Consider the following 55,394-nt stretch of genomic DNA (forward strand, 5'->3'; position numbering starts at 1 on the left):
GCCGCCATCTCCGCGAGCCCGAGCCCGACACCGTCGTAGAGGAGGAGGGTCCGGCGGTACGACGGGGGGAGCTTGAGGAGGGCGGTGAGCAGGGCGCGGTCGGCGGGGGCCGGGGGTGGGGGCTCCGGGTGGCGGTATCTGGGGCGGAAGCGGTGCCAGGGGGAGAGGGCGTACTCGTACGCCACCGACCGCACCCAGCCGGCCGGGTCGCGGTCGACCGCCACCTCGGGCCAGCGCTGCCACGCGGTCTGGAAGGCGCGCTCGACGGACTCCCGTGCCAACTCGCGCCGCCCGGTCAGCAGATAGGTCTGCCGTACGAGGGAGGGCGCGCAGAACGCGTAGAGCGCGTCGAAGGCCTGAGCGGGGGTCAGGGGGGTGGGAGTCAGGGGGGCGGGCGCCGGATCCGGCGGCGGATCCGTGTGCGGTACGGGGATCTCGACCACGACGATGTCGGCGTGAGGAGACTCCGGTCGAGCGTCCGGCACCGTCTCCTCCACCTCGGCTACATCCACCTCTGCCTCTTCCACTGCGAGGGTGTCCTCGGCCAGGTCGTTGAGCAATTTCGCGTACGCCTCGCGTTTCCGGCCGCGCGGTGTGGTGCTGCCGGTCTCCCACGCGCGTACCGTCGCGCGGCTGACGCCCACCCGCTCGGCGAGCTGAGCCTGCGTCAGGGACGCGGCCTCGCGCAGCCGTCGGCGTTCCTTGGGCGGCGGGAGCGGGGTTGCAGGGGTCTGCGTCACCGGATGCCCCTTCGTACGAAAAAGTACATAAATGTATATTGGGCGACACTTCGGAGGTTCGCCTGTTACGACGAGAAAGCGCGTGTCGTTGGGAGCATGGCGGTCGTGATGCCGATGACCCACCGCCGACCGTCGTTGTCGCCCCTCCTCACCCGGATGCGCGACCGATCCCCCGGACTGGCCGCCAGCCTCTTGGGTGGCGCGGTCGCGGCCGGGCTCGGTCTCGGTTCGTTCGCCGTGCTCGTGATGGTGCTGTGGATCAGCTCGCCGTACCCCGACAGCGGACCCGGCGGCGCCCTGCACATGGCCGCCGCGCTCTGGCTCCTCGCGCACGGCGTCGAACTGGTCCGCACCGACACCCTCTCCGGAATCCCCGCCCCCGTGGGCGTGACCCCGCTGCTCCTCCTCGTCCTGCCGGTCTGGCTGCTGCACCGGGCGGCCCGGGACGCGGTGCTGGGCGGGGGAGACGACGAGACCGGCACCGACATTCCGCCGGTCCCCGCCCGCACCGCCTGGACCGGTGTCGCCCTCGGCTACCTCGCCGTCGGCACCGCCGCCGCGCTCTACGCGTCCGGCGGCGAACTCGCCCCCTCCTGGAGCTGGACGGCGGTGTGCCTCCCGCTGCTCGCGGCGGGCGCGGCCGGTTCCGGCGTGTGGACGGCGTACGGGCGCCCGCGTGAACCCGTGTTGAGCGTGCTGGTCCTGTTGCCGGCCGGGCTGCGGCGGCTCGTCCTCGGCCCGGAGGCCCGCGAGTCCCGGGACCGGATCGGCACCGCGTTGCGCGCCGCCGGTATCGGCACGGCGGTGTTCGTCGGGGGCGGCGCGCTGCTGCTCACGGCGTCACTGGTCTGGCACGGCGGCGCGGCGCAGACGTCGTTCCTGCGGCTGACGGAGGCTCTGTCGGGCCGGTTCGCGGTCCTGTTGCTCTGCCTCGCGCTGATCCCGAACGCGGCGGTCTGGTCGGCGGCCTACGCCCTCGGCCCCGGCTTCGCGCTCGGCACCCACCACACGGTGGACCCGCTCTCCTCGGCCCCGGCCCCGCTGCTCCCGCCGTTCCCGCTCCTCGCGGCGGTCCCGGACGCGGGCACCGGAACCCCGCTGAACTGGCTGGCGGGACTGGTGCCGCTGGCCGCCGGGGTGCTGGTCGGGTGGTTCGTGGCACGGGTCGCGGTGGGGCAACGGGCCGACGGTGAGGGCCAGTTGACGAAGTCGGGGGGCACCGGCGGTCCGGCGACACCCTGGCGGCAGGGCCGCACCGCCGCCACCGCGCTGCTCGCCGCCGCCCTGTGCGCCGTGGCGCTGGCGCTGTTCGCGGAGTTGTCGGGCGGTCCGCTCGGGGGTGCCGCGCTCGCCCGGTTCGGGCCGGTGTGGTGGCAGACCGGGGTCGCCGCGCTGGGGTGGCTCGCGGTGGTCGCGGTCCCCACGGCGCTGGGGCTGCGGGCTTGGCGACTGCGCGAACCCAGGGCGCCGAAGCCGACGATCGGGAAGCCTCGGGGCGGTGCGGAGCAGGTGCCGGACGCTCCGGAAGGACGCCGGTTCCTGAAGTCGTTCACCGCTGCCCGGAGTTGGTTCACCCGCGGACGCAAGCAGGCGGCACCGACACTCCCGCTCCCCGTCGACCAGCCGTACATCGCCTACGACCACGATCCGACGTTCGACCCGTACGACTTCCTGCCCGCCGATGTCCCGTCGGAGCCCTCGCTCACCCCCTGGTACGACAACGCCTCCCGCGAGGCCCGCTGGGCGGTCCTGAGGGAGGCGTCGACTCCACTGGAACACCCGGAACACCCGGAACACCCGGAAGACGCGGAACCCGCGGACGAGCCCGAGTCGTCTGGGCCCAACTGACCGGCGGCGTCCGTCAGTTGGCGGTGCCCAGCAAGCCCCGCAGGTCCTTCGGCAGCAGCTGGTTGCAGGACTGCTTCGCCTCGTTCGTCAGAGCGTCGTTCGTGCAGGTGTAGAAGTCCTTGTAGGCCAGCTGCGCGACGAACATCGCGGCGACCAGGGCGATGGCGAGGGACGCGGTGACCAGGCCGCTCACCGCCGCCGTCGTCTGGGGGCGGCCGGGTGCCTCGGGTGCGGCCGGGGTGTCCGGGTCGGTGGTGCGGGGCTTGGCGCGCAGCGCGCTGCCGCCCCAGTAGAGGGCCAGCGCGCCGAGCAGCAGGGCCACGTACGGCCAGCTGAAGAGGGCGAAGAAGAAGGCCCACATGCCGCTCAGCAGGGCGTAACGGGCGCGCCGCTGGGCCGGGTCCGTCGGGTCCCAGCGCATGCCCTGGCCGGGGCCGGGGCCGCTCGGGCCCTCGGAACCGCCGCCCGGTCCGCCCTGTCCGCCGGGCCGGTCGCCGAAGCCGCCCTGGGAACGCCCCGGCTGCCGGTCGCTCCACTGACTGCCCCACGGCGAACGACCGCCGTCGCTCCGCGGGGTGTCGCCGTCCTCGCCACCCTCGGGGCGCCGGGGCTGCCACGGCCGGTCCGGGGTGCCCTCGGGCGGCGGGGCGAACGGATTGTCGTCCTGACCCGCACCGCTCTGTCCCTCCGAGGGCGCGTCGGGCGGCGACGAGGGCCGCTCCCGGAGCAGCACGGTGCCGCGCTCCCCTCCCTGCGACGACTGCGGGGGGAACGTGAGGAGTCGGGGACTGCGGTCCGGCATCAAGTGAGCGTCTTCCCCTTGTTGGATACGTCCCTGTTGGATACGTCTCTGTTGGTGCGTCTTTCCGACATGAGCTGTCACTTCGTGAACGCCTCGCACGACAGCCGCGTTCCCGAACCCGCTCTCCCGAGACGCTACCTTCCGGCCACGCCCCCGTCCCGTGGGGGCTGTCCGGTGTGCCGGTATCGTTGCTGACGGTCGGCCGCTTCGTAGACTTCCCCGTATCCCGGGGCGGGAAGCATTCGTATGAATGCACGAACCGGGCCGACCGCACGCACCCCGCTCCCCCGAGAAAGGGCCCCGCCGTGGCCGCCAAGCCCGTGGCCAAGCGCCTTGTCGTGCTGGTCTCCGGTTCCGGTACGAACATGCAGGCGCTGCTCGACGCCATCGCGACCGAGGGCGACGCGGCGTACGGAGCCGAGATCGTGGCCGTGGGCGCGGACCGCGAGGGCATCGAGGGCCTGGCCCGCGCCGAGCGCGCCGGGCTGCCCACCTTCGTGTGCCGGGTCAAGGACTTCGCGACCCGTGAGGAATGGGACGCGGCGCTGGCCGGGGCGACCGCGGCGTACGAGCCCGATCTGATCGTGTCGGCCGGGTTCATGAAGATCGTGGGCAAGGAGTTCCTCGCCCGCTTCGGCGGCCGGGTCGTGAACACGCACCCCGCCCTGCTGCCCAGTTTTCCGGGGGCCCACGGCGTACGGGACGCGCTCGCGTACGGCGCCCGGGTCACCGGCTGCACCGTCCACTTCGTCGACGACGGCGTCGACACCGGGCCGATCATCGCTCAGGGCGTGGTCGAGATCCGGGACGAGGACGACGAGAGCGCTCTGCACGAGCGCATCAAGGAAGTCGAGCGAAGGCTGCTCGTCGATGTCGTGGGGCGGCTGGCCCGCAACGGCTATCGCATCGAGGGACGAAAGGTAGTTATCCAGTGACCGCCGAGAGCAACAAGCGAGCCATCCGACGGGCGCTCGTCAGCGTCTACGACAAGACCGGTCTCGAAGAGCTGGCGCGCGGCCTGCACGAGGCGGGCGTCGAACTCGTCTCCACGGGCTCCACGGCCGCCCGTATCGCCGCCGCCGGTGTCCCGGTCACCAAGGTCGAGGAGCTGACCGGTTTCCCCGAGTGCCTGGACGGCCGGGTCAAGACCCTGCACCCCAAGGTGCACGCGGGCATCCTCGCCGACCTGCGGCTTGAGAGCCACCGGCAGCAGCTCGACGAGCTGGGTGTGGCCCCCTTCGACCTGGTGGTCGTCAATCTGTACCCGTTCCGGGAGACCGTCGCCTCGGGCGCCTCTCCCGACGAGTGCGTCGAGCAGATCGACATCGGCGGCCCCTCCATGGTCCGCGCCGCCGCCAAGAACCACCCCTCGGTCGCGGTCGTCACCAGCCCCGCGCGCTACGCCGACGTCCTGAACGCCGTACAGACCGGCGGCTTCGACCTCACCACCCGCAAGCGGCTCGCCGCGGAGGCCTTCCAGCACACGGCGTCGTACGACGTGGCCGTGGCGAGCTGGTTCGCGAGCGCCTACGCGCCGGTCGACGACTCCCAGTTCCCCGACTTCCTCGGCGGCACCTGGGAGCGCGAGAACACCCTGCGCTACGGCGAGAACCCGCACCAGCCGGCCGCGCTCTACGTCGACGCCTCGGGCGGCGGTCTCGCGAAGGCCGAGCAGCTGCACGGCAAGGAGATGTCGTACAACAACTACACGGACACGGACGCCGCGCGCCGTGCCGCGTACGACCACGCCGAGCCCTGTGTCGCGATCATCAAGCACGCCAACCCCTGCGGTATCGCGGTCGGTTCGGACGTCGCCGAGGCGCACCGCAAGGCGCACGCGTGTGACCCGCTGTCGGCGTTCGGCGGGGTGATCGCCGTCAACCGGCCGGTCAGCAAGGAGCTGGCCGAACAGGTCGCCGAGATCTTCACCGAGGTCATCGTCGCGCCGGACTACGAGGAGGGCGCGCTCGAAGCCCTCGCCAAGAAGAAGAACATCCGGGTGCTGAAGGCCCCGGGCGGTCCGTCGAACACGGTCGAGTTCAAGGCGATCGACGGCGGGGCGCTGCTCCAGGTCACCGACCGGCTCCAGGCCGACGGCGACGACCCGGCCAACTGGACGCTGGCGACGGGCGACGCGCTGTCCGAGGCCGAGTTGGCCGACCTCGCGTTCGCCTGGAAGGCCTGCCGCGCGGTGAAGTCCAACGCGATCCTGCTGGCCAAGGACGGTGCCTCGGTCGGCGTCGGCATGGGCCAGGTCAACCGCGTGGACTCCGCGAAGCTGGCGGTCGAGCGGGCGGGTGCCGAGCGCGCGCAGGGTTCGTTCGCGGCCTCGGACGCCTTCTTCCCGTTCCCGGACGGGCTGGAGATCCTCACCGCGGCCGGCGTCAAGGCCGTTGTCCAGCCCGGCGGTTCGGTCCGTGACGAGCTGGTGGTCGAGGCCGCGAAGAAGGCCGGCGTCACGATGTACTTCACGGGGACGCGGCACTTCTTCCACTGAGGTCGCCCGGTGGTATGCCCTTCCATACGGCTCAGGGCCGTGCCCCCGTTTCGTCGGGTGGCACGGCCCTGAGCCGTATGGGGACCGTCAGTTCTGGATGACCATCGTGCCCGCGGCCTTGTCGTGCCAGCCCTGCTGGCGGCCGGACTTGTCCCAGAACGGGGACAGGAAGACGACCAGCTCGCCGATGCCGCAGGCGAGGCTGCCGACCATCGGGATGACCCAGCGGATGAGCGACGAGCCCAGACCCGGCTTCTGGCCCGTGTCGGCCTTCACCACGCGGACGCCGACGGCCATCTTGCCCAGGGTCGCGCCCACCAGACCGACCATCAGCCACTCGTAGAGCAGGTTGCAGATCGTCAGGACGCCGATGACCGCGCCGACCGCGGCCACGACGTGACTGGCGGCGTTGTCGACGCAGGACTGGTAGTCGGTGGCGTTCGGGTCGCAGTCGCTGAAGGCGCTGATCGAGCCGGCGACGCCCGCCAGGGAGAGCACGAAGTAGACGACGCTGACGATCAGTATGTCGATCAGGCGGGCGCCCAGACGCCGGCCCATCGAGGCTATGCGCGGGGCGCCGGGCATACCGGGGCCGCCCGGGTAGCCGGGCTGCTGGGGGAAGCCGTAGCCGGGCTGGCCGCCCTGCGGATAGCCGTAGCCCTGCTGCGGGGGCTGCTGGGGATAGCCGTAACCGGGCTGGCCCTGCTGGGCGTTCTGGGGCTGCCCGTAAGGGTTGTTGGGATCGCCGAAGCTCATGGCGAGGTTCCTCCGTTGCACTGTCTCAGCTGGGGACGATGCGGGTTGCGCGGAGGAACGTCGTTGCTTGAGCGGTTTTCCCCCCGAACATGAACCGCGGTACTGCGCCGCTCATGCTCGTGGGGGTGATCACTTTTTGTCCAGTTGGAATCTTCATGTGTTGTGTAAGCGAAACATCAATTTCGTTTGGCGACCGAATGTGTTCGCTTGCTTTTCTGGGTCTCTTCTTCAGCGGCGCGGGCTCTGCTCAGTGGCGTGGACGCGCGAACCAGGCCGTACCGCTCGCGACCATCGGGGCCGCCGTGATGACCACGCCGAAACCGACCCAGAGCAGCGCGTAGAGGACCGCCGCGGCCGGTCCGCTGTCGAGGGCGAAGATCAGGAAGACGAAGCCGACGAGCGTGCCGAGCGCGCCGTAGACCACCGTGGTCACGCGGATGCCCTGGCCGCCGCGGCCGAACTTGACGCCCAGCGTGATGGACAGGGCGGCGAAGCCGAGACTGACGAGCCCGATGAACACGAGGAGCGCGGCCACCGCGTGACCGGCGTCGTCGACCGACTTCAGCGGGACCACGGAGGTGGCGTCGTCCGTCACGTCGCTGACGAAGGCGCCGACGTAGATCCAGGCCAGCCCGGCCAGGATCTGTGGCGCGGAGATGATGAACAGGAAGACACGGGCCGTCATGAGCAGCCCGGGCATCGACGGCGCGGGCATCATCGCGCTGCCCGGGTAGCCGTAGCCGTAGTCATGTCCGGCGTACGGCTGTTGCTGGGGATAGCCGTAGGTGTAGCCGGGCGCGGTGGGGGGCTGCTGGGGCGGCTGTGACGGCTGGGGCGGCTGTCCATACGGATACGGGTTGTTCGGGTCGCCGAAACTCATGGCGTCTCTCCTCCGTCTGCCTCTGACGAGTGCGGGGACGGCGTGCGGCACCGACTGGAGGAAAGCCCTGTGGAGCAAGTTGATCTAGTTGATCTAGTGGAGCAAGTGGATCAAGCGGTTGGTGTGGTTGGTGCGGATGGTACGGACGCGCTGCGTTCCCCCGGTACTGCACGCGGCACTGTGTCCCCATGGTTCTGGAGGCGGCTGCCGCCGTCCAGTGGAATTCCACATATTGCGTATATTCCGCATGTTCCGTATGGGTTGTGGAGACGGCTGATTGGAATCGGGGCCCGGTCATCCGCGAGGATGGGGTCATGAGCGCCCAGATTCTCGATGGCAAGGCCACCGCAGCCGCGATCAAGTCCGATCTGACCGCCCGCGTGGCGGCGCTGAAGGAGAAGGGCGTCACGCCCGGCCTCGGCACGATCCTGGTCGGGGACGACCCCGGCAGCCAGAAGTACGTCGCCGGAAAGCACCGCGACTGCGCACAGGTGGGCATCGCCTCCATCCAGCGCGAACTGCCCGCCACCGCGACGCAGGAGGAGATCGAGGCCGTCGTCCGCGAGCTGAACGAGGACCCGGCCTGCACCGGCTACATCGTCCAACTCCCGCTCCCCAAGGGCATCGACGAGAACCGCATCCTGGAACTCATGGACCCGGACAAGGACGCCGACGGCCTCCACCCGATGAACCTCGGCCGCCTCGTCCTCAACGAGCCCGCCCCGCTGCCCTGCACGCCGAACGGTGTGCTGACCCTGCTGCGCCGCTACGGCGTGGAGATCAAGGGCGCCGAGGTCGTGGTCGTCGGACGGGGCGTCACCATCGGCCGCCCGATGCCGCTCCTGCTCACCCGGCGCAGCGAGAACGCCACGGTGACCCAGTGCCACACCGGCACCCGTGACCTCTCCTCGCACCTCAAGCGCGCCGACATCATCGTCGCCGCCGCCGGTTCCGCCCACCTGATCCGGCCCGAGGACGTGAAGCCGGGCGCCGCCGTCCTCGACGTCGGGGTCTCGCGCAACGCCGACGGCAAGATCGTGGGCGACGTCCACCCGGGCGTCGCCGAGGTCGCCGGCTGGATCTCCCCGAACCCCGGCGGAGTCGGCCCGATGACCCGCGCCCAGCTGCTCGTCAACGTGGTCGAGGCGGCGGAGCGCAGTGTCGCCTGACAGCAAGGGACCGGTGAGCAAGGAACCGGCGAGCAAGGAACCGGTGAGCAAGGGGACGGACGCCGTGGACGACATCGAGGTGACGGACCCCGTCAGCGCCCCCGGCGCCGACGGCGTCCCGCGCCGCACCACCCGCCGCTTCCCCCTCTTCACGCGGGACACCGCCCGCCCCGAGGGCGGCGGCCGGGCCGCGTCCGGCGCCGCCCCGGCCCCGGCCCGCCAGTGGCCGATCCTCGCGGTGCTCGGCACGGTCGGCCTCGGCCTCCTGCTGACCGCCTTCGACGTCTTCCGCTACGGCACCCTGCTCATCGGCGCCGCCCTGCTGGCCGGTGCCGTCCTGCGCTGGGTGCTGCCGGACGTCGGCATGCTCGCCGTCCGCTCCCGCTTCACGGACGTCGTCACCTACTGCGTGCTCGGCCTCGCGATCGTCCTGCTGGCGATGATGGCGCAGCCGAAGCCGTGGCTGGTCATCCCGTTCCTCAAGGACACGCTGCACTACACGGTCAACACCAGCTGACAGCCGGTCGGTTCACGACTTCGGTTCACTTCGGTTCACGACATCGCTTCACGACACACGACGGCGGCCCGTCCCCTCCCCCGAGCAGGGACGCGCCGCCGTCTGTGTTCCAGCGTGCCGCGCCATGAGCGGGCTGTTCAACGGCTGTCAGCGCGCTGTGGCAGGGAGGTGACCGTTTCGCTACGCGCTCCGCACCCCGCCGCGACGAGGGAACCGTTCCCCTTCCGGTGTCGTCATTTCGCTCGGAACGGGCAAGTGGGGCGGGCTGGCGAGCGGGCGGGCGGTGGGGGAGCGATGAGCGGCTGGCAGCCGCTGCCGGACGATCTGCCGGCGGAGGTACGGCACTTCGTGGAGCAGCTGCGCCTCCTCAAGGACCGCACCGGACTGAGCCTGGTAGCGCTCGGTGCGCGCACCGCGTACAGCAAGTCCTCCTGGCACCGCTATCTCAACGCCGGCCAGCCGCCGCCCCGGCAGGCCGTGGTCGCCCTGTGCCGGATCGCGGGCGCCGATCCCGAACGCATCGGTGTGCGCTGGGAGTTGGCGGTCCAGGCCTGGCCCCGCCCGGTCACCGTCCCGGAGAAGGCGGCGGGCGGGGACGAGTACCGGGACGATCCGACCCTGCCCTGGTGGGACACGCCGCCCGAGAAGGGGGACCGAGGGCCCGGCGGACGACTGCTCCGGTACGCGCTGGCGCTGCTGTTTCTGATGCTTCTCATGCTTCTCGTGACGGTCGCGGGAGCCGTCGTGCTCGGGTGAACGTCGGTATGTGTCCGGTGTGTCGATGTATTGACAAGTTTGCGGATTTGCAACGAACTCGACCAACAACCGCGTTAGCGTGGGCAATTCAGGGCAGAGGGGGGAAAGCAATGCCTCGTTGGAGGGCCTTGCCGGATGAACTCGATCCGCAGGTCAAGGAGTTCGCGGGCCAGTTGCGCCGGCTCGTGGACCGCAGCGGCCTGAGCGTGGCGGCGCTGGCCGACCGCACGGGCTACAGCAAGACGTCCTGGGACCGCTATCTCAACGGCCGGCTCCTCGCGCCGAAGGGCGCGATCGTCGCCCTCGCGGAGGTCACCGGCACCCATCCCGTCCATCTGACCACGATGTGGGAGCTGGCCGAACGGGCCTGGAGCCGTTCGGAGATGCGGCACGACATGACCATGGAGGCGATGCGGATCTCCCAGGCGCGCGCCGCGCTCGGCGAGTTCGGGGCGCCTCCGACCAACGCACAGAGCGGCAAGGCCGAGGGCGGCAAGACCGAGGGCCGGAAAGCCGACGGTGGCAAGACGGCCCGCAAGGGCGGCAGTGTCACCGCGACCCCGGGGATCGCGGGCCCGGCGGGGGTGTCCCCGACGGTGCCGCCGCAGCCGGCGGCGCCCGAGCCCGACGTACGGGAAGGTGCCTCGCAGGTCGGCAACTCGTGGGGGCTGGCCGGGTATTCGGGGCCGGGGCAGGGGCAGTCCGGTGGCGGGGCGGTGCGGCCGGGGGTCGGGCGGGTGCCGGAGGTTCCGGTGCCGCACGGCGAGCTGCCGCGGGCGCCCCGGCCGGGGCCGCCGGACGGACTGGCCGGTGCCAGGCGGCGGTTGCTGATGTTCGGTGCCGGGGTCGTCGGGGTTGTGGTCGTGATCGCGGCCGTGTTCCTGTTCACCCGCCACGGCGGCGGGGACAAGAAGACGACCGCCACGCACACCTCGGCCTCGCCGTCCGTCAGCACGAACCCCGACCTGCCGGCCGGAGTGAAGTGCGCGGGCGCGGGCTGTACCGGCAAGGACGCCGAGGCGATGGGCTGCACCACGGACGCGGGCGCGGCGACGACCGCCAAGACCGCGACCGTCGGCACGACCGTCGTCGAGGTCCGCTACAGCAAGACCTGCGGCGCCGCCTGGGGCCGGATCACCGCCGGAGCGCAGGGGGACTCCGTCCAGGTGAGCGCGGGTACCGCCAAGGAGACCGACAGCATCACGGCGATCGGCGACAACATCGCCTACACCCCGATGGTGGCGGTGCGGGACGCGGGCGAGGCGAAGGCCTGCGTGACGCTCGCGTCGGGACAGAAGGGGTGCACGACCTAGAGCGCGTAGGGCGTGTATGTGGGGATTCGGTGAACGTGTGGAATGCCCGTCCCGGATCGGGGCAGGCGGTCATCACCCCCACGGGAGTCCGGATCCCCGGTCCCCCCACGGCGGTCGTCCGGTGTTCCTCTCCCGAGCCGGACGGCCGCCTTTTCCATGTCCCGATCCGGGTGCTGTGGGGTGGGCCACACGGACCCGGGAGCCCGGGATCGCCGATGCGCGATAGCCTGACTGGTGGATCTCTTGACGCCAAGAGATCGATCATTTGTACGTCCCGCACCCCGGGGCAGTGCCGCCCCACCGCCAGCTGTCATACGGAGAACGCCATGACCCGCACTCCCGTGAACGTCACCGTCACCGGCGCGGCCGGCCAGATCGGTTACGCCCTGCTCTTCCGCATCGCCTCCGGCCAGCTGCTCGGCGCGGACGTGCCGGTCCGGCTGCGTCTCCTGGAGATCACCCCGGCGCTCAAGGCCGCCGAGGGCACCGCGATGGAGCTCGACGACTCCGCGTTCCCGCTGCTCCAGGGCATCGACATCACGGACGACCCGAACGTCGCCTTCGACGGCACCAACGTCGCCCTCCTCGTCGGCGCCCGCCCCCGCACCAAGGGCATGGAGCGCGGTGACCTGCTCTCCGCCAACGGCGGCATCTTCAAGCCGCAGGGCAAGGCCATCAACGACAACGCGGCGGACGACATCAAGGTCCTCGTCGTCGGCAACCCGGCCAACACCAACGCGCTCATCGCGCAGGCCGCCGCCCCGGACGTACCGGCCGACCGCTTCACCGCGATGACCCGCCTGGACCACAACCGCGCGCTGACCCAGCTCGCGAAGAAGACGGGCACCACGGTCGCCGACATCAAGCGGCTGACCATCTGGGGCAACCACTCCGCCACCCAGTACCCCGACATCTTCCACGCCACGGTCGCCGGCAAGAACGCCGCCGAGACCGTGAACGACGAGAAGTGGCTGGCCGAGGAGTTCATCCCGACCGTCGCGAAGCGCGGCGCCGCGATCATCGAGGCCCGTGGCGCGTCCTCCGCGGCCTCCGCCGCGAACGCGGCCATCGACCACGTCCACACCTGGGTCACCGGCACGGCCGACGGCGACTGGACCTCCATGGGCATCCCGTCGGACGGCTCCTACGGCGTCCCGGAGGGCCTCATCTCCTCCTTCCCGGTCACCACGAAGGACGGCGTCTACGAGATCGTCCAGGGCCTGGACATCAACGAGTTCTCCCGCGCCCGCATCGACGCGTCGGTGGCGGAGCTGGAGGAGGAGCGCGAGGCGGTCCGCGCCCTCGGCCTCATCTGAGCCACCCCGAGGGGCCGTTCGCCACGGCTCTGTCACGGGCTTGCACGGGCCCTGTTCCGGTTCTTCACCGGAGCGGGGCCCGTCCCCTTTTCCGCCGCTAACTTCTGAAGCAGTACGTGGTGCGGTGATTCGGGGGGTTCGTGATGAGCGGTTGGGACGACTTCGGGGCGCGACGCGGGCCGAGCGAGGAGAGCGGACAGGCGGTCTGGTCGGCGTGGTCGACGGCGGAGACCCAGACCTCACTGATCCCGCCGCCCTGGGTGTCACCCCCCGCTCCCGCCCCCGCTCCCGTGCCGGTTGTTTCCGGCCGCCGCGCCTGGCGGTCGGTGCTCGTGCTCACCGCCACGGTCGTGCTAGGCGCGGGCGCCGGCGCCGGCTTCTGGTACGTCACCCAGGACCGCGCCGCCGCTCATGACCACCAGGTGACCGCGGCCCGGTCCTCCTATCGCACCACCCAGGACCCCACCGGCTACACCGTCGAGATCCCCCGCGACTGGACCCGCGCCCAACGGCAGGGCGCCAAGGCCCCGGTGATCTCCTACGACTCCCCGGACGGCACCCGCCGCCTACAGATCTTCCGCGTCTCCGAGCCCTCCCCGGCCGAGTCCCTGGACCTCGCCGAGCACGCCCCCGGCTACGGCTTCGCCCGCCAGCCCGGCTACCGGGTCCTCGGCCGTGCCTCTGGTCCCACCTGGGCCGAACTCACCTACCGCTACGACGACTTGGGCCACGGCGCCCGCCGGGTGATCGACCACCGCTTCACGGCGGCGGACGGCTCGCTCTACGCGATCCACGTCAGCGGCCCGGAGCCCGTGTCCCCCGCCCTGATCAGGGACCCGCTCAACGAGGCGGTGGCCTCCTTCTGCCCGGCGGGGGCGCCATGCTGACGGACTACTCCAGCCCCCGCTTCCCCGGCGCCCAGAACGGCTTGGTGAGGACGGACCTCCGGTCCCAGCCCAACTCCCTTACGAGCAACTGCCGTACGGCCTGCACGGTCCGGGCCTCCCCGGCGACGTAGGCGATCCCGTCCGGCTCGGGGGCGAGGCGCCGCACCGCGTCCGGGAGTGAAGTCCCGCCCCTGGTCAGCCAGTTGAGCCGGTCGGAGTGCGTGAGCGGCAGCCGGTCCGCGGCCGACTCCGTCTCTACGACCCCGGAGATCCGCGCCCCCTCGGGCAGCGCGGCCAGCATCGCGCCGAAGGCGACGGAGGCCGTCTCCTCGCCGACGAAGACGTGGTGGGCGGCCTCGGGGCGGAGCGTGAAGGTGCCCTCGGGCTTGCGCAGCCGCACCTGCTCCCCGACCCCGACGCTCTTCCCCCAGCGGGCCCCGGGCCCGCCCTCGGAGTGGTCCAGCACGCACAACTCGACGGCGCCGGACGGGTCGTGGCGCCAGACGGAGTACGTGCGCAGAGTGAGCCCGCCGACCAGGACGCGTACCTGCTGGCCGGGCCGGACGTCGAGTCCGGCGAGGGCCTCGCCCTCGACGCGCAGTCGGCGCATCCGGGCGGTGATCGGTTCGGCCGCGGTGACGGTGGCGCGGAGGGTCAGCAGGTCGAGGACGGGATTCAGGAGGGCGGCGGGCACGGAGGCTCCTCAACTGGGCGGTGCGTGAGGGGAGTTGACGATCACACGCGACGGGATGAACGCGATAGTACGCGTTTCCCGCCGGACGCGATAGTGCGTGTGGCGGTCCGCTCGCGGTGCCCGAGAACCACAACTGCCGTCGCCGCGAGGACGATCAGGGCCACCGTGCGCAGCGCCGGGCCCATGCCGTCGGCGAGGTCGGGATGGGCGGCCAGGATCGTACCGGTGACCGCGACGCCGAGGGCCGCGCCGAGTTCGCGGGCCGAGGTGGCGAGACCGGAGCCGAGGCCCGTCCGGTGCGGCGGCAACGAGGTGACGACACCGACCGTGAGCGCGGGCATCGACAGCCCGGTGCCCGCCGAGATCACCAGCAGCCAGCAGGCGTACGTCCAGTAGGGCGTGCCCGCGTCGGCGGTGGACGCGCCGAGCAGGCCCAGGCCGATGAGGGCGAGACCGGTGCCGATGACGGGACGCGGGCGGTGCGACCAGCGGACGGCGAGTTTCGGGACGAGGGCCATGCCGATCGTCAGCGGCACGATCGCGACACCGGTGAGGGCGGCGCCGTAGCCCTTGATTCCTTGCAGGTACTGGGAGTTGACGTAGAAGAGGGAGAACAGGCCGAAGAAGCCGGTGGCCGTGCCGAGGGTGGCCGCGCGGAGGGTGGGGGAGGTGAACACGCGCGGGTCCAGGAGCGGGGTGCGGGAGCGTAGGGCGTGCAGGGTGAAGGCCGGGACGAGTACGGCGCCCGCCGTGAAGGCCGTGATGATGCGCGGGGAGGTCCAGCCGTAGGTCGGGCCCTCGATGATGCCGAAGAGGACGGCGACCAGGCCGGTGGTGAGGAGGAGTGTGCCGGTGGGGTCGAGGTTGGCGTGCGCGGAGCGTTCCGTGCGGGGGGTGGTGAGGGCGACCGCGAGGGCCAGCAGGGCGGCCAGCGGGACCATCGCCCCGAACAGGGCGCGCCAGGACAGGAATTGACCGACCAGACCGCCGCCGAGGTTCCCGGCGAGACCGCCGAGGCCGAGGGAGAGGGTCCAACTGCCCATGGCGCGGGCCCGGTTCTCCGGGGCGGAGAGGTGGACGAGGATCGACATCGTCGCCGGGGTGATCAGCGCCGCGCCCGCGCCGGACAGGCCACGGCCCGCGATCAGTGTCGCCGGGTTCTGGGCGAGCGCGCTGGTGGCGGCGCCCGCCGCGAACAGGGCGAGACCGGCCAGCAGCGCGCCCTTGCGGCCGTGCCGGTCGCCGAGCGCGCCGGCCGGGATCAGGAGTCCGGCGAACACGATGACGTACGCGTCGACCGTCCACAGGAGTTCGGTGTGCGAGGGGTGCAGGGAGGACGAACTCAGCTGCGGGATCAGGAGGTTGATGGCGGCGACCATGCTCTGCGCGACCAGGACACAGGCGCAGAGGGCGAGGAGGGTGGACCGTTTCAGGGCGGGCGCGGGCATGGCTCCTCCGGGGAGCTTCGGTGTGGTGGGGGATGCCCTGTCACCGTAGGCTCGGCGGTGACCTGCTTTCCAGTGCAACCTTTGCAAGGGGCGAATGCGTGTGACGCAATCCGGTGCCGGAGGGCTGGACCTCAATCTGCTGGTCGCGTTGGACGTGCTGCTTGAGGAGCAGAGCGTGCAGGGCGCCGCCCGGCGGCTGCATCTCTCCGAACCCGCCATGAGCCGAACCCTGGGCCGGATCCGCAAGGCGCTCGGCGATCCCGTGCTGGTCAGGGCCGGGCGCCGGATGGTGCCCACCCCGCACGCGCTGGCCGTACGGGCCGAGGTGAGCGCGGTCGTGGAGCGGGCGCGGGCGCTGTTCGCGCCGGGCCGGGACACCGACCTCAGGGCCGTCAGCCGGACGTTCACGATCATCGGACACGACGCGCTCGCCGCCCTCTATGGCGCCCGACTGTTCGCGCGGGCCGCCGCGGAGGCACCGGGCATCCGGATCCGCTTCCTCGCCGAGAGCCATGTCGACGCGCCCGTCCTGCGGCAGGGGACCGCCGACCTGGAGGTCGGTGTCGTGGACGCGACGGCGCCCGAGGTGCACCACGAACTCCTCCACGAGGACCGGATGGTCGGCGTCGTCCGGGCCGGACACCCGCTGTTGGAGGGGGAGTTGACGCCGGAGCGGTTCGCGGGCGAGGCCGACCACCTGATCGTCTCGCGGCGCGGCAGGCTGCACGGTCCCGTCGACGCCGCGCTCGCCGAACTCGGCCTGGAACGCCGGGTGGTGGGCACCGTCGGCACCTTCCCGGCCTCGCTGTTCGTGGTCCGCGACACCGACCTGATCGGCCTGATCAGCCACTGGACCGTGCCGTTGGCCGTCACGCTGGGCCTCGTCACCTTCGACGTACCGTTGCGACTCCCCGCCCTGAAGCTGGGGTTGGCCTGGCATCCACGGCATGACGCCGACCCGGCGCACGCGTGGTTGCGGGCCTGCGTGCGGGAGTTGCTGGGGGAGGCGGGTCAGCGGGCGCCGGACAGCCGCTTCTCGAACCAGTGGGACGCGTAGACATGGTCCACATAGGCCGGGATCTCCACGTACCCGCACGCCCGGTACATCGCCCGCGCCTCCGTGAGCGTCGCGTGCGTGTCGAGTCGTACGACGGTGAAGTCGTGGGCCGCGGCGGCGAGTTCGAGCGCGGTCAGGATGCGGCGGGCGAGGCCCAGACGGCGGGCGTCGGGGTGCACCCAGACGTGCCGGATCTCGCCGACCCCGGGCTCCAGCGTGCGCAGCGCCCCGCAGCCGACCGGCCGCCCCTCCTCGTACGCGACGAAGAACGCGCCCGCGTCCCCGGTGACCTCCTCCGGCCGTACGAGATCGGTCTTGTCGAAGCCCTCGGGGAAGCGGGCGTCGATGTCGGCGGCGTAGGCGTCGAGGCAGCCGCGGGCGTCCTCGGCGGCGCTGTCGACCGGCGTGATCGTGATGCCGGCCAGCCGGAGGAGGCGTCGGGTGGTGGCCAACGCCCGGGTCAGTTCGGCGCGTTGGGGTGTGCTGAGGGTGTCGAGGAGACCGGCCGCGAGCGCGTCGGCGCGGCGGTGCTGCTCCTCGACCTCGACACGTCCGGCCGGAGTCAGCTCGATCAGGCGCAGCCGGGTGTCGTGCGCGGGCACGGTCAGCCGGACCAGGCCCTGCGCCTCCAGGGACTTCGCCATCCGGCTCAAGTAGCCCGCGTCCAGGGCGAGTCGGCCGCGCAGCTCCCGCAGGGAGACGCCGTCACCGATCTCGAAGAGCAGGCGGGCCTCGCCGAGCGGACGGTCCTGGCCGAGGTAGTGGTCGTCGAGGGCGCCGATACGGCGGGTGAAGTAGCGGTTGAAGCGACGGAAGGCGGCGATGTCGTCGGGCGACGCCGATTCCGTTGCGCTGTCCATATGGGGCTCCGTACTTCTTCATCGGGCTCGATATTTCTTTGACTTTAGTCAAAGGAGTGGCCGGAGTCGAGTGTGTGGTGGTGCGGCTTTTGTGCCCTTGATCAGTGATCTGGCCCACTTCGGCCATGGATCGCGCATGCCTGCGGACGTTCCGGGCAGGCGCTCGCGGTCCCCGGGCGCGACAGTGGGGTGACGCCGGGGCGCCGAACAGGAACGGAAGGCACAGCCGATCATGGCCGACACGACGGAACAGCGGGCGGGCAAGACCATTCACGTGGGCGGGGAGTGGCTGGACGCGCTCTCCGGAGCCACCCGCGAGATCATCGACCCCGCGGACGCGCTGCCCTTCGCCGTGGTCGCGGAGGGCGACGAGAAGGACACCGACATAGCCGTGGCCGCCGCCCGCGCCGCCTTCGACGGCGGTGAGGGCGGCTCTGGTGAGGGGGTTTGGCCGCGCACACCCGTCGCCGAGCGGGCCGCCCTGCTCCGCCGTGTCGCCGACCTGCTGGTGCGCGACCGCGAAGAACTCGGTCTGCTGGAGAGCCGGGACGCGGGCAAGACCGTCGAGGAGGGCCGGATCGACATCGACTGTGTCGCCGACGCCTTCCGCTACTTCGCCGACCTCGTCGCCGCCGAGGCCCCCGGCCGGGTCGTCGACGCGGGCACACCCGACGTCCACAGCGTCGTCGTGCACGAGCCGGTAGGCGTCTGCGCCCTGATCACCCCCTGGAACTACCCGCTCCTCCAGGCGAGTTGGAAGATCGCGCCCGCCCTCGCGGCCGGCAACACCTTCGTCGTCAAGCCCAGCGAGATCACCCCGCTCACGACGATCGCCCTCATCGACCTGCTCGTCGAGGCGGGACTTCCGGCCGGTGTCGCCAACATCGTCACGGGCCCCGGCCACTCGGTCGGCGCCCGCCTCGCCGAGCACCCGGACGTCGACCTCGTCTCCTTCACCGGCGGCCTGGCCAGCGGCACCAAGGTGGCACAGGCCGCCGCCGCGACCGTCAAGAAGGTCGCCCTCGAACTCGGCGGCAAGAACCCCAACGTCGTCTTCGCCGACGCCTGCGCCACCGAGGAGGACTTCGACACCGCCGTCGACCAGGCCCTCAACGCGGCCTTCATCCACAGCGGCCAGGTCTGCTCGGCGGGCGCCCGGCTCATCGTCGAGGAGACCGTCCGGGAACGCTTCGTCGCCGAACTCGCCCGCCGCGCCGCGAGGATCCGCATCGGCCGGGGCACCGAGGACGGCGTCGAGTGCGGCCCGCTCGTCTCCGAGCAGCAGCGCGCGAAGACCGAGTCGTACGTCGCCGGTGCCCTCGCCGAGGGCGCGGTGCTGCGCTCCGGCGGCAGGCGCCCCGAGCCCTCCGCGACCCGCCCCGCCACCGGCTACTTCTACGAGCCGACCGTCCTCGACCAGTGCCACCGCGAGATGGCCGTCGTACGCGAGGAGGTCTTCGGACCGGTCCTCACCGTCGAGACCTTCCGCACCGAGGACGAGGCGGTCGCGCTCGCCAACGACACCGAGTACGGCCTCGCCGGCGCCGTCTGGACCGCCGACGCGGGCCGCGCCCGCCGCGTCGCCGGACGGCTGCGGCACGGCACCGTCTGGATCAACGACTTCCACCCCTATCTCCCGCAGGCGGAGTGGGGCGGCTTCGGAAAGAGCGGTGTGGGACGGGAGTTGGGCCCCGCCGGACTCGCCGAGTACCGCGAGGCCAAGCACGTCTACCAGAACCTGGCGCCGAGGCCGGTGCGCTGGTTCGCGGGCTGAGGCCACCGACCCAGTTGGTTCACCGCCCCAGTTGGCTCACCGCCCCAACCGGCTCACCGCATCGGTCGGTTCACCGTCTCCTGCCGCTCGCGGCGCTTCAGCTCGGCGGCCATTCCCTGGAGTGCGCGTGCCGCCCACCGCTGGAGCCCCGGCCCGAACGTGACGCGCGTGGCCCCGAGTTCACCGAGTTCGGTGGGTGAGGGGCCCTCGCCGTCCGGCCGCGCGAACACGTTGAGCGGCCCCTGGATGCCGGAGCGCAGCAGCGGCAGCACGGCCGTCGGAGCACTGATCGGATAGACGCAGTCCGCACCCGCCGCGACATACAACGCGGCCCGCTCGATGGCCCGTTCGGGACTGCCGTCGCCGTGCAGGAAGGTGTCGACGCGCGCGTTGATGAACAACGCGTCCGCCGCCACCGCCCGCACCTCGGCGAGCCAGTCCGCGTGCCGCCGTGGGTCCTTGAGGACACCCCCGTTGGAGTCCTCAAGGTTGCACCCCACGGCTCCCGCCTCCAGAAGCCGTTCCACCAGCTCCTTCGGCGCGAGTCCATAGCCGCCCTCGACGTCCGCCGACACCGGCACGTCCACGGCCCGCGCGATCCGCGCGACCGCCGCGAACATCTCGTCCGCCGGAGTCGCCCCGTCCTCGTACCCCAGCGAGGCGGCGACCCCGGCACTGGGCGTGGCGAGCGCCGGGAACCCGGCGTCCACGAACACCCGCGCGCTGGCCGCGTCCCAGGGCCCCGGCAACACCAGCGGGTCCCCGGGAAGCCGCCTCCGGTGCAGCCACCGGAACACCTCGACCCCGCTCACCGTCGGCAACCCCCGCGCTCGACACGGCGGTTGACCATCGCCCGGTTCCGGCGGCCGTCCAACAGCCGTGTCCGCGAGGTCACTTGTGCTGTCCCGCCTTGTAGTGCCCCGGTACCATCCGCGTGCTCACGCCGAACCGGTTCCACGCGTTGATCACCGTGATCGCGGCGATCAGCTGGGTCAGCTCGGCCTCCTCGAACCGCTCCGCGGCCCGGTCGTACACCTCGTCCGGCACGAAGCCGTCCGTGAGGACGGTGATCGCCTCGGTCAGCTCGATCGCCGCCAGCTCCTTCTCGGTGTAGAAGTGCCGCGACTCCTCCCACGCCCCGAGCTGGATGATCCGCTCCACGCTCTCGCCCGCCGCGAGCGCGTCCTTGGTGTGCATGTCGAGGCAGAACGCGCAGTGGTTGAGCTGCGAGGCGCGGATCTTCACCAGCTCAAGCAGCGTCGGGTCGAGCCCCCGGCGGGCCGCCGCGTCGAGGCGGACCATCGCCTTGTAGACCTCGGGGGCGTGCTCGGCCCAGTTGAGACGGGGGCTGTGCTCAGGGGCGTAAGGAGCTTCTTGTGCTGTGGTCATGTCTCGACCCTAGAAGCCAGGCAGCCCAGGAGTATGGTCCATTTCCATGGCGAAATCATGGGCCACTTTCGGCGTCGACCTCCACCTCGAACCGACCGGCACCAGCACCGATACCGGCACGGGTACCGGCGTCCGCCGCGGCCTGACGGACGCGTTGCGCGACGCCGTCCGCACCGGCCGCCTCGCCCCCGGCACCCGGCTGCCCTCCTCCCGCTCCCTCGCCGCCGACCTGGGCGTGGCCCGCAACACGGTCGCCGACGCCTACGCCGACCTGGTCGCCGAGGGCTGGCTCACCGCCCGCCAGGGCTCCGGCACCCGCGTCGCCGACCGCGCGGTCGTCCCGCCCGCCGACACCACCCCACCCCGCCGCCTCCACACCCGCCCCGTCTACGACCTCGTCCCCGGCACCCCCGACCTCGCCGCCTTCCCCCGCACCGAGTGGCTCAAGGCCGCCCGCCGCGCCTTCACCGCCGCCCCGTACCAGGCCCTCGGCTACGGCGACCCCCGCGGCCGTATCGAACTGCGCACCGCCCTCGCCGCCTACCTCGCCCGGGCCCGCGGCGTCCGCGCCGACCCCGAGCACATCGTGATCAGCGCGGGCATCTCCAACGGCCTGCGGCTGATCGGCACGGCACTACGGGCCCGCGGCGCCCACACGATCGCGGTGGAGTCCTACGGCCTGCCCGCGCACTGGCAGCTCCTCGACAGGGCCGGTCTGCGCACCCGTCCGCTCCCCTTCGACGAACGGGGCACGAATCCAGGGCAGTTGACGGACGAACCGGCCGTCCTGCTCACCCCCGCCCACCAGTTCCCCATGGGCGTCCCGCTCCGCCACGACCGCCGCTCCGCCGCCGTCGACTGGGCCCGGCGCACCGGCGGCCTGGTCCTGGAGGACGACTACGACGGCGAGTTCCGCTACGACCGCCAGCCGATCGGCGCCCTCCAGGGCCTCGACCCCGACCACGTCGTCTACCTCGGCACCGCCAGCAAGTCCCTCGCCCCCGGCCTCCGCCTGGCCTGGCTGATCCTGCCCCCGTCACTCGCGGAGGAGGTGTCGAGGGCGAAGGGCGCCGTCGACACCTGCGGTGTCCTGGACCAGCTGACCCTCGCCGAGTTCATCACCTCCGGCGCCTACGACCGCCACGTCCGCGCCGCCCGCCTGCGCTACCGCCGCCGCCGCGACAACCTCGTCGAAGCCCTCGCCCAGCACGCTCCCGACGTCCACGTCACCGGCATCGCGGCCGGCTTCCACGCCGTCCTCAGCCTTCCGCCCGGCACCGAACAGTCCGTGGTCCAGGCCGCCGCCTGGCAGGGCCTGGCCCTCCACCCCCTCTCCTCCTACCGCCACGACCAGGCCCAGGCCGACCCCCTGGACGCCCTGGTCGTGGGCTACGGCACTCCGCCGGACCACGCGTGGGCGGGAGCGGTGGAGGCGCTGTGCAGGGTGCTGCCGTGACCTACACGGTCTCCACGGAGGCCTGGTCGGACGCTTCCTCCGGCGCCTCCCCGAACCGCGCCAACGCCAACGCCCCCACCACCGCCACCGCGAACCCCAGCACCGCCAGCCACTCCAGCCCGTCCCGCGTACGGTCCCCGAGCCACACCACCCCCACCGCCGCGGGCCCGATCGTCTCCCCGATCACCAGCCCCGCCGTGGCCGTGGTCACCGACCCCCGCTGCAACGCCGTCGTCAGCAACAGGAACGCGGCGCCCCCACCCACCAGCAGCGCGTACGTCGCCGGGTTGCCGACCAGCGTCGACGGCGAGAGCGAGTCGATCAGCCGGACCGCCACCTCGACGACCCCGAACCCGAACCCGGCGCCGAGCCCGAGCGTCAACGCCCGCCCCCGCTCCGGCAGTCGACCGCCGACCAGCCCGAGCAGCAGCACCGCACCGGCCGTCCCCAACATCGCCCACTTCAACGCCATGGAACCGGCCCGGTCCCCCTCCGCCCCCGACGCCAGCCCCAGCATCGCGAGCCCCGCGCACACCACACCGACGGCCGCCCACTCCATCCCGCTGAGCCGCACCTTCAGCAGCCGCGCGGCGACCACCGCCGTCACCGCGAGGCTCGACGCCAGGGCCGCCCCGACCGCGTAGATGGGCAGCGACCGCAGCGCCGCGATCTGGAACACGAACCCCAGCCCGTCAAGCCCGAGCCCCGCCATGTACCGCCACTGCCGCAGCGCCCGCAGCAGCAGCGCCGCGTCCCCGCCCCCACCCGTCGTCGCCGCCCGCGTGGCGACCGCCTGGAGGACCGTCGCCGTACCGAAGCAGATCGCCGCGCCGAGCGCGCACACCATTCCAAAGAGCACAAAGGGACTCTAGGGGAGGGGAGATCGCCAAGGCCCTCCTCGCGGGGACTCTCACCGAACTCCAGATGCTGGACGCACGAGCCGACCCGTCCGGCCCGCCCGGTAGGCTGACCGGCGGGCCGTGACTGGCGCGCTGGGATGGGACCGACCATCGGGGAGCGGCCCGAGCAGGAATGTGTGCCGTGCGCCTGGGCCGTACCGTGAACGCCGAACGCCACGTCCGGAGGTCCCCATGCCCGACAATTCCGCGCCTCTCTCCGCCCTTTCGAACGAGTCCACGGCCTATCGCGCCGCCCTCGACGTGATCCGCGCCGTCGAGCCGCGCGTCGCCGACGCCATCGGCCAGGAAGTCGCCGACCAGCGCGAGATGCTCAAGCTGATCGCCTCCGAGAACTACGCCTCCCCGGCCACCCTGCTCGCGATGGGCAACTGGTTCAGCGACAAGTACGCCGAGGGCACCATCGGCCGCCGCTTCTACGCCGGCTGCCGCAACGTCGACACCGTCGAGGCCCTCGCCGCCGAGCACGCGCGCGAACTCTTCGGCGCCCGGCACGCCTACGTCCAGCCGCACTCCGGCATCGACGCCAACCTCGTCGCCTTCTGGTCGGTCCTCGCCGACCGCGTCGAGGTCCCCGCCCTCGCGAAGGCGGGCGTCCGCCAGGTCAACGACCTCTCCGACGCCGACTGGGCCGAGCTGCGCCAGGCCTTCGGCAACCAGCGCATGCTGGGCATGTCCCTGGACGCCGGCGGTCACCTCACCCACGGCTTCCGCCCCAACATCTCCGGCAAGATGTTCGACCAGCGCTCCTACGGCACCGACCCGGCGACCGGCCTCATCGACTACGACGCCCTGCGCGCGTCGGCCCGCGACTTCAAGCCGCTGATCATCGTGGCCGGTTACTCCGCCTACCCCCGGCTGGTGAACTTCCGCGTCATGCGCGAGATCGCCGACGAGGTCGGCGCGACCCTCATGGTCGACATGGCGCACTTCGCGGGCCTGGTCGCGGGCAAGGTCCTGACCGGCGACTTCGATCCGGTCCCGCACGCCCAGATCGTCACCACCACCACGCACAAGTCGCTGCGCGGCCCGCGCGGTGGCATGGTCCTGTGCGACGACTCCCTCAAGGACCAGGTCGACCGCGGCTGCCCGATGGTCCTCGGCGGCCCGCTCCCGCACGTCATGGCGGCCAAGGCGGTGGCCCTGGCCGAGGCGCGCCGGCCCTCCTTCCAGGACTACGCCCAGCGCATCGTCGACAACTCCCGCGCGCTGGCGGACGGCCTGATGCGCCGGGGCGCGACTCTGGTCACGGGCGGCACGGACAACCACCTGAACCTGATCGACGTGGAGACGTCGTACGGCCTCACCGGCCGCCAGGCCGAGACGGCCCTCCTGGACTCCGGCATCGTCACCAACCGCAACGCGATCCCGGCCGACCCGAACGGCGCCTGGTACACCTCCGGCATCCGCATCGGCACCCCCGCGCTGACCACGCGGGGCCTCGGCACGGCGGAGATGGACGAGGTGGCGTCCCTGATCGACCGCGTCCTCACCACCACCGAGCCGGGCACGACGAAGTCGGGCGCGCCGAGCAAGGCGAGCCACGTCCTGGACGCGAAGGTGTCCGACGAGATCTCGCGCAGGGCGACGGACCTGGTGTCCGGCTTCCCCCTGTACCCGGAGATCGACCTCGGCTGATCAACTCCCTTGGGGCAGCTCACCCAGGGGCGCGGGGAACTGCGCGACCAGCTCCCACCGGCCGCCGGTTCCCCACGCACCTGAACCCCCCAAGCTCTCTGAGACAATAAAAAACATGGCCTCAGACAGTCCCCGCGTGCTCTCCGGAATCCAGCCCACCGCAGGCTCGTTCCACCTCGGCAACTACCTCGGCGCCGTGCGCCAGTGGGTGGCCCTCCAGGAGTCCCACGACGCGTTCTACATGGTCGTGGACCTGCACGCGATCACGGTCCCGCAGGACCCGGCGGACCTGCGCGCCAACACCCGGCTGGCCACCGCCCAGCTGCTGGCCGCCGGCCTGGACCCGGACCGGTGCACGCTCTTCGTCCAGAGCCATGTCCCCGAGCACGCCCAGCTCGCCTGGGTCATGAACTGCCTGACCGGCTTCGGCGAGGCCGCGCGTATGACCCAGTTCAAGGACAAGTCCGCCAAGCAGGGCTCGGACCGCGCGTCCGTGGGCCTGTTCACGTACCCGATCCTCCAGGTCGCCGACATCCTGCTCTACCAGGCGAACGAGGTCCCGGTCGGCGAGGACCAGCGCCAGCACGTCGAGCTGACCCGCGACCTCGCCGAGCGCTTCAACGGCCGCTTCGGCGAGACCTTCACGATCCCGAAGCCGTACATCCTCAAGGAGACGGCGAAGATCTACGACCTTCAGGACCCGTCGATCAAGATGAGCAAGTCGGCGTCCACCCCGAAGGGCCTCATCAACCTCCTCGACGACCCGAAGGCGACCGCCAAGAAGGTCAAGAGCGCGGTCACCGACACGGAGACCGTGATCCGCTACGACGCCGAGAACAAGCCGGGCGTCTCCAACCTCCTCACCATCCAGTCGACCCTCACGGGCACGTCGATCGCCGACCTGGAGAAGGAGTACGAGGGCAAGATGTACGGCGCGCTCAAGACGGATCTCGCCGAGGTCATGGTCGAGTTCGTGACGCCGTTCCGGGAGCGCACCCAGCAGTATCTGGACGACCCGGAGACGCTCGACGCGATCCTGGCCAAGGGCGCGGAGAAGGCGCGGGCCGTCGCGGCCGAGACGCTCGCCCAGGCGTACGACCGGGTGGGCTTCCTGCCCGCCAAGCACTGAGGCGTACGACCGCACCGACGTACCACTGGACAGAGCGCTGCACATCACTACGGTTGCGCCTGCCCACAACTCAGGTGTGGCCGTACAGTCGATAGCCGGGCCGCCGCACGCGTGGCTGCCCGCGCTCACCAACAGGACACCGATCAGGACGACAGGAGACGACGTGGGGACCGTAACGATCGGTGTGTCGATCGCGGTTCCGGAGCCTCACGGCAGCCTGCTCCAGGAGCGGCGCGCGGGCTTCGGCGACGCCGCCGCGCACGGCATCCCCACGCACGTCACGCTGTTGCCGCCCACAGAGGTGGACGCCTCACAGCTCTCCGAGGTTGAGAGCCATCTCGTCGCGGTCGCCGCCGCCGGTCGCCCCTTCCCGATGCGACTGTCCGGCACCGGCACTTTCCGGCCGCTGTCCCCGGTCGTCTACGTCCAGGTGGTCGAGGGCGGCTCCGCCTGCACCTGGCTCCAGCAGCAGATCCGTGCCGCCTCCGGGCCGATGGCGCGCGAGCTGCACTTCCCGTACCACCCGCACGTCACCGTGGCGCATGGCATCGACGACGCGTCGATGGACCGCGCCTACGAAGCGCTCGCCGACTACCGCGCGGAGTGGCCCTGCACCGGCTTCGCGCTCTACGAGCAGGGCGCCGACGACGTCTGGCGCAAACTCCGCGAGTTCACCTTCGGCGGCGCCGTCGTACCACCTCAGGCGACCCGCACGGATCGTGGAACGATCCCCAGCCACTGAGCACGGCCGTCAGACCGCCAGCCGCCTGAACAGCCCTCGCGGCAGGTGCCGTAGCACCGACGTCACCACGCGCAGGGTCCCCGGCACCCACACCGTCTCCGAGCCTCTGCGCAGGCCCAGTTCGATGGCTGTGGCGACCGCTTCGGGGGTGGTCGTGAGCGAGGCCGCCCTCGGGTCGGCCATCGTCCGTGAGCGGACGAGACCGGGGCGTACGACCATCACGTGCACGCCCGTGCCGTGCAGCGCGTCGCCCAGCCCCTGCGTGAACGTGTCGAGGCCGGCCTTGCTGGAGCCGTAGATGAAGTTCGTGCGGCGGGCCCGTTCGCCGGCCACGGAGGAGAGCACCACCAGGGAGCCATGGCCCTGGGACTGGAGGGCCCGGGCGCTGATCAGGCCGGACGAGACGGCGCCGGTGTAGTTGGTGAGCGCGACCCGCACCGCGGCGGCCGGATCGCGCTCGTCGCGGGCCTGGTCGCCGAGGGTGCCGAAGGCGAGCAGCACCATGTCGATGTCGCCCTCCGCGAAGACCTTGCCGAGCACGGTCTCGTGGGAGTCGGGGTCGAGCGCGTCGAAGGCGACGGTGTGGACGTCGGCCCCCAGGGAGCGCAGTTCCGCGGCGGCACTCTCCAGGGCGGGCGAGGGGCGGCCCGCGAGCCACACCGTGCGGGTGCGGCGGGCGATGAGTCTGCGGGCGGTGGCCAGTGCGATCCGGGACGTACCGCCGAGGACGAGGAGGGACTGTGGAGGACGCATGCCCGTGACCGTATCGCCCGCTTATGGGCGTTCGACAGGGCGCCACGCGCGCGTGTTCGTGAGGTACCCGCACATCGGTGTCAGTGGTCGGGGGCAGAATCGGATCATGGACTGGCTGAAGAAGCTCCCCTTCATCGGGCCGCTCGTGGCGCGCCTGATGCGCACGCACGCGTGGCGGTCGTACGAGCGCCTCGACCGGGTGAAGTGGTCGCAGCTCTCCGCCGCCATGACGTTCATCAGCTTCATCGCGCTGTTCCCGCTGCTGACCGTGGCCGCCGCGATCGCCGCCGCCACCCTCAGCACCGACCAGCAGCACGAACTCCAGGACAAGATCGCCGAGCAGGTCCCCGGCATCTCCGACCAGCTCAACATCGGTTCCCTGGTGGACAACGCGGGCACCGTCGGCCTCATCGCCGGTGCCGTCCTGCTGTTCACCGGCATCGGCTGGGTCGGCTCGATGCGGGAGTGCCTGCGCGCGGTGTGGGAACTGCCCGACCGCGACGAGAACCCCCTGCTGCGCAAACTCATCGACACCGGGGTGCTGATCGGCCTGGGCGGCGCCGTCCTCGCGACGATCGCCGTCTCCACCGTCGCCTCCGCGCTGGTCGACTGGATCAACGGCGAGCTGGGCATCGCCCAGGGCGGCTGGGGCGGGATTCTCCTGCGCATCGCCGCGTTCGCCGTCGCCGTACTCGCCGACTTCCTGCTCCTGCTCTACGTCCTGACCCTGCTGCCCGGCGTCGAACCCCCGCGCCGCCGCCTCACCGTGGCCGCGCTGATCGGCGCGATCGGCTTCGAACTGCTGAAGCTGCTGCTCAGCGGCTACATCCAGGGCGTGGCCGCGAAGAGCATGTACGGCGCGTTCGGCGTCCCCGTGGCGCTCCTGCTTTGGATGAACTTCACGTCGAAACTCGTCCTGTTCTGCGCGGCCTGGACGGCGACCCCGAGCAGCGCGGACGAGGACGACGACTACGTTCCGGCCGACGAGGCCGAGGACCCCAAGGTCAGGGACGCGGGCGACGACGGACCAGATCCGGCAGCGGCCAGCGCCGGTTGACCAGGAAGACCCCGCCGGCCAGCAGCACCAGCAGCCCGCCGACGATCGCGAGCGCGATCCCCACCCCGCTCGAACCGTCCTCCTCGGCGGCGGAAGCGGCGGAGTTCGCGACCGGCTTCGTGGACGACGTGTCCCCGCCCGCCTCCCCGGTGGCCGTGGCACCCGGCTGGGCGCTCGCCTGCGCCGCGTTCCTCGGCGCGACCAGCTCACCCACCGGCTGCACCTTGCCGGCCGCCTGGAAGCCCCAGTCGAGGATCTTCGCGGCCTCCTTGTAGACCTCGTTGTGCTCGTCCTTCTCCGGGTTCATGACGGTCACCAGCAGCACCTTGCCGCCGCGCTCGGCCACCCCGGTGAAGGTGGCGCCCGCGTTCGTGGTGTTGCCGTTCTTGACCCCGGCGATGCCCGGGTACACCGAGACGTCCGAGTCGCCGCTCAGCAGCCGGTTGGTGTTGCGGATCTCGAAGGTCCCGCGGACCGACTTGCCCTTCTCCTTGGTGGTCTCGCCCGGGAACTTCACGCTCACCGTCGAGCAGTACTCGCGGAAGTCCTTCTTCTGGAGCCCGGACCGCGCGAACAGCGTCAGGTCGTACGCCGACGAGACCTGCCCCGGCTCGTCGTAGCCGTCCGGCGTCACCACGTGCGTGTCCAGCGCCTGGAGGTCCTGGGCGTGCGCGTTCATGTCGGCGACGGTCTGGTCCACGCCGCCGTTCATGTGGGACAGGACGTGCACGGCGTCGTTGCCGGAGCGCAGGAAGACCCCGAGCCACAGGTCGCGGACCGTGTAGCTCTCGCCCTCCTTTATCGGCACCACGCTGGAACCGGCGCCCATGCCGGCCAGGTCGGCCGCGACCACCTTGTGCTCGGTCGTCTTCGGGAACTTCGGCAGCACGGTGTCCGCGAACAGCATCTTCAGGGTGCTCGCCGGAGGCAGCCGCCAGTGCGCGTTGTGCGCGGCGAGCACCGCGCCCGACTCGGCGTCGGACACGATCCACGACCGCGCGGTCAGGTCTTTCGGTACGACCGGCACACCGGACGTCAGATTGACCTGCGTCCCCGCCTGCGCGAGCCGGGCACCGCCCACGGACGACATGTTCGCCGGGGGAGTGGCCGTAGGACTGGCCGTGGCACTCGTGGTGCTACTCGGCGTCGGCGTCGGCTTCGGTGTCGGGGTCGGACTCGGGGCCGCGAGGGCGAGCGGCGCGGTGAGCGCGAGGGACGACAGGGCGGCGGAAAGGACCAGCAGGGGTCGCCTGACGGTCTTCAGTGGAGCGGGCACGCACGAGAACGTACATGCCCAGGGACCCGAAGTCCCGTCACCGGCCCCACCCCGGCCACCGGCCCCGGAGGACGACGGCGATACTGGGCTCATGAAGCTCAGCCGCCCCGTCTCCTGGTTCCTGCTCGCCTTCGGGGTGTGGAGCTGGATCATCTGGATCACTTTCGTCAAGAATCTCGTCGCGGACGGCAGCGGACTGGCCTTCGACGACGGCCGCCCGACGGCGTACTTCTGGATCCATCTGACCCTGGCCGTCGTGTCCTTCGTATTGGGGACGGTCATCGGGGGCCTCGGGTTGCGTGGACTGCGCGCACTGCGCGAGACGTCATAGAGAAGTGGCCATCGTCGTCATCGCTCTCGTCGCCCTGCTCGCGGTCGCCGTCCTGGGTGGCGCGCACTGGTACGTCTGGCGTCGCCTGGTCCGCGACACCACGCGCGCGTGGGGCCCGGCCCGCGTCACCGGCACGGCCGTACTGATCGCCGGTCCGGTCCTGATGATCGCGGCCCTGGCCGCCGAACGCGGCGGCGCCCCCTTCTGGCTCCAGCGCACCCTGGGCTGGCCCGGCTTCCTGTGGATGGCCCTGGCGATCTACCTGCTGCTGGCCGTCCTCGCGGGAGAGGTCCTACGGCCACTGCTGCGCCGGTTCCTCGAACGGCGGGGGCGGGCCGAGACGGCCGTAGAAGAGGAGCGCTCACCGGAGGTGCTCTCACCGGAGGAGTCCTCCCCTGAGGAGCCCTCCTCGTCGTCCCTCGCCGCCCCCTCCCGTCGGGTCTTCGTCTCCAGGGTCGTCGGGGGCGCCGCCGCTGCCGCCGCCGTGGGGACCGTCGGATACGGCACCTACGGTGTGTTGCGCGGGCCGGGCGTGAAGCGGGTGACCGTGCCGTTGGCCAAGCTGCCGCGGTCCGCGCACGGGTTCCGGATCGCGGTCGTCAGTGACATCCACCTGGGGCCGGTCCTGGGGCGGGGGTTCGCGCAGAAGGTCGTCGACACGATCAACTCGACGCAGCCCGATCTGATCGCGGTCGTGGGCGACCTGGTGGACGGCAGCGTCAAGAACCTGGGCCCCGCGGCGGCCCCGCTGGCCCAACTGCGGGCGCGGCACGGGTCGTTCTTCGTCACGGGGAACCACGAGTACTTCTCCGGCGCCGAACAGTGGCTGGAAGAGGTCCGCAGGCTCGGCATCCACACCCTGGAGAACGCCCGCACCGAACTCCCCGGCTTCGACCTCGCCGGGGTCAACGACATCCAGGGCGAGAGCGAGGGCCAGGGCCCCGACTTCGGCAAGGCGCTCGGAGATCGTGACACCACGCGCGCGTGCGTGCTGCTCGCGCACCAGCCCGTGCAGATCCACGAGGCCGTGAAGCACGGCGTCGATCTCCAGCTCTCCGGCCACACGCACGGCGGCCAGCTCTGGCCCGGCAACTTCATCGCGGCGGCGGCCAATCCGACGGTCGCGGGGCTGGAGCGTTACGGGGACACCGAGTTGTACGTCAGCAGGGGAGCGGGCGCGTGGGGACCGCCGACCCGGGTGGGGGCGCCGTCGGACATCACGGTCGTCGAACTGGCTTCGAAACAGGCCTAGTTGATGGCGGGGCAGGGCTGCGGAGTCGGCTATGAACAGAAGGAAGCCTTCACGGCGGCCACGATCCCGGCGGCTATCACTTCATCCGTGCCGTAGCGGGCAGCGGCGTTCTTCGCCGCCGTCGCGTCGTCCTTGCCCTGCTTGATGTCGAGGCACACGTTCCGGGCGTCGCTCAAGTCCTTGTCGTCGCTGCCAAGTCCGGGCTTCAGCGCGTCCAGCACGGCCGTCAGCGCCTGAGCCTGAACGTCGTCGGGCGACGGGACGGACGGCGCGGCAGGTGTCGACGGCGTGGCGGATATCGACGGCGCGGAGCTGGGCGCTGTGGACGACTCGCTGTCCGCCTTGTCGTCGCCGCCCCCGCAGCCCGCGAGCGCGAAGACGGCGACAGCGGCAAGTACGGGCATGGCAAAGCTGCGCATGCTTCCCCCCAAGGAAGTGCAAAGTACAGGAACCGTGAGGGTAGCCCACTGATCCGGCCTGGTCGTCGTGTGCCCATGGCTCCCGGGCGGGCGCTCAGCGCCTCGTCTCGTACCTGGTCAGGATCACGCCGCCGGGAAGTGTCCGCGTCTCCACCAGGTTCAGGTTCACCCAGTTGTCCAGCGCGGTGAAGAACGGTGTGCCGCCGCCCGCCAGGACCGGCGCGGTGGCCAGTACGTACTCGTCGATCAGCCCGGCCCGCATGGCCGCCCCGGCGAGTGTCGCGCCGCCGATGTCCATCGGGCCGCCGTCCTCGGCCTTGAGGCGGGTGATCTCGGCGACCGCGTCGCCGGTGACCAGGCGGGTGTTCCAGTCGACCTTGTCGACCGTCGAGGAGAACACCACCTTCGCCATGTCCCGCCAGCTCCGCGCGAACTCGATCTCCGCCGGGGTGGCGCCCGGCAGCTGGTCGGCGGTGGGCCAGTGGGAGCTCATCGTCTGCCACAGCTTGCGCCCGTAGAACGACCGGTCGCCCGCAGCTGGTCGGACCAGAACTGGAACAGCTCGTCGCTCGGCACGCTCCAGCCGATGTCGTCGCGGGGCGCGGCGATGTAGCCGTCCAGGGTGACGTTCATGCCGTAGATCAGTTTCCGCATGGCACAAGCCTTCCGTGAATCGGTCTCACGCGTACAGACCGGGACGGCACGGGAAACTCATCGGTGTGCAGTTCGATCTTGGCGTAGCAGGCGGCTCGGGCTGCCGCGTCGGCGTGCCCGGTATGGAAGGAATCGTCGAACTGGCTTCGAAGCAGGCTCAGTTGTCGGTGAGGGGGTCTCGGCGGCCGGCTGGGAGGTGTCTGTGAAACGGGCGATTAACACCCGTCGGTAAGTTCTTTCTCATCTCGGCAGAACTCTCTTCCCCCGGATGAAACTCCTGTGGTTAGGTGATCCGCGCCACTAGGGGAGTGGCATATGCGCACGGACCCGGGAGGGTCCTGGGGAGGGCACACCGATGCGGTCGGTTCGCATACGGATTCTCGCGACGCTGCTTGTTCTGGCGGCCGTGGGAGTCGGCGGCTGGCAGTTGCTGCCGTCGGACGGGAACAAGAACAAGACGATCACGGTGGGGACGACGGACGCCGTCACCTCGCTCGACCCGGCCGCAGCGTACGACGCGGGTTCCTGGGCGTTGTACAACAACGTCTACCAGTCGCTGATGACGTTCGACTCGGGCGGTACGTCGCCCGTCCCGGACGCGGCCAAGAGCTGCGGTTTCGTGGGCGGCGGGCTGACGACGTACCGCTGTGTGGTGCGTGACGGGCTCACCTTCCCGAGCGGGCGCACGATGACCGCCGCGGACGTGAAGTACTCCTTCGACCGGGTCAAGAAGATCAACTCGGATGTGGGTCCGGCACCGCTGCTCTCCACGCTCGGCTCGGTCGACGCCTCCGGCATGACCGTCACCTTCCATCTGTCGTCGCCGGACGCCACGTTCCCGTTCAAGGTGGCCACCGGTGCCGGTGCGATCGTCGACAGCACCAAGTACCCGAAGGACGCCCCGCGCAACGGTTTCCAGGCCGACGGCACCGGGCCGTACACCCTGTCGACGTATACGAAGGACAAGAAGGCCGTCCTGAAGCCCAACAGCCACTACAAGGGCGCGGTCAAGAGCACCGGGAGCCCGATCGAGCTGCGGTACTACGCCGACTCGGACGCGTTGCAGAAGGCGTACAAGGCGAAGCAGGTCCAGGTCGCCACCCGGCAGCTGCCGCCGAAGATGCTCTCCGGGCTCTCCGCCAGCGACCCGAACCAGCGGGTGTCGGAGGCCGACAGCTCCGAGACCCGCAATCTGTACCTCAACACCCGTAAGGGCACGCCCCTGCACGACGTCCTCGTGCGGCGGGCCATGGCCTGGCTGATCAACCGCGACGAGCTGGCCGCCACGGTGTACGACGGCACGGTCGACCCGCTGTACTCGCTGATCCCGGCCGGCCTCGTCGGCCACACGACGTCCTTCTTCGACGCGTACCCCTCGGAGAGCGTCAGCAAGGCGAAGGCACTCCTCGAAGAGGCGGGTGTCTCCGTCCCGGTGCGCTTCACCTACGGCTACGGCATCGGGCACGGTTCCGGCGCCGAGGAGGCCGCCGAGCTGAAGAAGCAGCTGGAGGCGAGCGGCCTGTTCAAGGTGGACGTCAAGGGCTACGAGTGGACCGACTTCCAGAAGCGCTGGGCCACCGGGAAGCTGGACGCGTGGGCGGTCGGCTGGGCCGCGGACTACCCCGACCCGGACACCTTCGGCTCCGCGCTCGTCGGCACCGGCTCCACCATGAACACCGGCTACAGCAACAAGCTGGTCGACCAACTCATCCTCAACAGCCAGAAGTTCGCCGACCGCAGCCGCGTCGACGACGACTTCCGCGACGTCCAGACGGACGTCGCCGAGGACGTGCCGCTGATCCCGCTGTGGCAGCGCAAGGACTACGTCGTGAGCAGCGAGGACGTCGGCGGCATCTCCTACCTCACGGACGGCACCGGCGTGTTCCGGCTCTGGGCGCTCGACTGGATCTGAGCGCACCCGCCCGGCCGGACCTCGCCCGAGTGACACCGGGCGCCCCTCGCACGCAGCACCATGTGACGGAGGCGTGCGCGGGGTGAGGAGCCGACGTGGTCAGACGCAACTCCTTCCGGCTGCCCCGGCACCCGGCCTCGGTGGGGCTCGCCCGGCGCCGGGTCCGGGACCATCTCGCCGACTGGGGGCACGCGAGCGACGATCCGGCGCTCCTGGACGCGGTGCTCCTGGTGTCCGAGCTGGCCACCAACGTCGTACGCCATGGGCCGCTCCTTGAGCGGGAGTTCGAGGTCGCGGTGACCGCCCTCGCGGACGGCTCCTGCCTCATCGAGGTGTCGGACGAGGGCCGCGTCGAGCCCCGGCTGCGGGTCGTGACGGACGCGGCGGAGGCAGGCCGTGGCCTGCACCTCGTGGAGGGCGTCGCGGCGGCCTGGGGCGTGTGGAGCCGCGGCGCCCACGGCAAGACGGTATGGGCCCTCGTCCAGGCCGACATCCCGTGACGAGGGCCGTGTCCTACGACGGCACCGGCGCCCGCGTCGGCAGGGTCACCGTCACCGCGAGCCCCTCGCCCGGCGCCGTCCGCACTGCCACGTCCCCGCCGTGCGCCTGGACGACGCCCTGCACGATCGCCAGCCCCAGTCCGCTGCCCGCACCGCCGCCCGCCCGGAAGAAGCGGTCGAACATCCGGGCCGCGTCGTCCTGTTCAAGACCCGGGCCCTCGTCCGCGACACACAGCCGTACGACCCCGTCCTCGCGCTCCAGACCGAGCCGCACGGGCACGTCGGCGGGGGTGTGGGTGCGGACGTTGGTCACCAGGTTGCCGAGTATCTGGCGCAGGCCCGACTCGTCGGCGCGCACCAGCAGGGAGCCGTCGGCGCCGACCGTGACCGGCCGGTCCGGCTGCTGCACCCGCAGGTCCTCGGCGGCGTCGCGCACCAGGCGGCTCAGGTCGACGTTCTTGAAGCGCAGTTCGGGCCGCTGGTCCAGGCGGGCCAGGGTGAGGAGTTCGTCGACGAGGCGGCCCATGCGGTCGGCCTCCGCGTTCATCCGGTCCCAGGCGCGTCTGCGCTCGTCGGGCTCGGTCAGCATGCCCTTGTCGTAGAGCTGGAGATAGCCGCGTATCGCCGACAGGGGGGTACGCAGTTCGTGCGAGGCGTCGGCGACGAAGCGGCGGAGCTGGGCCGCCGTGCGCTCGCGCGTGCGGTACGCCGACTCCACCTGGTGGAGCATGGAGTTGAGGGCGAGCCGCAGCTGCTCGACCTCCTGGGTCGGGTGGTGGCTGGAGGGCACGCGCCGGGTCAGGTCGCCCTCGGCGATGGCCGTGGAGGTCTCCACCATGTCCTCCAGGGGCCGCAGCCGCCGCCGCACGCTGACCATGGTGAGCGTGGCGAGCAGCACCAGCAGGAGTGTGCCGAAGGTGAGGTCCAGCTTGAGGGCCTTGGCCATGCCGTGGTGCAGGCCGCCGGTGGAGGCGGCGATCAGGATGTAGGTGCCGTCGGTGAGTTGGGTCCCGGTGGCCCGGTAGGAGTCGCCGCGCAGTGAGATGTCGCGCGGTGTGCGGTCCTTGGTGAGCTTCGCCGGGTCGTGGAAGGCGTCGGCGAGGGCCCGCTGGGCGGCGGTCGGGGCGTATCCGGCGATGGTGAGCACCTTGCCCTGGCGGTCGACCGCCGCGAACACCGTGTCGGGTTTCGGGGAGCCGGGCTGCTGCTGGGGCACCAGCCGGTCGCCGATGCCGGCCAGTGAGCTGAGTACGTTGATCTGCCGCATGGTGAGCTGCGAACTGCTCAGCGAGTCACGGGACTTGGTCAGCTCCGCGTCGACCTGGGCGACCAGGTAGTGCCGCATGCCCATCAGGCTGACGGCGGTGGCCATGACGATGCCGAGGGAGAGCAGCGCGAGGTTGGCCAGGGTCAGCTTGGCGCGCAGCGAGTGGGCGCCGCGCTCGCAGTTCGGCAGCCGGACCCTCATGCGAGCCCGTATCCGACGCCCCGCCGGGTGGTGATCACCGGCGCTCCCAGGGTGTCCAGCTTGCGCCGCAGATAGCTGATGTAGGTCTCGACGACGGTCGACTCCGGCGGGGTGTGCTCGTACTGCCAGACATGGCGCAGCAGTTGCTCCTTGGGCACGATCCGGCCGCTGTTGCGCACCAGGAAGCGCAGCAGGGCGTACTCGGTGGGGGTCAGCTCGACCGAGCGGTCCGCGCGGTGCACCGAGTACGTCGTCTCGTCCAGCTCCAGGTCGCCGTAGCGCAGCGGCGGGCGCTGGGGGAGGACGTCGGCGGGGCGGGTGCGGCGCAGGACGGCGGTGATGCGGGCGACGACCACGTCGATGTCGAAGGGCTTGGTGATGTAGTCGTCGCCGAAGCCGAGGGCGCCGACGATCTCGGCCGGCGCGTCCCGCGCGGTGAGGAAGACGAGCGCCAGGTCGGGCCTGCGGGCGCGCAGTTCCTGTCCGAGCGCGCGGCCGTCGCCGTCCGGGAGCATCACGTCGAGCAGCGCGCAGTCCGGGCGGGTGCGCTCGGCCAGCGCGAGCGCCTCGCGGACGGTGCCCGCGGTCATGACCTCGAAGCGGTGGTAGCGCAGCGCGATGGCGAGGACGTCCGCGATGCTCGGTTCGTCCTCCACCACCAGCACGGTTCCTGGAGCCGTCATGCCCCCAGTATCGGCGGCACCACTGACATCGGGCCCGTCCGGTCTTTGGAGTTCCTTGAGAGTCATGGCCAGGACATGTCCACGCGCGCGTGCCACCGCCAATTGTGTAGCCCAGGACCTGGGGGACCGTCCGACCGATCGACCGAGTCAACTCGGTTTCGAATAAGGAGTGTTGAGCGTGGCGGCATTGGCACGGTGGTGCTATCGGCACCGGCTGGTGGTCCTGTTGCTGTGGGTGGGGGCACTGTTCGGCCTCGGCTTCTCGGCGACGACGGCGGGGACGGACTACGCGAACGTCTTCTCCCTCCCGGACACGGACTCCAAGAGCGCGTACGACCTGATGCAGAAGGCGTTCCCGAACAGCTCGGGCGACACCGACACGGTGGTGTGGAAGGTCGACTCGGGCTCGGTCAAGGACCAGTCCGTACAGACCCGCATCCAGCCCGTCCTGGACAGGATCGCGGGCATGAAGGGCGTCGGCGAGGTCACCGGCCCCTACTCCGGCGCCCGGGGCGCGGCCCAGATCAGCTCCGACGGGACGATCGCCTACGCGCAGATCACCTTCGCCGAGCAGGCCAACGCCGTCCCCAAGGACCTCGTCCAGAAGGTCGTCGACACCGCGCAGGAGGCCCGACAGGGCGGCCTGCACGTCGAACTGGGCGGCCAGGCCGTCCAGCGGGTCGAGGAGCCGCCGGGCGGCATCGCGGAGGGCGTCGGCATCCTCGCGGCGGCCGTCGTGCTGTTCCTGGCCTTCGGCTCGTTCTTCGCCGCCCTGCTGCCGATCGGCATCGCGATCTTCGGCGTCGGCACCGGCCTGTTCTCCACCCAGCTGCTCAGCCACGCCACCGACATCCCCGACCTGGCGCCCCTGCTGGCCACCCTGATCGGCCTCGGCGTCGGCATCGACTACGCCCTGTTCATCGTCACCCGGCACCGCCGCGGCCTCCAACGGGGCATGGATCCCGAGGAGTCGGCGGTCGTCGCCCTCAACACCTCGGGCCGCGCGGTGCTGTTCGCGGGCGGCACGGTGTGCATCGCGCTCGCCGGCATGCTGGTGACGCAGCTGCGCTTCCTGGACGGCGTGGTCATCGGCACCTCGCTGACGGTCGTCCTGAGCGTCCTCGCGGCGACGACCCTGCTGCCCGCGCTGCTCGGCTTCCTGGGCCCGCGCGTCCTCAGCCGCAAGCAGCGCCGCAAGCTGGCCGCGACCGGTCCCGAGCCGGAGCGCACGGACAATCTCGCGGTCCGCTGGTCGGCCGCCGTGCAGAAGCGCCCGCGCCGGATCGCCGCCTTCGCCCTCGTCGTCATGGCCGTACTCGCCTTCCCGGTGCTGTCGCTGCGCCTCGGCGCCACCGACCAGGGCAACGACAACGCCTCGACGACCACCAGGAAGGCGTACGACCTCCTGGCCGACGGGTTCGGCCCCGGCTTCAACGGCCCGCTCCAGGTGGTCACTTCGAGCGGTGACACGGCCACCCTGGTCAAGGGCATCGAGTCGACCAAGGACGTGGCCCGGGTCGCCGCGCTGCCGCCCACGGGCGGGGTGACGGTGATCCAGGTCGTCCCGAAGACCTCACCGCAGTCCGTGGAGACCGACGACCTGATCGACACCCTGCGCGACAAGGTGATACCCGAGGCCGGCGCGACCGGTCACGTCGGCGGGGTGACGGCCATCTCCAAGGACTTCGCGTCCGTCACCGGCGACCGCCTCCCGCTGTTCGTCGCGACGATCATCGGCCTGAGCTTCCTGCTGCTCCTGCTCGCGTTCCGCTCGCTCGTGGTCCCGTTGACGGCCGCCCTGATGAACCTCATCGCGGCGGCGGCCTCCTTCGGTGTCCTGGTGGCGATCTTCCAGTGGGGCTGGGGCCTGAGCCTGCTGGGCCTCGGCAAGGAGGGCCCGATCAACGCCTTCCTGCCGGTCATCATGCTGTCCCTGCTCTTCGGCCTCTCCATGGACTACCAGGTGTTCCTGGTGAGCCGCATGCACGAGGAGTGGGTCCACACCAAGGACAACGCCCGCGCGGTCCGCGTCGGCCTCGCGGAGACCAGCCGCGTCATCAACTCCGCCGCCCTCATCATGGTCTGCGTCTTCCTGGCCTTCGTCCTGAGCGGCAACACGGGCGCGGCGACGGCGGGCGTCGGCCTGGCCGCCGCGGTCGCCCTCGACGCCTTCATCCTGCGTACGGCCCTGGTCCCGGCCGCGATGCACCTCCTGGGCAACTCCAACTGGTGGCTCCCGGCCTGGCTCGACAAGAGCCTGCCGCACCTCGCGGTGGAACCCGCCGAGGAGCCCGTACAGGCCGTCTTGGAGGGCCCGGCGTCGGCCGTCCACGGTTTCGTCCGTACGGCCGAGGGCGAGCCCGTGGAGGGCGCGTCCGTCACGCTGCGGACGACCGGCGGACGCGAACTGGACCGCGTCGAGTCCCTGGCGGACGGCTCGTACATCGTCTCGGTGCCGGCCCCGGGCACCTACCTCCTGGCGACGACCGCACCCTCGTACGGCCCGATCGCCCGGCAGGTCACCGTGGCGGACGGCCCGCTCATCTACGACGTCGAGCTGGCCGAGGGCGAGGTCGACGCCGTCAACTGACCTGATCGCTCAGGGGCGTTCGTCGTCGGCGTTTCCGGCGGCGGACGCCCCGCGCTTGTCCTTCTGCCGCTCCCTCTTCTTCGCCGGGTCGGGCAGCGCGTGGGTCATGCCCGGCAGGAAGTCCGTGAACAGCTCGTGCACCTCAAGGACGAGCGGGCGCAGCACCCGGAAGCGGGCCAGCGACACACCGCGCGCGGTGAGGCGGGCGCCGCGCTCGGCGAGCCGGTAGCTCCGCTCGCGCCCCTCGGTCCGGTCGAACACCCAGTACAGGACGAGCCCCATCTGGGAGAGCCACATCAACTCGGGCAGGACATCCCGCAGTTCGGGCGCCACCTTGGTCTTCGCCCCCGAAAGCACCTCCCTGTGGACGCTGATGGCCTGCACGCGCGCGTGCTCGCTCTCCGCGGAGAACGGGCTGAGCGGGCTGTCCGGGTCGGCGGCGTTCTTGAAGAACTGCACCGCGAACTCGTGGTACGGCTTCGCGATGTCCAGCCACACCCGCAGCACGCCCGCGAGCCGCGCCTCCAGATCGGTCTCCCGGTCCAGCACCTCGCGGACCGCGAGCCGGTGCTCCTCGGCGAGACGGTCGTAGAAGCCCTGGACCAGGTGCTCCTTGCCGGCGAAGTAGTAGTAGGCGTTGCCGACCGAGACGCCCGCCTCCTTGGCGATCGCGCGCATCGTCGTCTTGTCGTAGCCGTGCTCCTGGAACAGCCGCATGGCGGTCTCCAGGATCAGCGCGCGGGTCTGCTCGGACTTCGCGGACTTGGCGGGCGTACCGCCGTCCTCTTCGGGGCTGTCGTTCTTCGCGGGCACGGAAAGAGAGCCTATCCAGTGGCGCAGGAGCCGTCGGCGCAGCCCGGCGCGGTGTAGGTCCACCCCCGGTGCGGGTCGTACGTCCACCTGTCCCCCTGCCGGTACACCCCGCCGCCCCACCGCCCGGGGCCCCACTGCGCCCCGCGCCACTTCGCGGCGGCGAGGACGGCGCCCCTGGCGAGGCGGGCCCCGGCCGGGGTGTTCAACCGGTGTGCCAGGGGCCGCTGTTCGCGCAGGGCCCACAGGGTGACGATCCAGGCGGCGGCGCCCTGGTAGACCTGCCCGGAGTCGCCGACGACAGTGACCTCGTCGAGGGTGGCGCGGTGGTCGAGCCCGGGGAAGCGCCGTCGTGCCTCTTCGGAGGAGGCCGGTACCAGCTCCAGGGGCACCAGCTGCGACTGCCGTACGAGCCAGTCGCGGACGAAGGCGCACAGGGAGCAGTCGGCGTCGTAGAGGACGGTGAGCCCGTGGACCGGGACGCGCGAGGCGTCCCGGTCCTGGGTCCCGCCGAGGGCCGGGGCCACCCCCGTCACGCCCCGGCCGTCGGCGGAACCCACCCCTGCGGCGCGATGGGCGGCACCTGCTCCCGCTCCATGACCCCCCGCCGCCGGATCTTGTTCAGCACGAACACGTTCCCCAGGTGCATCACCCCGAGCACCAGCAGCACCACCCCCACCTTCTTCGACAGGGCCTCGAAGATGCCCCGGGTGTCGTCGATGGTGCCGTCGCCGCTGAGGTACAGGGCGACGAACCCGAGGTTCACGAGGTAGAAGCCCACTACTAGAAGGTGATTCACGGCCTCCGCGAGTTTTTCGTTCCCCCGTAGGACGTCGGCGAGGAAGATCCGCCCGTTGCGGCTGAGCGTGCGGGCCACCCAGACGGTGAGTCCGATGCTGACGACCAGATAGATGACGTAGGCGACGACCGTGCGGTCCATGCGCCTCCCCCTTCTTGAACGCGTTCAAAAACGCCGACAAGGAGAATGTAGACGCACTTTTGAACACGTTCAACTCGGCTGCACTGGGAGCTGCGTCACACCCGCCGCGCCAGCTCCGGCCGCTTCGTGTAGTCCGTGAAGCCGATGACGTTGCCCCAGGGGTCGGCGATCTCGACGGTCCACCCGGTGGCCACGGAAAAGGGCGCGTCGAGCAGCGCGACACCGGCGGCGGTGAGGCGCTGCGCGGCCTTCCGCGCGTCCGGGACCTCCAGCCACAGGCGGGGCGAGGGCCAGGGCGGCGGCCGGTGCCCGAGCCCGTCCTCCAGCCGCAGAAGCACCCCCGGCGTCTCGCCACCGACCTTCAGGATCGCGATACCGGCCTCGTCGAGCCGGAACCCCACGGTGAACCCGGCACGTTCGTAGAAGGGGACCGCCTCGGCGAGATCCCCTACGGGGAGGAGGACGTTGTCGAAGCCGAGCAGTTCGTACGACTCTTCATCTGACATGCCGTCAGGTTAGGGCGATGATCGGCAAAGGGCGGGGATTGTTGGCCACAGGCGCGTTCGCATAATGTCGCGCGCATGGCAGATGTGGATGTGTTCGCGGGAGTCCGACTGCTGGGCCCGCCCGAGGCCGACGGCGAGTACATCGCGCTGAGCGACGACGAGACGGTCCATCTGCACGACTACACGCGGATCTACGCCGTCCCCGGCCTCTACGAACACGTCGTCCAGGACCTGCTGCGGTGCACGTCACCGGAGGTCGCCGCAGCGGGCTTCCTGCGCGCGGCCGAGCGCCTCGGCCTGGAGCCGGGCGCGCTGACGGTCCTCGACGTCGGCTCCGGCACGGGACTGGTCGGCGAGTTGGTGCGCCGCGGTGGCGTCGCCCGGGTCGTCGGGGTCGACGCGCTGCCGGCGGCCCGCGAGGCCGCCCTGCGCGACCGGCCGGGCGTCTACGCCGACTACGTGATCGGCGACTTCCAGCGCGACGACGACACACTCCGCGAGGCGCTGCGCCCGCACGCGATCGGGGGCCTGGTCTCGGCCGGAGCGTTCGGCGGCACACACGCCACACCGAGGGCCCTGGAGAACGCCCTCACCCTGCTGCCCCCCGGCGCGCCCGTGGCCTTCACGCTCGACGAGCGGTGGATGGACGAGTCCGACCCGGAAGGGTTCGGCGCGGCCGTCGAGCGGCTGGTGGCGGGCGGGAAACTCACGGTGCTGGAGCGGACACGGTTCCGGCACCGGGTGACGACGACGGGGGAGCCGATCTTCTATCAACTGGTCATGGCTCGGACGACCTCACTGGCGTCCGAGGGCTGATATCAGGGCACCGAGTTGGTGGGTGCCGGTGGTGAGGATGGTCTTGGCCGGGTCGTCGCTTTCGCGGAGGAGGATCGTTCCGGTGGGGGTGGTGGCGAGGTAGACGCAGGAGGAGGCCTCCTCCATGCGGTCCAGGATCAGTCGGTACTTCGTCAACTGTGCGGCAGCGTCGATGAGTTCGCTGCCGTGCGCCGCGTCGAGCTGCGCGGTGTCGAGGGCGGGTACCGGCCCGTGGGCGTAGTCCAGGCCATGGCCGACGGTGGGCGAAAGAGGGTCCGGGCGTGCTCCGGGGTCTGGAGCAGGCCGGGGATGTTGATGACCTGGGCCACGCGCAGGGCGACGGCGTGGTGGTGCGAGTTGGCGGTGCCGTGAGCCTCAATCGGCCTTCGGTTGGCCTGCCTTGAGGATCTCCGCGACGTCGAGGGTGACTTCGGCGCCGATGGACTTGGGTAGGGTGACCACTTCGCCGGGGGAGTGCGGGCGGTGGCTCTCGTAGTCGTCCCCTGTGGGGTTGGTCAGGACGTGAAGGCGCTGATGCTTGCGGTCGATGATCACGTAAACCGGAATCTTGGCGGCGGCGTACGCCTTCACCTTGTCTCGCAGGTCGGTCCGATAGTTGCTGGAGGTGACCTCCAGGACCAGGCGGAAGCAGACGGGGTCGTAGCAGTTGTTCTCGACGTAGTGATCCCGGTAGTCGGCGTCGACCACCAAAAGGTCGGGGATCGCGTAGTCCTCGGTCCCGGTCGGTAGCCAAAGGCCAAGGCCTTGGAGCACCTTCGACTCCGTGCCGTGGAGACCGGAGGCCATGAAGGGCAGCATGAGATCGGTCAAGGCCTCGGCGTGCGGGCCGTCCGGCGGCGGGGACACGATGATCTGGCCTCCGATGATCTCGACGCGGTAGCCCGGTAGGCGATCCATGATTCGGTTCGCCTCCGCGATCAACGGACGGTCCTCATGCGGCCGCTCGACAGCTGCTGCGGACATCAGGTGCCTCCTGTGGGCTGGTGTCGAGAGCATCATCGTAGGCCGGACAACGCCGGTATGTCCTTGACGATCACGTTCACCCAAACGGGTTGCTGCACGCCAGAGGGCCCCGTTCCAGTACAGGAACGGGGCCCTCGCAGCCGTACGGAAAACAACCTCAGAAGCGGCGCGTGATCAGTGCTCGCTTCACTTCCTGGATCGCCTTCGTGACCTCGATGCCTCGGGGGCAGGCGTCCGTGCAGTTGAAGGTGGTGCGGCAACGCCACACGCCGTCACGGTCGTTGAGGATCTCCAGGCGCTGCTCGCCCGCCTCGTCGCGGCTGTCGAAGATGAAGCGGTGGGCGTTGACGATGGCGGCCGGGCCGAAGTACTGGCCGTCGTTCCAGAAGACCGGGCAGGACGACGTGCAGGCCGCGCACAGGATGCACTTCGTGGTGTCGTCGAAGCGCTCGCGGTCCTCCGCCGACTGGAGGCGTTCCCGGGTCGGCTCGTTCGTGTCCTTGGTGATCAGGAACGGCATCACATCGCGGTACGCCTGGAAGAACGGGTCCATGTCGACGACCAGGTCCTTCAGGACCGTCAGACCCTTGATCGGCTCTACCGTGATCGGCTTCTCGGGGTTGAGGTCCTTGATCAGGGTCTTGCAGGCGAGACGGTTCTTGCCGTTGATCCGCATCGCGTCCGAGCCGCAGATGCCGTGGGCGCAGGAACGGCGGAAGGTGAGGGTGCCGTCCAGTTCCCACTTGATCTTGTGGAGGCCGTCGAGGACGCGCTCCTTGGGGTCGATCTCCAGCTGGAAGTCCTCCCAGACCGCTTCCGCCGAGACCTCGGAGTTGAAGCGGCGGATCCGGAAGGTGACCGTGATGTAGGGGGAGTCGGCGAAGCCGGGCTCGGGCGCGCCGGCCGCTTCCGCCTTGTCCAGAACAGGGGTAGCCATCAGTACTTACGCTCCATCGGCTGGTAGCGGGTCTGGACGACCGGCTTGTAGTCGAGACGGATGGACTCGGTGCCGTCGTCGCCGACCTCGCGGTACGCCATGGTGTGGCGCATGAAGTTGACGTCGTCGCGGTTCGGGTAGTCCTCGCGGTAGTGACCGCCGCGCGACTCCTTGCGGGCGAGAGCGGAGACCGCCATGACCTCGGCGAGGTCGAGCAGGTTGCCCAGCTCGATGGCCTCAAGGAGGTCCGTGTTGAAGCGGCGGCCCTTGTCCTGGATCGACACGTTCCGGTAGCGCTCGCGCAGCTCCGCGATCTTCTCGACCGCCGTCTTGATCGTCTGCTCGGTGCGGAACACCATGACGTTCGCGTCCATGCACTCCTGGAGCTCGCGCCGCAGGACCGCCACGCGCTCGGTGCCGGTGGAGGCGCGAAGGTGCTCGACCTGGTCGATCACCTGCTGCGCCGGGTCCTCCGGCAGCTCGACGTAGGACGCCTTCTGGCTGTACTCCGCCGCCGCGATGCCCGCCCGGCGCCCGAACACGTTGATGTCCAGGAGCGAGTTGGTGCCGAGGCGGTTGGCGCCGTGGACGGACACGCAGGCGACCTCGCCGGCCGCGTACAGGCCCGGGACGACCGTGGTGTTGTCCGTGAGGACCTCACCCTGGACGTTCGTCGGGATGCCGCCCATCGCGTAGTGCGCGGTGGGCTGGATCGGGATCGGGTCCGTGTACGGCTCGATACCGAGGTAGGTGCGCGCGAACTCCGTGATGTCCGGGAGCTTCGCGTCGAGCTGCTCCGGCGGGAGGTGCGTGAGGTCGAGGTAGACGTGGTCGCCCTCGGGACCGCAGCCGCGGCCCTCACGGATCTCCGTGTAGATCGAGCGAGAGACCACGTCCCGGCTCGCCAGGTCCTTCATCACCGGCGCGTACTTCTCCATGAAGCGCTCGCCGTCCTTGTTGCGGAGGATGCCGCCCTCACCGCGGGCGCCCTCCGTCAGCAGGATGCCCATGCGCCAGATGCCGGTCGGGTGGAACTGGAAGAACTCCATGTCCTCCAGCGGCAGCCCCCGGCGGTACACGGCGGCCTGGCCGTCACCGGTCAGGGTGTGCGCGTTCGACGTCACCTTGAAGAACTTGCCGCAGCCGCCGGACGCGTAGATCACGGCCTTCGCCTGGAAGACGTGGATCTCGCCGGTCGCCAGCTCGTACGCGACCACGCCCACCGACGTCTTGACGCCGTCGACGTCGGCGATCAGCTGGTCGAGGACGTAGAACTCGTTGAAGAACTCCACGCCCTCCTTCACGCAGTTCTGGTACAGCGTCTGGAGGATCATGTGGCCGGTGCGGTCGGCCGCGTAGCAGGAGCGGCGGACGGGTGCTTCACCGTGATTACGGGAGTGGCCACCGAATCGCCGCTGGTCGATCGTGCCGTTCGGCGTGCGGTTGAACGGCAGGCCCATCTTCTCCAGGTCGAGGACCGAGTCGATGGCCTCCTTCGCCAGGATCTCGGCGGCGTCCTGGTCGACCAGGTAGTCACCGCCCTTGATCGTGTCGAAGGTGTGCCACTCCCAGTTGTCCTCCTCCACGTTGGCGAGCGCGGCGGCCATACCGCCCTGCGCGGCGCCCGTGTGGGAGCGGGTGGGGTACAGCTTCGTCAGGACCGCGGTGCGGCTGCGCTTCGTCGACTCGATCGCGGCGCGCATACCGGCGCCGCCCGCGCCGACGATGACGGTGTCGTATTTGTGGATCTTCATCAGAATTCCTCAGTCCCTCAGCCCGATGGCCTAGCGGATGTTCGGGTCGAAGGTGAAGATCACCAGCGTGCCCAGCAGGATGGTGAACACCGTGGCGGTGTAGAGCAGGCCCTTGAGCCACAGCCGGGTGTTCGCGCGCTCCGCGTAGTCGTTGATGACCGTGCGCAGGCCGTTGGCGCCGTGCAGCATCGCCAGCCAGAGCATCAGCAGGTCCCAGACCTGCCAGAACGGTGAGGCCCAGCGGCCCGCCACGAAGGCGAAGCCGATCTTGGAGACACCGCCGTCGAGGACGAGCTGGATCAGCAGGTGGCCGAGGACCAGGACGACCAGCACGACGCCCGACAGGCGCATGAAGAGCCAGCCGTACATCTCGAAATTGCCCCGGGTCGACTTCGGGGTCTTCTTGGTGCGCTTGCGGGGAGCCTCGATGAGGGGCGCGGGGTTGTCTACGGTGTAGACGGACGCGCTCTCGACGGGGCCGATGCCCGACGCGGCGGTTTCAGTCGTGGACATGTGAGGCGTCAGCTCCCGAAGACAACACGAGCGGCGTGGCCGAGCACGGGGTAGATCGCCCCGAGCATGAGCACGAGCCACAGGCCTACGACGGACCAGAGCATCTGCTTCTGGTAGCGCGGGCCCTTCGACCAGAAGTCGACGGCGATGACGCGCAGGCCGTTGAGGGCGTGGAAGAGGATCGCGGCGACGAGGCCGTACTCCAGCAGTGCGACGATCGGCGTCTTGTAGGTGGCTACGACCTTGTCGTAGTCCTCGGGGGAGACACGCACAAGAGCGGTGTCCAGCACGTGTACGAACAGGAAGAAGAAGATGAGGACGCCGGTGACTCGATGAGCCACCCAGGACCACATTCCTTCCCGGCCGCGGTACAGCGTTCCAGCCGGCACGGAAGCCCTCCGGGAGCGGGGATGTAGGGCCGCGCCGGCTTCTCTGTCGGTCGGGCCCGGCCGGGTACGGTCCTCCGGCCCTCAGCATCGTAACCAGGTGCTGACGCGAGCTTTACGGCGGGCCTGCTTGTGTGATCAAACTGGCACGCAAAGGTGCGCGTATGGGCTAGTTTCGGGCGGCTGAGGGGGTGGGGGGTTCGGGTTGTTTGCCGGGTGCGGGGCCGTTGTGGCTGGGCGCGCCCCGCGGCGGAGCCGCAAATGTCACAGCCCCGCGCCCCTAAAAGCAGTCGGCGAGCCGTCCCCTTGCAAGGCGCCGGAGTTCCTCCGCCACCACTACCCGTTCCTCCTCCGGATCGTTCGTCAAGCGTGACCGGATGCCTGCCAGTACGTGGTCCAGGACCTCGTCCGGAGGTACGTCGTCCGCGCAGATGACGAACACGTGGCCGAAGCGGGCCTCGTACGCCGCGTGGGCCGCGTCCAATGCCATGTGGGCGGCCTCGTACGTGTCGTCCGGCAGGACCGGGAGGGACTCGCCCGCCAACGCCTCCGCCAGGTCACCCGCCGTCAGGTCGTACGCCGCCTCGTCGGACGCGGCGAGCAGCGCGTCGAGGTCGGGGTAGGGGCGGTGGTCGGTGAGGCGGTGGGACCAGCGGTGGCTGTGGAGGCAGGTGAGGAGGGTGTGGCGGGCGGCCTCGGGCGGTGCCGTGTTGAAGGTCGCCAGCGAATGCGGGGACGGCGAGGTGCGGGACTGCTCGGGCAGCGCCGGTATGGCCAGTCGGCCGGGGAGGTGGGGAAGGCGGTGCGAAGGCAGTGTGGATCCTCGCGTCACGGATGGTGCGGCAGGGGATGCGGTGAAAGGTGCGGTGAAGGTGCGGTGAGAAGTGCTGTGAAAGGTGGTGTGAGAGGTGCGTCACCACGTTATCGGGAGTGGTCATGACGTGTCCGTTGGATGCCCGAATTTCACCCGGACGGGAGAGTTTCGGAACGTGTGGTGGACACTCGCGGTCCGCCCGGGGCCGTAGGTTGGCGCCGTGAGCCAGCACAGGCGCCGCGCGTCGGCGAAGCCGTTGAAGCCGTCGAAGCCGTTGAAGCAGCGGCGGGGGCTGATCGCCGTCGCCGCGGCCACGGCGGTGGTCGCGGGCGGGGTCGGCCTCGGGGTGTGGGCGTCGGGCGGGGACGACGGGAGCCCGGTCGGCGCCGCGCTGAGCCCCTCCGACTCCACCTCCACCTCATCGCGGGCCGCGAACTCCCGCACCCCCACGCCCACTCCGACCCCCAGCCCGACCCGCGTCTATCCGCTGTCCCAGACGCCCCGCACGATTCCCGCCGTGCGCTCGCACACCCCCGCGCGCGGTCCCGGCTGGCGTCCGGCGAAGGGGGAGCGGGTCGTTGTCGACGACGCCGATCTCGTCGACGAAGGGCGGCTGATCGCCGGGGAGTTGGGGCTGACGTACGCGGGCGAGGCGAGTGACGTGCGTTCCGGGGACGTACGGCTGGCGCTCAACGACGACGAGGGCGCGAACCCGGAGTCGTACGCGATGACCGTGCGCGGCGGGCGGATCACCATCAGCGGGCCCTCGGACGCGGGGGTGTTCTACGGCACCCGGACGCTCAAGCAGGAGGTGCACGGCGGTGGTTCGGCGCCGGAGGGTGTCGTGCGCGACCAACCGGCCAAGCCGCGGCGGGGGTTCATGCTGGACATCGCGCGCAAGCCGTTCACCGCGTCCTGGATCGAGGACCGGGTACGGGAGTTGGGCGACCTCAAGTTCAACGAACTCGGGCTGCACTTCTCCGACGACCAGGGGTTCCGGATCGAGTCCACCACCCATCCCGAGGTCGTGTCGAAGAACCACCTCACCAAGGCTCAGGTGAAGGCGATCGTCGATCTCGCCGCCGCTCGTCACATCACCGTCGTGCCCGAGATCGACTCGCCGGGGCATCTGGGCGCGGTCATCGCCGCCCACCCCGATCTCCAACTGCGCAACGCGTCCGGTGTCGCCACGCGCGGTGCGATCGACATCTCCAAGGACGCGTCCGCCGCGATCGTCGACGAACTCCTCGACGAGTACGCCGAGTTGTTCACCGGCGACCAGTGGCACCTCGGCGGCGACGAGTACCAGGCGCTGACCGTCGTCAACCCCCAGGCGTCCTTCCCGCAGTTGGCCGCCGCGGCGACGAAGGCCTACGGATCCGGCGGTACCGTCGCGGACCTCACCACCGGCTGGCTCAACGACCGCGCGGACACGGTCCGCAACCACGACCGCACGATGCGGGTGTGGAACGACGGCTTCTTCGCGGGGACGTCCGTGCGGGCCGCCAAGGATCTCCAAGTGGCGTACTGGACGGGCAAGGAGATCGGCGCCCGGCAGCCCGTCGCCTATCTGAGCGCGGGCCGCAAGGTCCTCAACTACAACGACGAGTACCTCTACTACGTCCTCGGTGAGCCGCAGACCTTCGTCTATCCGACGGGACGACGGATCTACGAGCAGTGGAACCCGCGTGTGCTGCGCGGCACGCAGGCGGTTCCGGCGAAGTACGACGGCCAGATCCTCGGCGGCTCCTTCGCGGTCTGGTGCGACCTGGCCAACTCCCAGACACAGGCCCAGGTCGCGGCCGGCATCCGGATGCCGCTGCGGGCCACCGTCCAGAAACTGTGGGACCCGGGGACACCGGCGCTCACGTGGACCCAGTTCAAGTCCCTTGCGGACAAGGTGGGTTGAGGTGGAGGCCGACATGTCTACATCCCCATCCCCATCTCCATCCCCATCTCCATCCCCATCTCCATCCCCATCCCCATCCCTATCTCCATCCCTATCCATATCCGGGTGCCGGCCGCGTTCGCCGGTCGGCCTCGGGCGGATCGCCGTCGCGCTGCTCGGGCTGGTGATCGCCGTCGATCTGTTCGCCGTCTACGCCGACTTCAGGTTGTACGGCGTGATAGATGACGTCATGGGTGGCGCGGGCGGCGATGCGGTGTTCCGGCGGGTGGTCGCGGCGCATTCGCTCGACTTGCTGGCCGGTCGTCTTCACACGGGCGCGCTGGTCGTGTGTGTGATCGGGTACCTGTGCTGGTTCGTGCGGGTGCGGGCCAACGCCGGGGTGTTCGATCCGGGTGAGCAGAGCATGCGGGCCTGGTGGGCGGTCGTCGGCTGGTTCGTCCCGGGGCTGAACCTCTGGTACCCGCGCCGGATCACCCTGGAGATCTGGGACGCCAGCAGGCCGCCTGCGGGCGCCCGCAGGTCGCATCTGCTGGTCAACCTCTGGTGGACGCTGTGCATCCTGTCGGTCGTCGCCGACTGGCTCGGCGACCTGCACTACGAGAGCGACTTCACGCCCGCCGACAACCGCGCCGTCCTCCTGTTGTCGCTGCTCGCCCACACCGTCGAGATCGAGGCCGCCGTCCTCGCGATCCTCGTCGTGCTGCGACTGACCCGCATGCAGCGGGCGAAGGTCCTGGCGGGGCCGGGCGTGCCGCTCGCGGTCTGACCGCCGGTTGGCCGAAAATCTCTTCTTCCGCTTTCTCGACCTGCACGGGGTGCTCCCGTGTGACACTCCCGGGGTGGAGCACGCAGTCTGGGGAGACGCGGGCACCAAAGGGGAGGGGCCCCGCAGAGGGAGGTTCGGATGAGTCTGGTGGAACTGATCGCTCGGGCCGACGAACGTGCGCTGGCCGTCAGTGGGCTGGCTTGTTTGGATCGGTGTGTGCCGCTGCTGGGCGGTGGCGACGAGGTGCTGCGGCCGTTGTGGGCCGGCCTCGCTGACGGCGCGGTGGGGGAGGAGTGGGGCGAACGGCTGGAGAAGGCGCGCGGTGAACTGCCCGCCCTCTTCGAGGAACCCGGTGAGGACCTGGCCGCGCCGCTCGCCCGGCGGATGCTCGACACCGCCCCGGACGTACCGGCCGACCCCGCGGTACGGGAGTGGGCCGACCTCTGCTCCGTCGCCTCGCTGCGCATCCACCAGCTCCTCGACCCCGCCGACGACGGCTCCCCGGTCGACGCCCGCCGGGCGGGCCGTACGGACGGGGTCTCGCCGCTCGTCGCCGCCGAGCTGCGCCGCCAGATCACCGTCCTCGAACTCCTCTCCGGCCCGGCCCCGGGCGGACTCCGCCAGGTCCTGGCCGTGTCGACGGAGGGGCGCCGGGTGCTGCGCGCGGTGGTGTCGCGGCGGGCTCGCGGACGGGGTTGAGGAGAATCCCGTTTCCGCGCGGTCTGTGAGCGTCGTGCGGTGAGTGTGGGGCGGTCCTGCGCCGGTCCGGGGGAATGTCCGGATCGTGGTGCGGGAAGAGTGCCCGGCCGTGCTTCTCCTGGTGTGTGACAGAGCGGATGAGAGAGCGGTCGCGGCCCAGGGCCGCCACGCAGCCCGTGCGGTGGGCCGCGGACGCGGTGGCGATGATGCGCGAGGGGGCCCGGGTGCGCCTGGACTACTCGGCGCGGAGCCTGTGGCGCGTCGACCGGATGATCGAGGAGATACGGCGGGAGGGCGCGCCGTTCGCCGCCGTGGAGAGCGAGTTGCGCGGATTCGGCGCCTACGCCGGCGAGGTGATCGCGCGGCAGACCGGCGCCGAGTGGTGGGCGACCGGCGGTGAGCACTGGCTGCGCACTCCGGACGGGCGGCTGTGGGACCCCGTTGACGAGGCGCGGCGGTGTTTCGGCGGGCACGGGTCGCTGCGGCTGCTGTGCCGGGACGCGGTGAACGGCGTACAGAGGTAAGGGAGTTCGGCGGGCGCCCCGGGGTGCCGTGCTCGGCAAAATCGGCGTAATTAGAGACGCCTGCGTTCCCCAAGGCGGAGGTCCGGGAGGACGATGAGGGCAACTGCCGGAACGGGGAGGGTATATGGCCGACAATCGTCGTTGGTGGGCGCTGGTCGTCATCGCGCTCGCGCAGCTGATGGTCGTCCTCGACATGACCATCGTCAACATCGCACTGCCGTCCGCCCAGACCGATCTGGGGATGTCGGACGGGAACCGGCAGTGGGTCATCACCGCCTACACCCTCGCCTTCGGCGGACTGCTGCTGCTCGGCGGCCGGATCGCGGACCTCGCCGGGCGCAAGAACACCTTCATGATCGGGCTGATCGGCTTCGCCGCCGCGTCCGCGCTCGGCGGTGCCGCCGCCAACCAGGGCATGCTGTTCGGCGCCCGCGCGCTGCAAGGCGTCTTCGCCGCTCTCCTCGCCCCCTCCGCGCTGTCCCTGCTGACCACGACGTTCACCGATCCGAAGGACCGCGGCAAGGCCTTCGGAGTGTTCGGCGCGATCGTCGGCGCGGGAGCGGCAGTTGGGCTCCTCGCGGGCGGCTTCCTCACCCAGTACCTGGACTGGCGCTGGTGCCTCTACGTCAACGTGCCCATCGCGCTGGTCGCGTTCGCCGGCGCCTGGGTGCTGCTCAGCGACAGCTCCCGGCACCCGGAGGCCCACCTCGACATCCCCGGCGCGCTCCTCGGCTCCCTCGGCATGCTCACCCTCGTCTACGGCTTCTCCGAGGCGGAGTCGAGGAGTTGGGGCGACGGGCTCGTCCTGGGCCTGCTCGCCGCCGGTGTCGTCCTGCTCGGCGCGTTCGGGTTCTGGCAGACCCGGGCCCGGGTTCCGCTGCTGCCGATGTCGGTGGTGAAGGACCGTCAGCGGGTCGGGGCGTTCCTCACCATCCTGTTCGTCACCATCGGCATGTTCGGCGTGTTCCTCTTCCTCACCTACTACATGCAGCGCGTCCTCGGCTATTCGCCGGTCAAGACGGGCGTCGCCTATCTCCCCATCACCGTCGGCATGATCACCGGTTCCACGCAGGTCGCGGCCCGGCTGCTGTACAAGGTCCCGCCGCGCACCCTGATGGTCCCGGGCCTGCTGGTCGCGGCGGGCGCGCTCGCGCTGATCGCCCAGGTCGGGGTGGAGCCCGCTTACGCCACGTACATCCTGCCCGGCATGCTGATGCTCGGCCTCGGCATGGGTACGGCGATGATGACCTCGGTGTCCCTGGCCACCGGAGGAGTCGCCCCGCGCGACTCCGGCGCCGCCTCCGCCACCTTCAACACCGCCCAGCAGGTGGGCGGTTCGATCGGTACGGCCCTCCTCAACACGATCGCCGCCACGGTCACCGCGCGCTACGCCACTGCCCACGCGGGCCCCGGTGTCAACCAGCGGCTCCTTGAGGCGAAGGCCGCGGTGCACGGCTTCAACGTCGCCACCTGGTGGGCGATGGGCTCGATCCTGCTGGCCGCGCTCATCGCGGGCGTCCTGGTGAACGCGGACCGGGTGCCCGTTCCGGGCGCGGTGGCGGCGGAGACACCCCAACAGCCGGTGGAGACAACGCTTTAGGGCGACGGGTTCGGGATCGAGAGGGGGGCACCTCGCGCGGGTGGCGCGCTCGGTTTGCCGGGTGCGCGCCGGTGCGGAAGGCCGCCGTACGTCAAGAGGCCGCTGTACGCGGGGAGTTGGCGAGTGTCCGTCGGCCCGTGCCGGGGCCGGGGGCGTCAACGGCCTTGCGGTGCCCGGCGATCGGCGATCGGCGATCGCGCCGCTGACGCTGTGACACTTCTGTGAGGTCCGGCGCTGATGGCGATGGGGGGTGCGGGGGACCGCCGCGCCCGGTACGGATTCTTCGCGAACTCGGTACGTCACGTGGGACGTACGGACGAGGACAGTCCTTGGGCCAGACAGGCGAGCCCCGCCGCGGGCACGCGCACGACGGGGAACTGGGTGCCGCTGTCGCGCGCGCCCAGGAGGGCGACGACAGCGCCTTCGCGGTCGCGTACCGGATCGTCCAGCCCGGGCTGCTCGGGTATCTGCGCGGGCTGGTCGGCGACGAGGCCGAGGACGTGGCGGCCGACGCCTGGCTGGAGATCGCCCGCGATCTCGGCCGGTTCCGGGGCGACGGGGCGGGCTTCCGCGGCTGGACGGCGACCATCGCCCGGCACCGGGCCCTGGACCACCTCCGCAGACAGCGGGTACGGCCCCGGTCGGCCGCGCTGGAACAGGACGTGTTCGAACTCCCCGGTCCGCACAGCACCCATGACCAGGCCCTGGAGTCCCTCTCCACCGAACACGCCCTCGACCTGGTCCGCGGCCTGCCCCGCGACCAGGCGGAGGCGGTCCTGCTCCGGGTCGTCGTGGGTCTCGACGGCCCCGCCGCCGCCCGGGTCCTGGGCAAACGCCCGGGCGCGGTACGCACGGCGGCCTACCGGGGGTTGAAGCGGCTGGCGCGCGAACTCGCCGGGGACGGTGTGACGGATGCCGGCACCTGGACGCTGGGGGAGTCGGACGACGGTTCGCCGACGGATGGGCACGGACATGACTGAGCAGCGGAACGGCGACGGCTTCCCGGCCCTGCTGGGCGCCGCGTTGCGCGATGTCGTCGTGGACGACGAGGCGGAGCGGCGCGCGGTGGCCGCGTTCCGGCTGGCCAGGGACTCCGGCACACACGCGACCGGCGACGCGACCGGTCCCCGGCGTGAGGACGACTGGCGTCCCGAGTCCGTGTGAGCCCCCCGGCGCACGCGGACCTGGACACCGTGGCTGCGCCGCTGCGCCAACCGGCCTGCCTCGCTTGGTGATCCGGCCCTCCTGTGTGCAGGCGACCGGCGACGCGACCGGTCCCCGGCGTGAGGACGACTGGCGTCCCGGGTCCGCGTGAGCCCCCCGGCCCACGCGGACCTGGACACCGTGGTCAGGCCGCTTCGTCAACTGCCCTGACCCGCTTGACGATCCGGCCCTCCTGCATGACCAGCACCACGTTCGACGGATCCCCGAGCAGGCCGATGTCGGCGAGGGGATCGCCCTCGCAGACCACGACGTCGGCGATCTTGCCGACCTCGACCGTGCCCAACGAGTCGTCCAGGCCCAGGAGTTGGGCGGCGGTCTGCGTTCCCGCGCGGATCGCGTCCAGCGGTGACAGGCCCAACCCCACCATGTGGCCCAGCTCCTGGAGGTTCCGTCCGTGGGGAACGGCGCCCGCGTCCGTGCCGAGGGCGACCTTCACTCCGCGCCGTACCGCCTCGCTCAGCCGGGTCGTCGCCGCCTCCGCCAGCCGGGCCTTCTTCTCGTAGGCGGCGGGCGTGAAGCGGGTCCGCTCGACATGGAAGGTCGACAGCGTCGGGACCAGGAACGCGCCCTTCTCCAGCATCAGATCGATGCCCTCGTCGTCGATGAGGTAGCCGTGCTCGACGCTGGTGACCCCGCCGCGCAGGGCGTTCTTGATGCCCACCGTGCCCTGTGCGTGCGCGGCGACGGGACGGCCGCGGTGCCGGCGGGTCTCGTCCACGACCGTGGCGATCT

At 70.9% G+C, this 55,394-nt stretch carries 55 protein-coding genes, 2 pseudogenes and 1 riboswitch (2 of these 58 running past the window's edge); of the genes and pseudogenes, 29 read left to right on the top strand and 28 right to left on the bottom strand.

Annotated elements, in window-relative coordinates; all coding sequences use genetic code 11:
- On the bottom strand, window positions 1-740 hold the 5' portion of the coding sequence (locus tag ACWIHT_RS05870) for a helix-turn-helix domain-containing protein (protein WP_456164846.1). 424 nt of this gene lie to the left of the window's left edge; only the first 740 of its 1,164 coding nucleotides appear in the window; the start codon lies at window positions 738-740; its stop codon lies off the left edge, out of view.
- 96 nt (window positions 741-836) lie between these two features.
- Here ACWIHT_RS05870 and ACWIHT_RS05875 point away from each other — a divergent pair, with 96 nt between their 5' ends.
- Window positions 837-2,588, top strand: coding sequence for a cell division protein PerM (locus ACWIHT_RS05875; RefSeq protein ID WP_456164848.1), 1,752 nt, complete (start codon window positions 837-839; stop codon window positions 2,586-2,588).
- A gap of 13 nt (window positions 2,589-2,601) precedes the next feature.
- Here the strand turns inward: ACWIHT_RS05875 and ACWIHT_RS05880 are convergent, their stop codons facing one another.
- Entirely contained in the window at window positions 2,602-3,390 is a 789-nt protein-coding gene (locus ACWIHT_RS05880) for a hypothetical protein (protein ID WP_456164850.1), read from the bottom strand.
- Between the two features lie 305 nt (window positions 3,391-3,695).
- Here ACWIHT_RS05880 and purN point away from each other — a divergent pair, with 305 nt between their 5' ends.
- Window positions 3,696-4,325 (top strand): phosphoribosylglycinamide formyltransferase, encoded by a 630-nt coding sequence (gene purN, locus ACWIHT_RS05885; RefSeq protein WP_456164852.1) that lies wholly within the window; start codon window positions 3,696-3,698, stop codon window positions 4,323-4,325.
- Window positions 4,322-5,887: a bifunctional phosphoribosylaminoimidazolecarboxamide formyltransferase/IMP cyclohydrolase gene (gene purH / locus ACWIHT_RS05890; RefSeq protein ID WP_456164854.1), complete on the top strand. Its 1,566-nt coding sequence runs from the start codon at window positions 4,322-4,324 to the stop codon at window positions 5,885-5,887. Before purN ends, purH begins: the two co-directional genes overlap by 4 nt.
- An 87-nt stretch (window positions 5,888-5,974) precedes the next feature.
- Here purH and ACWIHT_RS05895 read toward each other — a convergent pair whose 3' ends face one another.
- Together ACWIHT_RS05895 and ACWIHT_RS05900 are read right to left on the bottom strand one after the other, a co-directional pair.
- Window positions 5,975-6,643, bottom strand: coding sequence for an RDD family protein (locus ACWIHT_RS05895; RefSeq protein ID WP_456164855.1), 669 nt, complete (start codon window positions 6,641-6,643; stop codon window positions 5,975-5,977).
- 247 nt (window positions 6,644-6,890) lie between these two features.
- A complete protein-coding gene (locus ACWIHT_RS05900) occupies window positions 6,891-7,523 on the bottom strand; it encodes a hypothetical protein (RefSeq protein ID WP_456164857.1) in 633 nt (210 codons plus the stop codon).
- Window positions 7,524-7,837: 314 nt separating this feature from the next.
- Between ACWIHT_RS05900 and ACWIHT_RS05905 the strand changes: the two genes are divergently transcribed.
- From ACWIHT_RS05905 to ACWIHT_RS05930, 6 genes are all read left to right on the top strand, one after another.
- Complete coding sequence (locus tag ACWIHT_RS05905; RefSeq protein WP_456164859.1) at window positions 7,838-8,692, top strand: bifunctional methylenetetrahydrofolate dehydrogenase/methenyltetrahydrofolate cyclohydrolase; 855 nt, start codon at window positions 7,838-7,840, stop codon at window positions 8,690-8,692.
- Between the two features lie 64 nt (window positions 8,693-8,756).
- Window positions 8,757-9,209, top strand: a complete 453-nt coding sequence (locus ACWIHT_RS05910) for a DUF3017 domain-containing protein (protein ID WP_019066820.1) — start codon at window positions 8,757-8,759, stop codon at window positions 9,207-9,209.
- 294 nt (window positions 9,210-9,503) lie between these two features.
- Window positions 9,504-9,965 carry a helix-turn-helix domain-containing protein gene (locus ACWIHT_RS05915; RefSeq protein ID WP_456164861.1) on the top strand — a complete coding sequence of 154 codons (462 nt, stop codon included), beginning with the start codon at window positions 9,504-9,506 and terminating at the stop codon, window positions 9,963-9,965.
- A gap of 128 nt (window positions 9,966-10,093) precedes the next feature.
- Entirely contained in the window at window positions 10,094-11,278 is a 1,185-nt protein-coding gene (locus tag ACWIHT_RS05920) for a DUF2690 domain-containing protein (protein WP_456164863.1), read from the top strand.
- Between the two features lie 326 nt (window positions 11,279-11,604).
- Window positions 11,605-12,594: a malate dehydrogenase gene (locus ACWIHT_RS05925; RefSeq protein ID WP_456164865.1), complete on the top strand. Its 990-nt coding sequence runs from the start codon at window positions 11,605-11,607 to the stop codon at window positions 12,592-12,594.
- Between the two features lie 143 nt (window positions 12,595-12,737).
- On the top strand, window positions 12,738-13,481 hold the full coding sequence (locus tag ACWIHT_RS05930) for a hypothetical protein (RefSeq protein WP_456164867.1): 744 nt from the start codon (window positions 12,738-12,740) through the stop codon (window positions 13,479-13,481).
- A 4-nt stretch (window positions 13,482-13,485) separates the two neighbouring features.
- On the opposite strand, the gene ACWIHT_RS05935 is transcribed toward ACWIHT_RS05930, so the two are convergent.
- Both ACWIHT_RS05935 and ACWIHT_RS05940 read right to left on the bottom strand, forming a co-directional pair.
- The gene (locus tag ACWIHT_RS05935) at window positions 13,486-14,175 is read right to left on the bottom strand and encodes a siderophore-interacting protein (RefSeq protein WP_456164869.1); all 690 of its coding nucleotides are present in this window, start codon (window positions 14,173-14,175) and stop codon (window positions 13,486-13,488) included.
- 41 nt (window positions 14,176-14,216) lie between these two features.
- Complete coding sequence (locus ACWIHT_RS05940; RefSeq protein WP_456164871.1) at window positions 14,217-15,623, bottom strand: MFS transporter; 1,407 nt, start codon at window positions 15,621-15,623, stop codon at window positions 14,217-14,219.
- 94 nt (window positions 15,624-15,717) lie between these two features.
- On the opposite strand from ACWIHT_RS05940, the gene ACWIHT_RS05945 reads away from it, so the two are divergent.
- Window positions 15,718-16,680, top strand: a complete 963-nt coding sequence (locus ACWIHT_RS05945) for a LysR family transcriptional regulator (RefSeq protein WP_456164873.1) — start codon at window positions 15,718-15,720, stop codon at window positions 16,678-16,680.
- Here the strand turns inward: ACWIHT_RS05945 and ACWIHT_RS05950 are convergent.
- Window positions 16,635-17,540, bottom strand: a complete 906-nt coding sequence (locus ACWIHT_RS05950; protein ID WP_456164875.1) for a bifunctional helix-turn-helix transcriptional regulator/GNAT family N-acetyltransferase — start codon at window positions 17,538-17,540, stop codon at window positions 16,635-16,637. The two genes, ACWIHT_RS05945 and ACWIHT_RS05950, sit on opposite strands and share 46 nt — an antisense overlap.
- A gap of 232 nt (window positions 17,541-17,772) precedes the next feature.
- Here ACWIHT_RS05950 and ACWIHT_RS05955 point away from each other — a divergent pair, with 232 nt between their 5' ends.
- Complete coding sequence (locus ACWIHT_RS05955) at window positions 17,773-19,314, top strand: aldehyde dehydrogenase family protein (RefSeq protein ID WP_456164877.1); 1,542 nt, start codon at window positions 17,773-17,775, stop codon at window positions 19,312-19,314.
- Between the two features lie 53 nt (window positions 19,315-19,367).
- Here the strand turns inward: ACWIHT_RS05955 and ACWIHT_RS05960 are convergent, their stop codons facing one another.
- Window positions 19,368-20,126, bottom strand: coding sequence for an isocitrate lyase/PEP mutase family protein (locus ACWIHT_RS05960; RefSeq protein ID WP_456164879.1), 759 nt, complete (start codon window positions 20,124-20,126; stop codon window positions 19,368-19,370).
- 79 nt (window positions 20,127-20,205) lie between these two features.
- Window positions 20,206-20,703, bottom strand: a complete 498-nt coding sequence (locus ACWIHT_RS05965) for a carboxymuconolactone decarboxylase family protein (protein WP_456164881.1) — start codon at window positions 20,701-20,703, stop codon at window positions 20,206-20,208.
- Window positions 20,704-20,749: 46 nt separating this feature from the next.
- Between ACWIHT_RS05965 and pdxR the strand changes: the two genes are divergently transcribed.
- A complete protein-coding gene (gene pdxR, locus ACWIHT_RS05970) occupies window positions 20,750-22,159 on the top strand; it encodes a MocR-like pyridoxine biosynthesis transcription factor PdxR (RefSeq protein WP_456164883.1) in 1,410 nt (469 codons plus the stop codon).
- 1 nt (window position 22,160) lies between these two features.
- On the opposite strand, the gene ACWIHT_RS05975 is transcribed toward pdxR, so the two are convergent.
- The gene (locus ACWIHT_RS05975; RefSeq protein WP_456165970.1) at window positions 22,161-23,006 is read right to left on the bottom strand and encodes a hypothetical protein; all 846 of its coding nucleotides are present in this window, start codon (window positions 23,004-23,006) and stop codon (window positions 22,161-22,163) included.
- Window positions 23,007-23,129: 123 nt separating this feature from the next.
- Window positions 23,130-23,219: riboswitch (ZMP/ZTP riboswitch) on the top strand.
- Between the two features lie 31 nt (window positions 23,220-23,250).
- Between ACWIHT_RS05975 and ACWIHT_RS05980 the strand changes: the two genes are divergently transcribed.
- The 3 genes from ACWIHT_RS05980 to ACWIHT_RS05990 all read left to right on the top strand — a co-directional run bounded on the left by ACWIHT_RS05980 (window position 23,251) and on the right by ACWIHT_RS05990 (window position 26,585).
- Window positions 23,251-24,714, top strand: a complete 1,464-nt coding sequence (locus ACWIHT_RS05980) for a glycine hydroxymethyltransferase (RefSeq protein WP_456164885.1) — start codon at window positions 23,251-23,253, stop codon at window positions 24,712-24,714.
- Window positions 24,715-24,829: 115 nt separating this feature from the next.
- Window positions 24,830-25,843, top strand: coding sequence for a tryptophan--tRNA ligase (gene trpS, locus ACWIHT_RS05985; protein ID WP_456164887.1), 1,014 nt, complete (start codon window positions 24,830-24,832; stop codon window positions 25,841-25,843).
- 163 nt (window positions 25,844-26,006) lie between these two features.
- Window positions 26,007-26,585, top strand: a complete 579-nt coding sequence (locus tag ACWIHT_RS05990) for a 2'-5' RNA ligase family protein (protein WP_456165972.1) — start codon at window positions 26,007-26,009, stop codon at window positions 26,583-26,585.
- A gap of 9 nt (window positions 26,586-26,594) precedes the next feature.
- Here ACWIHT_RS05990 and ACWIHT_RS05995 read toward each other — a convergent pair whose 3' ends face one another.
- Window positions 26,595-27,338: a decaprenylphospho-beta-D-erythro-pentofuranosid-2-ulose 2-reductase gene (locus tag ACWIHT_RS05995; protein ID WP_456164889.1), complete on the bottom strand. Its 744-nt coding sequence runs from the start codon at window positions 27,336-27,338 to the stop codon at window positions 26,595-26,597.
- A 106-nt stretch (window positions 27,339-27,444) separates the two neighbouring features.
- Here ACWIHT_RS05995 and ACWIHT_RS06000 point away from each other — a divergent pair, with 106 nt between their 5' ends.
- Window positions 27,445-28,395, top strand: coding sequence for a YihY/virulence factor BrkB family protein (locus ACWIHT_RS06000; RefSeq protein WP_456164891.1), 951 nt, complete (start codon window positions 27,445-27,447; stop codon window positions 28,393-28,395).
- On the opposite strand, the gene ACWIHT_RS06005 is transcribed toward ACWIHT_RS06000, so the two are convergent.
- Window positions 28,343-29,671, bottom strand: coding sequence for a D-alanyl-D-alanine carboxypeptidase family protein (locus ACWIHT_RS06005; RefSeq protein ID WP_456164893.1), 1,329 nt, complete (start codon window positions 29,669-29,671; stop codon window positions 28,343-28,345). The two genes, ACWIHT_RS06000 and ACWIHT_RS06005, sit on opposite strands and share 53 nt — an antisense overlap.
- 91 nt (window positions 29,672-29,762) lie before the next feature.
- Here ACWIHT_RS06005 and ACWIHT_RS06010 point away from each other — a divergent pair, with 91 nt between their 5' ends.
- Window positions 29,763-30,002, top strand: a complete 240-nt coding sequence (locus tag ACWIHT_RS06010) for an SCO4848 family membrane protein (protein ID WP_200715631.1) — start codon at window positions 29,763-29,765, stop codon at window positions 30,000-30,002.
- A 4-nt stretch (window positions 30,003-30,006) separates the two neighbouring features.
- Window positions 30,007-31,254: a metallophosphoesterase gene (locus ACWIHT_RS06015; RefSeq protein ID WP_456164895.1), complete on the top strand. Its 1,248-nt coding sequence runs from the start codon at window positions 30,007-30,009 to the stop codon at window positions 31,252-31,254.
- A gap of 29 nt (window positions 31,255-31,283) precedes the next feature.
- Here ACWIHT_RS06015 and ACWIHT_RS06020 read toward each other — a convergent pair whose 3' ends face one another.
- Both ACWIHT_RS06020 and ACWIHT_RS06025 read right to left on the bottom strand, forming a co-directional pair.
- A complete protein-coding gene (locus ACWIHT_RS06020) occupies window positions 31,284-31,673 on the bottom strand; it encodes a hypothetical protein (RefSeq protein WP_456164897.1) in 390 nt (129 codons plus the stop codon).
- Window positions 31,674-31,767: 94 nt separating this feature from the next.
- Window positions 31,768-32,327 (bottom strand): annotated as a pseudogene (locus ACWIHT_RS06025) (dihydrofolate reductase family protein).
- Between the two features lie 355 nt (window positions 32,328-32,682).
- On the opposite strand from ACWIHT_RS06025, the gene ACWIHT_RS06030 reads away from it, so the two are divergent.
- On the top strand, window positions 32,683-34,239 hold the full coding sequence (locus ACWIHT_RS06030) for an ABC transporter substrate-binding protein (protein ID WP_456164899.1): 1,557 nt from the start codon (window positions 32,683-32,685) through the stop codon (window positions 34,237-34,239).
- Window positions 34,240-34,334: 95 nt separating this feature from the next.
- Window positions 34,335-34,739: an ATP-binding protein gene (locus ACWIHT_RS06035; RefSeq protein WP_456164901.1), complete on the top strand. Its 405-nt coding sequence runs from the start codon at window positions 34,335-34,337 to the stop codon at window positions 34,737-34,739.
- Window positions 34,740-34,752: 13 nt separating this feature from the next.
- Here the strand turns inward: ACWIHT_RS06035 and ACWIHT_RS06040 are convergent, their stop codons facing one another.
- Both ACWIHT_RS06040 and ACWIHT_RS06045 read right to left on the bottom strand, forming a co-directional pair.
- Complete coding sequence (locus ACWIHT_RS06040) at window positions 34,753-36,207, bottom strand: sensor histidine kinase (RefSeq protein WP_456164903.1); 1,455 nt, start codon at window positions 36,205-36,207, stop codon at window positions 34,753-34,755.
- Entirely contained in the window at window positions 36,204-36,890 is a 687-nt protein-coding gene (locus ACWIHT_RS06045; protein WP_093628740.1) for a response regulator transcription factor, read from the bottom strand. Before ACWIHT_RS06045 ends, ACWIHT_RS06040 begins: the two co-directional genes overlap by 4 nt.
- Before the next feature lie 187 nt (window positions 36,891-37,077).
- Here ACWIHT_RS06045 and ACWIHT_RS06050 point away from each other — a divergent pair, with 187 nt between their 5' ends.
- A complete protein-coding gene (locus ACWIHT_RS06050) occupies window positions 37,078-39,480 on the top strand; it encodes an MMPL family transporter (protein WP_456165974.1) in 2,403 nt (800 codons plus the stop codon).
- A gap of 9 nt (window positions 39,481-39,489) precedes the next feature.
- On the opposite strand, the gene ACWIHT_RS06055 is transcribed toward ACWIHT_RS06050, so the two are convergent.
- The 4 genes from ACWIHT_RS06055 to ACWIHT_RS06070 all read right to left on the bottom strand — a co-directional run bounded on the left by ACWIHT_RS06055 (window position 39,490) and on the right by ACWIHT_RS06070 (window position 41,736).
- Entirely contained in the window at window positions 39,490-40,293 is an 804-nt protein-coding gene (locus ACWIHT_RS06055; protein ID WP_456164905.1) for a TetR family transcriptional regulator, read from the bottom strand.
- A gap of 11 nt (window positions 40,294-40,304) precedes the next feature.
- On the bottom strand, window positions 40,305-40,826 hold the full coding sequence (locus tag ACWIHT_RS06060; RefSeq protein WP_456164907.1) for a thiol-disulfide oxidoreductase DCC family protein: 522 nt from the start codon (window positions 40,824-40,826) through the stop codon (window positions 40,305-40,307).
- Window positions 40,823-41,230: a hypothetical protein gene (locus ACWIHT_RS06065; RefSeq protein ID WP_366431185.1), complete on the bottom strand. Its 408-nt coding sequence runs from the start codon at window positions 41,228-41,230 to the stop codon at window positions 40,823-40,825. The genes ACWIHT_RS06060 and ACWIHT_RS06065 overlap by 4 nt, the downstream gene beginning before the upstream one ends.
- 95 nt (window positions 41,231-41,325) lie before the next feature.
- Window positions 41,326-41,736, bottom strand: a complete 411-nt coding sequence (locus ACWIHT_RS06070) for a VOC family protein (protein ID WP_456164910.1) — start codon at window positions 41,734-41,736, stop codon at window positions 41,326-41,328.
- A gap of 75 nt (window positions 41,737-41,811) precedes the next feature.
- Between ACWIHT_RS06070 and ACWIHT_RS06075 the strand changes: the two genes are divergently transcribed.
- Entirely contained in the window at window positions 41,812-42,552 is a 741-nt protein-coding gene (locus ACWIHT_RS06075) for a methyltransferase domain-containing protein (protein WP_456164912.1), read from the top strand.
- On the opposite strand, the gene ACWIHT_RS06080 is transcribed toward ACWIHT_RS06075, so the two are convergent.
- The 7 genes and pseudogenes from ACWIHT_RS06080 to ACWIHT_RS06110 all read right to left on the bottom strand — a co-directional run bounded on the left by ACWIHT_RS06080 (window position 42,532) and on the right by ACWIHT_RS06110 (window position 47,958).
- Window positions 42,532-42,708: a DUF397 domain-containing protein gene (locus ACWIHT_RS06080; RefSeq protein ID WP_456164914.1), complete on the bottom strand. Its 177-nt coding sequence runs from the start codon at window positions 42,706-42,708 to the stop codon at window positions 42,532-42,534. The genes ACWIHT_RS06075 and ACWIHT_RS06080 overlap by 21 nt on opposite strands.
- A gap of 219 nt (window positions 42,709-42,927) precedes the next feature.
- Window positions 42,928-43,536, bottom strand: a complete 609-nt coding sequence (locus ACWIHT_RS06085) for a Uma2 family endonuclease (protein ID WP_456164916.1) — start codon at window positions 43,534-43,536, stop codon at window positions 42,928-42,930.
- A 157-nt stretch (window positions 43,537-43,693) separates the two neighbouring features.
- Window positions 43,694-44,473, bottom strand: a complete 780-nt coding sequence (locus ACWIHT_RS06090) for a succinate dehydrogenase iron-sulfur subunit (RefSeq protein ID WP_456164918.1) — start codon at window positions 44,471-44,473, stop codon at window positions 43,694-43,696.
- On the bottom strand, window positions 44,473-46,227 hold the full coding sequence (gene sdhA / locus ACWIHT_RS06095) for a succinate dehydrogenase flavoprotein subunit (RefSeq protein WP_456164920.1): 1,755 nt from the start codon (window positions 46,225-46,227) through the stop codon (window positions 44,473-44,475). The genes ACWIHT_RS06090 and sdhA overlap by 1 nt, the downstream gene beginning before the upstream one ends.
- Window positions 46,228-46,257: 30 nt before the next feature.
- Complete coding sequence (locus ACWIHT_RS06100; protein WP_026150201.1) at window positions 46,258-46,740, bottom strand: succinate dehydrogenase hydrophobic membrane anchor subunit; 483 nt, start codon at window positions 46,738-46,740, stop codon at window positions 46,258-46,260.
- 8 nt (window positions 46,741-46,748) lie between these two features.
- Window positions 46,749-47,135 (bottom strand): annotated as a pseudogene (gene sdhC, locus ACWIHT_RS06105) (succinate dehydrogenase, cytochrome b556 subunit); the annotation flags it as partial.
- 271 nt (window positions 47,136-47,406) lie between these two features.
- Complete coding sequence (locus ACWIHT_RS06110; protein WP_456164922.1) at window positions 47,407-47,958, bottom strand: 2-oxo-4-hydroxy-4-carboxy-5-ureidoimidazoline decarboxylase; 552 nt, start codon at window positions 47,956-47,958, stop codon at window positions 47,407-47,409.
- A gap of 256 nt (window positions 47,959-48,214) precedes the next feature.
- Here ACWIHT_RS06110 and ACWIHT_RS06115 point away from each other — a divergent pair, with 256 nt between their 5' ends.
- The 7 genes from ACWIHT_RS06115 (at window position 48,215) to ACWIHT_RS06145 (ending at window position 54,602) form a co-directional block, all read left to right on the top strand.
- Entirely contained in the window at window positions 48,215-49,849 is a 1,635-nt protein-coding gene (locus ACWIHT_RS06115) for a beta-N-acetylhexosaminidase (protein ID WP_456165976.1), read from the top strand.
- Between the two features lie 163 nt (window positions 49,850-50,012).
- The gene (locus tag ACWIHT_RS06120; protein WP_456164924.1) at window positions 50,013-50,615 is read left to right on the top strand and encodes a DUF4328 domain-containing protein; all 603 of its coding nucleotides are present in this window, start codon (window positions 50,013-50,015) and stop codon (window positions 50,613-50,615) included.
- 138 nt (window positions 50,616-50,753) lie between these two features.
- The gene (locus ACWIHT_RS06125; RefSeq protein ID WP_456164926.1) at window positions 50,754-51,314 is read left to right on the top strand and encodes a hypothetical protein; all 561 of its coding nucleotides are present in this window, start codon (window positions 50,754-50,756) and stop codon (window positions 51,312-51,314) included.
- 137 nt (window positions 51,315-51,451) lie between these two features.
- The gene (locus ACWIHT_RS06130) at window positions 51,452-51,838 is read left to right on the top strand and encodes a hypothetical protein (RefSeq protein WP_456164928.1); all 387 of its coding nucleotides are present in this window, start codon (window positions 51,452-51,454) and stop codon (window positions 51,836-51,838) included.
- A 124-nt stretch (window positions 51,839-51,962) separates the two neighbouring features.
- Window positions 51,963-53,438, top strand: a complete 1,476-nt coding sequence (locus ACWIHT_RS06135) for an MFS transporter (RefSeq protein WP_456164930.1) — start codon at window positions 51,963-51,965, stop codon at window positions 53,436-53,438.
- A gap of 329 nt (window positions 53,439-53,767) precedes the next feature.
- Entirely contained in the window at window positions 53,768-54,418 is a 651-nt protein-coding gene (locus tag ACWIHT_RS06140; RefSeq protein ID WP_456164932.1) for an RNA polymerase sigma factor, read from the top strand.
- Complete coding sequence (locus tag ACWIHT_RS06145) at window positions 54,411-54,602, top strand: hypothetical protein (protein WP_456164934.1); 192 nt, start codon at window positions 54,411-54,413, stop codon at window positions 54,600-54,602. The genes ACWIHT_RS06140 and ACWIHT_RS06145 overlap by 8 nt, the downstream gene beginning before the upstream one ends.
- A 184-nt stretch (window positions 54,603-54,786) precedes the next feature.
- On the opposite strand, the gene ACWIHT_RS06150 is transcribed toward ACWIHT_RS06145, so the two are convergent.
- A protein-coding gene (locus ACWIHT_RS06150; protein WP_456164936.1) for an amidohydrolase family protein crosses the window boundary here: on the bottom strand, window positions 54,787-55,394 show its end. 658 nt of this gene lie beyond the right edge of the window; the window shows 608 of its 1,266 coding nt (coding positions 659-1,266); its start codon lies beyond the right edge, outside the window; its stop codon occupies window positions 54,787-54,789.

The organism is Streptomyces sp. NPDC002276 (assembly GCF_053891435.1).

Bases quoted from the DNA above. Each gene is read 5' to 3' on its own strand.
- ACWIHT_RS05875 (WP_456164848.1), top strand. From the start codon at position 837: ATGGCGGTCGTGATGCCGATGACCCACCGCCGACCGTCGTTGTCGCCC.
- ACWIHT_RS05880 (WP_456164850.1), bottom strand. From the start codon at position 3,390: ATGCCGGACCGCAGTCCCCGACTCCTCACGTTCCCCCCGCAGTCGTCG.
- ACWIHT_RS05895 (WP_456164855.1), bottom strand. From the start codon at position 6,643: ATGAGCTTCGGCGATCCCAACAACCCTTACGGGCAGCCCCAGAACGCC.
- ACWIHT_RS05900 (WP_456164857.1), bottom strand. From the start codon at position 7,523: ATGAGTTTCGGCGACCCGAACAACCCGTATCCGTATGGACAGCCGCCC.
- ACWIHT_RS05905 (WP_456164859.1), top strand. From the start codon at position 7,838: ATGAGCGCCCAGATTCTCGATGGCAAGGCCACCGCAGCCGCGATCAAG.
- ACWIHT_RS05915 (WP_456164861.1), top strand. From the start codon at position 9,504: ATGAGCGGCTGGCAGCCGCTGCCGGACGATCTGCCGGCGGAGGTACGG.
- ACWIHT_RS05925 (WP_456164865.1), top strand. From the start codon at position 11,605: ATGACCCGCACTCCCGTGAACGTCACCGTCACCGGCGCGGCCGGCCAG.
- ACWIHT_RS05930 (WP_456164867.1), top strand. From the start codon at position 12,738: ATGAGCGGTTGGGACGACTTCGGGGCGCGACGCGGGCCGAGCGAGGAG.
- ACWIHT_RS05940 (WP_456164871.1), bottom strand. From the start codon at position 15,623: ATGCCCGCGCCCGCCCTGAAACGGTCCACCCTCCTCGCCCTCTGCGCC.
- ACWIHT_RS05945 (WP_456164873.1), top strand. From the start codon at position 15,718: ATGCGTGTGACGCAATCCGGTGCCGGAGGGCTGGACCTCAATCTGCTG.
- ACWIHT_RS05950 (WP_456164875.1), bottom strand. From the start codon at position 17,540: ATGGACAGCGCAACGGAATCGGCGTCGCCCGACGACATCGCCGCCTTC.
- ACWIHT_RS05955 (WP_456164877.1), top strand. From the start codon at position 17,773: ATGGCCGACACGACGGAACAGCGGGCGGGCAAGACCATTCACGTGGGC.
- ACWIHT_RS05965 (WP_456164881.1), bottom strand. From the start codon at position 20,703: ATGACCACAGCACAAGAAGCTCCTTACGCCCCTGAGCACAGCCCCCGT.
- pdxR (WP_456164883.1), top strand. From the start codon at position 20,750: ATGGCGAAATCATGGGCCACTTTCGGCGTCGACCTCCACCTCGAACCG.
- ACWIHT_RS05975 (WP_456165970.1), bottom strand. From the start codon at position 23,006: ATGGTGTGCGCGCTCGGCGCGGCGATCTGCTTCGGTACGGCGACGGTC.
- ACWIHT_RS05980 (WP_456164885.1), top strand. From the start codon at position 23,251: ATGCCCGACAATTCCGCGCCTCTCTCCGCCCTTTCGAACGAGTCCACG.
- trpS (WP_456164887.1), top strand. From the start codon at position 24,830: ATGGCCTCAGACAGTCCCCGCGTGCTCTCCGGAATCCAGCCCACCGCA.
- ACWIHT_RS05995 (WP_456164889.1), bottom strand. From the start codon at position 27,338: ATGCGTCCTCCACAGTCCCTCCTCGTCCTCGGCGGTACGTCCCGGATC.
- ACWIHT_RS06000 (WP_456164891.1), top strand. From the start codon at position 27,445: ATGGACTGGCTGAAGAAGCTCCCCTTCATCGGGCCGCTCGTGGCGCGC.
- ACWIHT_RS06010 (WP_200715631.1), top strand. From the start codon at position 29,763: ATGAAGCTCAGCCGCCCCGTCTCCTGGTTCCTGCTCGCCTTCGGGGTG.
- ACWIHT_RS06020 (WP_456164897.1), bottom strand. From the start codon at position 31,673: ATGCGCAGCTTTGCCATGCCCGTACTTGCCGCTGTCGCCGTCTTCGCG.
- ACWIHT_RS06030 (WP_456164899.1), top strand. From the start codon at position 32,683: ATGCGGTCGGTTCGCATACGGATTCTCGCGACGCTGCTTGTTCTGGCG.
- ACWIHT_RS06040 (WP_456164903.1), bottom strand. From the start codon at position 36,207: ATGAGGGTCCGGCTGCCGAACTGCGAGCGCGGCGCCCACTCGCTGCGC.
- ACWIHT_RS06045 (WP_093628740.1), bottom strand. From the start codon at position 36,890: ATGACGGCTCCAGGAACCGTGCTGGTGGTGGAGGACGAACCGAGCATC.
- ACWIHT_RS06065 (WP_366431185.1), bottom strand. From the start codon at position 41,230: ATGGACCGCACGGTCGTCGCCTACGTCATCTATCTGGTCGTCAGCATC.
- ACWIHT_RS06070 (WP_456164910.1), bottom strand. From the start codon at position 41,736: ATGTCAGATGAAGAGTCGTACGAACTGCTCGGCTTCGACAACGTCCTC.
- ACWIHT_RS06075 (WP_456164912.1), top strand. From the start codon at position 41,812: ATGGCAGATGTGGATGTGTTCGCGGGAGTCCGACTGCTGGGCCCGCCC.
- ACWIHT_RS06085 (WP_456164916.1), bottom strand. From the start codon at position 43,536: ATGTCCGCAGCAGCTGTCGAGCGGCCGCATGAGGACCGTCCGTTGATC.
- ACWIHT_RS06090 (WP_456164918.1), bottom strand. From the start codon at position 44,473: ATGGCTACCCCTGTTCTGGACAAGGCGGAAGCGGCCGGCGCGCCCGAG.
- sdhA (WP_456164920.1), bottom strand. From the start codon at position 46,227: ATGAAGATCCACAAATACGACACCGTCATCGTCGGCGCGGGCGGCGCC.
- ACWIHT_RS06100 (WP_026150201.1), bottom strand. From the start codon at position 46,740: ATGTCCACGACTGAAACCGCCGCGTCGGGCATCGGCCCCGTCGAGAGC.
- ACWIHT_RS06125 (WP_456164926.1), top strand. From the start codon at position 50,754: ATGAGTCTGGTGGAACTGATCGCTCGGGCCGACGAACGTGCGCTGGCC.
- ACWIHT_RS06130 (WP_456164928.1), top strand. From the start codon at position 51,452: ATGAGAGAGCGGTCGCGGCCCAGGGCCGCCACGCAGCCCGTGCGGTGG.
- ACWIHT_RS06135 (WP_456164930.1), top strand. From the start codon at position 51,963: ATGGCCGACAATCGTCGTTGGTGGGCGCTGGTCGTCATCGCGCTCGCG.
- ACWIHT_RS06145 (WP_456164934.1), top strand. From the start codon at position 54,411: ATGACTGAGCAGCGGAACGGCGACGGCTTCCCGGCCCTGCTGGGCGCC.